The following is a 50,969-nucleotide window of genomic DNA, read 5'->3' as shown; positions in this document are numbered from 1 at the left end:
TCTTCCGTATGGGTTGATGCACCCTCTAATCTGGCACATCGCGATGCCGTCGGAGGGGGGAGTCCATATCATCTGCACTACGCTCGACAATATGGGACTTCATATGGAGGCGTTATGGACAAGGCCGTAATCGACGCAATCCGGGAGAAAGAGCAGTTGCCGGACAGCATGACGGACAGCGAAATCGCCAAGGAGTACAAAGGCACGTACACCGCCGCCAGGGCTGCCGTGAACTTGGAGCACAAGCTGCCCGATCAAGTGCTTGCGGATGCCATGCGCAAGGTGTTTCCTTTCATGCGGAAGAAGAAATGAGGTCAGCCCGGCTGGCCTGATTCACGCTCCATGCGTCCCCTGCGGCTGCAAAGCGGAACGGGCACCCGACTCTGGGCGCGCTGCTCCTTCTTGCGTACAATGGCCGGCCATCTCGTTTCCTGCTCCCTGCCGCTCGACGGTGCGATCCCGGCGTCGCTGTGCGAGCTGCAAACGCTTCGTTACCCTGAGAGTACCGCAGGAGTTGGGCAGCGATACGAGGTGGAGCAAACGGTAATGTCGGCTATACCCTGGAGGCCATAGATGAGCAACACGACTGGAAATGACCCGTTGGCACGGGCACGCCGGTTTTCTGTGGCCCCGATGATGGACTGGACGACCAGGGATCAAAGAGCCTTCGCCCGCACTCTGACCCGCCACGCGCTGCTGTATACCGAGATGGTGACCACCGGCGCAATCCTGCACGGCAGCCCGCGGGAGCGTTTCCTCGGCTATGACGAGGTCGAGCATCCCCTTGCGCTGCAGTTGGGTGGCAGTGACCCGGGCGAGCTGGCGGAGTGCGCGGCGATTGCCGAGGCGTGGGGCTATGACGAGGTGAACCTCAACGTCGGCTGCCCCAGCGACCGGGTGCAGAACAACATGATCGGCGCCTGCCTGATGGGCCACCCCGAGAAGGTCGCCGCGGCGGTGCGCGCCATGCGTGAGGCGGTGAGCATTCCGGTAACGGTGAAGTGCCGCATCGGTATCGATGACCAGGACGAGGACGCCGACCTGGAGCGCTTCATCGCCCAGGTCGCGGATGCCGGCTGCGAGACGTTCATCGTGCATGCACGCAAGGCCTGGCTGCAGGGGCTCTCGCCCAAGGAGAACCGCGACATCCCGCCGCTGAACTACCCGCGGGTGCATCGCCTCAAGGCCAGCCGGCCCGAGCTGCACATCGGCATCAATGGCGGAATCAAGTCGCTGGACGAATGCCGCGAGCAGCTAAGTCACGTGGATAGCGTGATGGTCGGACGCGAGGCCTACCAGAACCCCTGGCTGCTGTCCGGCGTCGACCAGGCGCTCTACGGCGTCGCAGGGCCGGCCGCCAGCCGGCATGCGGCCGCCCGTGCCTTTCGCCCCTACATCGCCCGTCGGCTCGAGGAAGGCGCCAAGCTCAACCATGTCACCCGTCACCTGCTGGGCCTGTTCCAGGGCCAGCCGGGCGGGCGCCGCTTCCGTCGCCATTTGTCGGAGAACGGCCATCTCGACGGCGCCTGCCTGCGGGTGTTCGATGATGCGCTGAGCCTGGTGCCGGAAAGAAGCGAGCGCGAGGCCGAGCCCCGCCTCGCCGAGGCGTGATCAATAGAGCGGGTCGGGCGGCGGTTCGAGGCTGGAGTGGAAGGTCTCGATAGCGCTCTCGGCCTCTTCGATGGCATCGAAGCGGGCGATATGGAACAGCGCCTCGCCCTCGTTGGCCAGCGGCAGCCGGCTCATGCCGATCACGATGCCATCGGCCATGGCCTTGACGCAGGCCTCGGCATTGCCGAAGGGGTCGGCCACCTTGCCCAGCACATCGCCCTTGGTCACCCGTGCGCCGAGGCGCACCTTGGGCCGCAGGATGCCGTCAATAGGCGCCCGTGCCCAGCTCGAGCCGTTGGCCAGTTCCGCCGCCGGCGGCGGGCGGCGCCGATGTTCGCCCGCCAGCATGCCCAGCCGGCGCATCACCCTGAGCACACCGCGCACCCCCGGCGTGATCGCCCACTCGTCGAAGCGCAGCGCCTCTCCGGCTTCATAGGTCAGTACCGGAATGCCCCGGCTCTGGGCGTAGTGACGCAGGCTACCCTCGCGCAGTTCGGCGTTGAGGATTACCGGCGCGCCGAAGGCGTTGGCCATGCGCTCGGTCTCGCTGCCGGGGCTGAGCTGGGCGCGGATCTGCGGCAGGTTGGTGCGGTGAATGGCTCCGGTATGCAGGTCGATGATATGCGTCGCGTGATCGACGATCTGCTCGCGAAACAGCGCCGCCACCCGAGCTCCCAGCGAGCCCGATTCACTGCCGGGAAAGCAGCGATTGAGGTCGCGACGGTCCGGCAGGTAGCGGCTGTGCTGCATGAAGCCGAAGACGTTGACGATAGGCACGGCGATCAGGGTGCCATTGAGCCCCTGGATCTGCTTCGAGCGCATCAGCCGGCGCACGATCTCAACGCTGTTGATCTCATCGCCGTGTATGCCGCCGCAAACCAGCATGACCGGCCCCTGGCGGCGACCGTGCACCACCTCGACGGGAATATGCAGCGGTGCATGGGTGTAGAGCCGCGCCACCGGCACGTCGACCTGAAGGCGGCTACCGGGCTTGATCTTGGCGCCGTTGAGCTCAAAAGATGCGCGGGGCATGGCCTTTTCCGAAGCGGAACAGTGTTCGATCCGTTATACAGGGCCACTGCGTGGAATACGAGAGATAGGCTTAGGTGGCGTCATACTATGAAGCATGACATACATATACGAATGTAAGCGTGTCATCCTTGGGTTAGAATGACAAAAACATTGCAGTACAGGACCGAGGAGAACCGCCCCACCATGGCCCGACGTACCAAGGCAGAAGCCGCCGCCACTCGCGAAGCCCTGCTCGATGCCGCCGAGGCTGTCTTCCTCGAACGTGGCGTGGCCCGCACCTCGCTGGAGCAGATCGCCCGCGAGGCCGGCATGACACGCGGTGCCGTCTACTGGCATTTCAAGAACAAGGCCGACCTGTTCCGGGCCATGCTGCAACGGGTGCGCATGCCGTTCGAAGAGCTGGTAGAGGAGATCGGCGACCCGGAACTCGCCAACAAGCCATTGGAAGCCATCCGTCAGGCCTGCCAGAGCGGCTTCGCACGCCTCGAACAGCCGCGCTATCGCCGCGTGCATGCCATCCTGATCCACCACTGCGAAACCTTTGCCGAGATCGACCCATTGGCGATGCAGAACGAAATGGCCGAGGAGGCCTGTGGCGCCCTGCTCGGCTACTTCACCAGTGCTGCTCGCATGGGCCATCTACGTCAGGATCTCTCCCCTGAAGTGGCCGCCAGGCTGCTGCAGGCCATACTCGGCGGCCTGTTCCATGACTGGCTGCGCAACCACGAGCAATTCTCGCTACGCGAGCGAGGCACGCAGCTCGTCGAGGCCCAACTGGAGCTGCTGCGCGCCGAGCGTTACAGTGGCGCCTCGGCCCCGCCATGACTCACCCCGGCGCGTCCCCGAGCCAACCGCAGCCGGCGCAAGTGCTCGCGCGCCTCGCAGTAGCGGCTCTCCGCCACGCTGCGGTAGGCGCCCTCCTTCGCCACGAACTTGACCAATACCCGACGCTCCCCCGGGCGGGGCAGGTCACCGGCCTTGCCGTGCAGACTCACCTCGCACGCGGGATCGTCGATCAGCGTGGCCGTGGTCCAACCCTGCGCATCGGCTGCGGAGCGCACCTGCACGACTTCGCCCAGCAGGCAGCGCGGCTGCGATCGTGCCAACCGATGGAAGCGGCGCTGTAGCGCATGGCATACGCTTGCCGCCAAGGGTGAGGCGAGAACGAAGGCCGCCCATAGCACCGCCACCCCCACGGGGATGCGAAACAGGCCCAATGGCAACCAGCGCAGCACGGCCAGCTCGATTACCAGAGTGATCACGCCCGCCAGCCCCAGCAGCACGCTGAGGGCAAAGGAAACCGGTACGCCGACGAAGCCCAGCGCCACCATGGTGCTGGCCAGATGGTCTCCCTTGAGGCTGTCGCGCGCGAACAGCTCCAGCGGCGCCAGGCGCAGCAGCACCAACAGCCAATAGAGCAACACCAGTGGCAACAGGCCAGTGAAGACGACGACGGGAAAACTCAGGACAATCTGACGCAGCGCTTCCATGGTGGCCTCCTCGCGGTTAACGCTCGACTCACCTTCAGCCTAGTCCAAGCCGCTCTGGGCAGGGCACGTACCAGATCATGAATAAGGGCGCCACCTTGCGGTGGCGCCCTTCGACCGCGCGCTACGAATTGCCTGCCGCTCAGGTGTGTTCGTTCGCGGCCTCGTGCCGGCCCCGAAGCTTATGGCGTAGCCAGTCGGAGGTGCGAGCGATCACGGCGTAGAAGCTCGGCACGAAGAGACTGCCGAGCACCGCCACCGAAGCCATGCCCACCGCTACGGTAGTACCGATGTGGTGGCTGCTGACGTCGCTCGCCCCGCTGGCCAGCGCCAGCGGCAGGGTGCCGAAGATGAACGCCAGCGAGGTCATCACGATCGGCCGGAAGCGCAACTCCGCCGCGGTGATGGCCGCCTCGTGGATCGACTTGCCCTGCTCCTTGCGTTGCAGCTCGGCAAACTCGACGATCAGGATCGCGTTCTTGGCCGCCAGCCCCACCACCACCAGCATACCGATTTCCACGTAGACGCTGGTGTCGAGCCCGCGCAGCACGATACCGCCAATACCGCCGAGGAAGGCAAAGGGCGTTGCCGTGAGCACCGCCAGCGGCAGCGACCAGCTCTCGTATTGCGCCGCCAGGATCAGGAATACCATCAGGATACCGAAGACGATGGCCAGCGTGGCGGTATTGCCGAGCTGGCTCTCCTGGTAGGCGGTGCCGGTCCAGCCCATGCCCCAGCCACCGCCGAGGGTCTCCTCGACGATCTCCTCCATGGCGGCGATCGCCTGGCCGGAGCTGTAACCCGGCGCGGGGCCGCCCTGGAACTGCGCCCCCAGGTAGACACCGAAGCGCGACACCACCGCCGGCTTGGCCTGGCGTTCCAGCGTGACGAACTCCGACAGCGGAATCCGCTCGCCGTTGCCGCCACGTACGTAGACGCTGCTGACATCGTCAGGAGTCCTGCGAAACTCGTCCTCGTTCTGCAGGTAAACCTGGAAGTTGCGGTTCTGGTAGCTGAAGAAGTTGACGAAGCCGTTGCCGAAGGTATTCGACAGGGTCGCATTCAGGTCCTCCAGCGCCACGCCGTAGCTCAGCGCCTTCTGCTGGTCGATCTCGGCACGATAGCCCGGCACGTTGACGTTGAAGGTGGTGAATACCCGCTGCAGGGCGGGGTGCTGATTGGCCGCCTGCATCACCTGGACCGAGGCCTGGAACAGCTCCTGCGGAGAGGCACCTTCGAAGGACTGCAGGTAGCCTTCGAAGCCCCCTGTGGTGGAAAGCCCCATGATTGGCGGCACGTTGAATGCCATGGCCGAACCGCCGGGAATCTGGGCTCCCAGCTGCATCACCCGCCCCACCAGCTCGGTAGCGGTCAGCTCACGTTCGTCCCAGGGCTCCATGTTGATAAACATGATCCCCCGCGCGGTGTTGACCGAACTCGAGAGGATGTCGTAACCGGCCACGGCGGTGGAATATCGCACCCCGGGCACCTCCTCGATGCGCGAGCTGAGCTCGTCCATGTAACTCTGGGTGCGCGCCAGGGAGGCGGAGTCGGGCAGCTGGACGCTGGCCAGCACAATGCCCTGGTCGGTCTCGGGCACCAGGGTCGAGGGGGCGATCTGGTAGAGCCACCAGGAGGCGCCGATGATCAGCCCCGTCAACAACAGCGCCAGCCCCCAGAAGCGCACCAGCACCTTGACCGCCCACATGTAGGCGGCGGTAACGCCGGCAAACAGGCGATCGAACAGCCGCAGCGGCGTGTTGAGTGCCCGCATCAGCTTGGACTGCCCCACGCCCTTGGGCTTGTGCTTGATGAAGATGGCCGAGAGCGCCGGGGTGAAGGTCAACGCCATCAATGCCGAGAAGGCCACCGAGACGGCCACCGTTATGGCGAATTGCTGGTAGATCTGTCCGGTGAAGCCTCCCAGGAAAGCCACCGGCACGAACACCGCCGCCATGATCAGCGACGTGGCGATGACCGGGCCGCCCACTTCCCGCATGGCGCGGATGGTGGCTTGGGTCACGGTGATCTCGTCGTCCTCGCTGAGCACACGCTCGACGTTCTCCACCACCAGGATGGCGTCGTCGACCACGATACCGATGGAGAGTACCAGTGCGAACAGCGTCAGCAGGTTGATCGAGAAGCCGAATACGAAGAAGCCGGCAAAGGTGGCCAGTACCGAGACCGGCACCACCGACATGGCAATCACCGTGAAGCGCCAGTTCTGCAGGAAGATGAACAGGATCACGCCGACGATCAGGAAAGCCTCGATGAAGACGTGGGTCACGGTATCCACCGAAGCGCCGATGAACAGCGTGGTGTCGTAGGGCACCACGTATTCGAGCCCGGGAGGGAAACGCGTTTCCAGGTCGGCCATGGTCGCCTGCACCGCCCGCGCCGTCTCCAGCGCATTGGCACCCGGCTGCTGGTTGATGATGATCGGCGTCATGGTGGCGCCGTTCAGACGCGCCTGCACGCCATAGTAGGAGGCCCCAAGTTCGATGCGCGCCACGTCGTCCAGGCGCAGGGCCGAGCCGTCGGCGTTGGTGCGCAGGAAGATGTTGCGAAAATCCTCGACGTCGTTGAGTCGCCCGCCAGCGGTGATGGTATAGGTGAACGCACGGGGATCGCGCTGCGGCGTGGCCGCCAGGTTGCCTGCCGGCACCTCGGTATTCTGGGCGCGAATGGCCCGCGCCACTTCGGTGGGGGTCAGGTCGTACTGGGCCAGCTTGTCGGGGTCCATCCACACGCGCATGGCGAACTCGCCGCCGCCCAGCACCGAGGCCTCGCCCACGCCGGGCACCTGGCGCAACTCGTCGAGGATGTTCAGCGTGGCGTAGTTCTGCATGAAGACGTTGTTGTAGTCGCCCTGCGGCGAGATCAGTGCCACCAGCATCAGGATAGAGCTGGAGCGCAGCTCCACCGTCACGCCCTGGGCCTGCACCGCCTCGGGCAGGCGCGACAGCGCCCCCTGCACCCGGTTGTTGACGTTGATGGTGTTGATATCACCATCGGTGCCGATGTCGAACGCCACATTCAGGCTCATTGAGCCGTTGTCGGCACTGGTCGAGGTCATGTAGAGCATGTCCTCGACGCCGTTGATCGCCTCGGCCAGCGGGGCCGCCACGGTCTGGGCGACCGTTTCCGCATCGGCCCCCGGGAACTGCGCCTGCACGGATACCGTGGGCGGCACCACGCTGGGATACTGCTCGATGGGCAGCACCCGCATGCTGACCACCCCCATCACGGTGAGGATGATCGCCAGCACCGTGGCGAAGATCGGCCGCTTGATGAAGAAATTGGAAAAATTCATGCGTCGTCCTCGCCGCCTTCAGCGGCCTCCCCCTCCGGCGTGGCCTCGGCGGCTTCTTCTTCCTGCATCGCCTCGGCAGCCTCGCGCTCAGCCTCGGCTTCGGCCTGCTCGGCTTCCTCGACCAGCGCCCGCACATTACCTTCGAAAGGCTGTGGGTCGATGGGCGTGCCGGGCTCGATGCCGGCCGGGTCGCCTACCACCACCCGCTCGCCGGGCTCCAGGCCGCCGCGAATGATCTGCCAAGGGCCCGCCACTTCACCCAGCTCCACGGTACGGGCGCGCGCCGTGTCGTCTTCATCGAGCACGAACACCTGCGGCCCCATCAGGCCCTGAGACACGGCAATCTCGGGTACCGCCAGCACGTCGAAGCGCTTGAGCCCCTCGAGGCTGATGCGTGCGAACTGGCCTGGCAGCACCCGGGCATCGGGGTTGGGGAAAGTGGCACTGGCCTGGACCGTGCTGGTGCGTTCATCCACCCGCGAGCCCAGGAAATCGAGCTGCCCTTCCAGGTTTCGGGCGGCCGTTCCACTGCCGCCGGGGACGTTCAACATGGCGCGAAACGGTTCACCCTCCTGGCTCCGCAGCTGCTGACGCAGTTCGAGGGCGTCGCGCTGCGGCAACTGGAAGCGCACCTCCAGCGGATCCAGCGGTGTGATGGTCGCCAGTACCGAGCCGGGGCTGACCAGGTTACCGACGTTGATCTGCGCCAGGCCGATCACGCCCGATACCGGTGCGGTGACCTCGGCGTATTCGAGGTCGATGCGCGAACTCGCCAGCGCCGCCTCGGCCTGGGCCACGGCAGCACGCGCCACCCCCAGCTCCGCGCGCGCCTGGTCGACCTGCTGCTGGCTCACCGAATTTTGGCTCAACAGGCGCTCGAAGCGCTGTGCGTCACGCTGGGCACGGGAGAGTTCGGCCTGGGCGCTCTGCAGATTGGCCTCGTTCTGATTCACCGCCGCCTGATAAACGTCCGGCTCGATGGAGAAGAGACGCTGGCCTCTCTCGACCTGTTCGCCGGGCTCGAAGTGACGCTCCTCGAGGGTGCCCGTGATACGGGCCACGAGGGTGACCTCGTCGTCGCTACGCAGTAGCGACGGGTAGGATTTTTCCAGCGCGATATCCTGGCGCTCGATCGCCACGACCTCGACGGGGTGAGGTTGACGCTCGGGGGCGGCTTGCTGCTGCGCTTGGGGGTTCTCCTCCTGGCCACAGGCGGCCAGCAACAGGCCGGCGGCCATCGCCACCAGGGCGGCCCGGCCGAGACGAGATGTTCTTTTCATGATGTGCGTCGTTTCCGTTGATACGCCAAAGGTCGACGAATTTTACATTCATGCGTGTATGGATGTAAATCGAATGGCGGAAAAGCTCATTCACCACGCGGTCGGCTGCGCAGGATACGTCCCTCGGGGTGAACCTCCAGCCGACCGCCACTTCCTGAACCCACCACGTCGTCTCGCCATATCTCGCCGCGCTCTTGCGGAACTATCGGGGCGGGGCGTGGTGGCACGGCCGGTGTCGGCGCATGGCCCCAGTTGTAGTAGGGGTCGAAGAACGCCCGGGGAAGCTCGATGACGAAAGAGGGATCCTGCCGCCTGCGCTGTCGCCAATGCTCGCGCTGCCAGGCCAAGGGTTGAAAGACCGGTTGCCAGACAGGAGACACCGGCACATGGCGTGGCTCAGCCGGCGCGGCCCAGGCAGGCACGCTGACGACAAGCCAGGCAGTCAGCGCCATGATGCAAGCACGCCCCCAATCGGCTCCCGCTGACTGCTTCATGGCGATGCCCCCCTGATTGTTGCGTCTATCGGCTCGGCCAGGCTTCCAGTATAGGCAGGCCGAAGCGCGGGCGAGCCAACACGCGCCGAGGAATACCGCACGAAAGCCCTTTGTCAGAGCCGGTAGCTCAGCGAAAGTGCGCCATGTACGGTGCTTCCCTCCTGCTCCTCGAATTCCCGACTGCGCCAAACGTGCGCTACGCTGACCTCCCACTTGTCCCAGGTCAGCGCCAGACCCAGCACGGCGTCACCGACCAGCTCACGGCGGCCGACGGAGTGGCTGTCGCGCACGGTGTTGCCATCCAGCAGCAGGTTGTGCGCCACGTAGCGTCCCTGTAGAGCGGCAAAGACATGCCAGCCGCCGCCGGGCGATGTAGAAACCTGCCGATAGCCGCCCTGATCGATCCCCAGGGAGGGCCAGCCCATGACGTTATCCAAGCCGTTGCCGAGGCGCAGGCCGTAGCCCGCCCCGGCCTGGACGAGGAGGTTGCCGAGGGAGGCCGAGAGCCCCGGCCCGTGCTGCATCTCGAGCTGCCCCAGCGACTGGCGATGCCACCAGTGGCGTCGGTAGGAGGCGTTGAGGATGGGCTCGTTGCCCAACTGGTGGGACCAGCCGCGAGGTCGCTGGCTCTCGACGAAGCGATGAACTTCGCGCTGAACGCTGTCGGCCGCCGTGACCGGCCCGACCACGCCGATATCGAGCTGAAGCGCCTCTTCACTCTGCCAGGCGCCTGGCAAAGGCTGCCGGCCATACAGGGCAAGCCCGCCCAGTGCCAGGCCGGCGTAAGGGCGATCGTTTTCAATGAGGTCACGCCGCGCCACTTCCACCGGCGTATACATGCGGTAGCTCAGGTGATAGCTCAGCGCATCGACCCGACTCAGCCAACCGTCCGGAAAGCCCTCGGCGATTCGCTGGCTCCAGTGATCCGCCGCCACTGCCCGGGTCCAGATGAGTTCGGCACCGGCCGTGTAGTTGTCGTCGTCGCTGCTGAACATACCGTCGTTGTCCATCTGCAGCGTGACGGCACCCGGGCCTGCCAGGGCCGGTGCCACCCAGCCAACGATCCCTGCAACAACAAGGTTGCCAATGATTCTGTGCATGTTTCTCTTCCATGAGTGAACAAACATGCTTGAGTGTATGTAGCGAGCCTGGGGCGGGCAAGTGCATTCAAACGAACTTTTGAATGAATGGATGCCGCGTCACAGCTGCTCGAGGGTGATCACTGCCCGCTCGACGCCACTCCGATAACCACCACCGAACAAGAGCAGGTGATTGAGCAACGGATAGAGCTGGAACAGCGCCTCGCGCCGTGGCCAGTCATGCGGGGCATTGCCATCCCAGTAGGCTTCGAAGAAGGCTTCGCCGGGCGAGCCGAACAGCGTCAACATGGCCAGGTCCACTTCGGGATAGTGGCGATACACAGCAGGATCGATGACTGCCGGTCCTTGTGGGGTATGCAGCACGTTGCCCGACCACAAGTCGCCGTGCAGCAGGCTTGCCGGCACGTCGGGCAGCCACTCCTCCAGAGACTGCGCCAGTGCCTCGAGGCGGTTGCGCAGCCGATCATCCAGTAGCCCTCGCTCGTGGCAGGCCCTGGCCAGCGGCAGCAGGCGTCGATCGCGCTGAAAGGCCCGTCCGTCTGATAGTGGTGCATTGGGTTGGGGCGTGCTCCCGCAGGCGTTGTCCCGCGGCCAGCCATGCTCGGCTGCGGTATGCGAATGCAGCTGACGAAGCCCCTCGCCCAGCGCCGTTGCGGAACGCTGCGAGCGGGAGCCCACCTCGAGCGCCTCCATGACCAGCCAACCATCGCCCAGCGCCAAGACGCTGGGCACCAGTAGCGAACTCCCGGCCTGGCGCAAGGCCTGCAGTCCATCCGCTTCGCCCGACAAGCGCTCGGCATCATCATGCTTGACCACGACCGGCCCCCGGGACGTTTCCAACCGGTAGACGGCTGCAATATCGCCGCCCCCGAGCGGCTGCATCCTACCGGCGGGCGAGAGCCCCTGCGCTTCCAGCAGTGCGGAGAGTGCTCGATCCATGTTCTCCTCCTCGATAGCCTCTTTTCATCTTGGCAATATATGCGCCAGCATCATTCAAAAGGAGCCTAATTTCATCAGCGGCGCCCTCGCCGCACCATGATAGTTGCGGCATTCCGCATGCAAGGAGAGACATATGTACAAGCTTGCCTTCTACGTTCCGCTCGAGGATGCCGAAGCGGTCAAGGAAGCCGTGTTCGCCAGCGGGGCCGGGCGCATCGGAGACTACGAGGCGTGCTGCTTCGAGACCCGCGGCACCGGCCAGTTTCGTCCGCTGGATGGCGCCAACCCACACATCGGCCAGGTTGGCGACCTGGAGAAGGTCGAGGAAGTGAAGGTCGAGCTGGTCTGCGAGGACCAGCTCATACACGATGCCGTCGCCGCGCTGCGTGCTGCCCACCCCTACGAAGAGCCGGCCTTCGACGTGTGGCGGCTGGAAGCCTTCTAGGCTTTACCTGCCAGGGTGTCAGCCCAGCCGCTCTGCAATGCGCCGCTCAAGCTGACCCTGGTCTTCGGCAAAGCGGCGGATACCCTCGGCCAGCTTGTCGTTGGCCATGGCGTCCTGGTTGTGCTGCCAGCGGAACCGGGCCTCGCTGAGCGGCGCCGGACGCTCGCCGGGGGACGGGAACACGACCCGCTTCTCGACGTCGCCCTTCTCGCCCGCCAGTTCCTCGAGCAGCGCCGGCGATATTGTCAGCCGATGGCAGCCGGCCAGCGCCAGCACCTGGCCCGTCGTGCGGAAGCTCGCCCCCATCACCACGGTATCGAAACCACCGCGTCCGGCACGCTCGCATACGCCGCGGACGAACAGCACGCCCGGGTCCTCGTCGGAGGCGTACTCCTTGCCGGTCTCCTTCTTGTACCAGTCGGTGACTCGGCCCACGAACGGCGAGACCAGGTATACGCCGGCATCGAAGCAGGCTTGGGCCTGGGCATCGCTGAACAGCAGCGTGAGGTTGCAGTTGATGCCCTCCCGCTCGAGTCGCTCGGCGGCACGAATGCCCTCCCAAGTGGAGGCCAGCTTGATCAGTACCCGCTCGCGGCCGACGCCGCGGCGCTCATACAGTTCGATCAGCTCAAAGGCCTTGCGCACGCTCGCCTCGGTATCGAAGGAGAGCTTGGCGGCCACCTCGGTCGAGACCCGACCGGGGACGAATTTGGTGATCTCCGCGCCCTTGGCCACAGCCAGGCGATCCACGGCGCGCTCGACGCGTGTCGGCAAGTCGCCACCCTCGGCCTTGACCGCGGCAAGCTCTTCATCGATCAGCGCCTGATAGCCCGGCAGATCGAAGGCCTTGAGCAACAAGGATGGGTTGGTGGTGGCATCCTGGGGCCGATAGCGCTGGATGGCGTCGAGATCGCCGGTATCGGCGACCACCAGCGAGTGGCGTTTGAGTGCGTCGAGTCGAGTCGTCATGGGGCTTCTCCGTGGGCTGCGGTTGAGAATGGAGTGGGTTCAGTTCGGAACGCCGTGGTGTCCTTTCAGCGCCTCGCGATAGCGGGCATAGACCGCTTCGTAGGCATGCACATTCGCCTCAACGGGCTCGGCCAGCGAGTTCGTATCGAGATGTACCAGGCGATCGCAAAGCGCGGCCAGCGAGAGATCTGCGCGCTCACACCAGGCCGCCTGCAGCGCAGCCCCCAGCGCCGCGGCATCGGTCACCTGTGGGCAGATCACCTGGGTCGCGGTGACGTCGGCCACCATCTGGCGCCATAGCGTGCTCTTGGCACCGCCGCCGATGAGCCGGATCTGGCTTGCTCCGGCGGCCAGCGGCCCGAGCAGTTCGAGACCGTAGCGCAGGCCGAAGGTCGCGCTCTCCACCACCGCCCGACACAGGCTGGCCTGGGTCAGGTTGCGGCTGTCGAGCCCCAGGAAGCTGGCCGTGGCGTGTGGCAGCGCCGGAACGCGTTCGCCGTTGAAGAACGGCAGCACCGTCACGCCCTCGGCGCCGATCGGCGCCGTGGCCAGGCGTTCGCCGAAGGCCGCCAGGTCGAGGGCGAACAGCTCACGCACCAAGGTGCTGGCCGAAGTGACGTTCATGGTGCAGATCAGTGGCAACCAACCACCATGGCTGGCGCAGAAGTTGGCAACCATGTCGCTCTCGGCGCGCACCGGCTCGGGCGAGTAAGCACATACGGTGCCCGACGTGCCGAGGCTCAGGGTGACGATGCCGGGAACAATGTTGCCGGTGCCGATGGCGCCGAGCATATTGTCGCCTCCCCCACTTGCGACCAGGACGCCGTCGCCCAGTCCCAGCTCCCGGGCCACTTCCGGGCGCAGCGTGCCGGCAGGTTCGCGGGAGCGGATCAGCCGCGGCAGTACGCGCTCGGGGTCGAGCTCCGGGGCAATTTCGGCGAAGGCGTCGTGACGCCACTGGCGACTGCGAGTATCGAAGTAGCCGGTACCCGACGCATCGCCCGCCTCCGCCACCTTCTCGCCGGTGAGCCAGTAGTTGAGGTAGTCGTGGGGCAGCAGGATGGCGTCGATACGACGATAGGCCTCGGGATTGGTTTCGCGCAGCCAGGCGATCTTGGAGGCGGTGTAGCCGGTCTGAAGCACCAACCCGAGCCGCTCGAGGCAGCCCGCCGGGCCGCCCAGGCGCTCGACCAGGGCAGCGTTGTGCGCCGCCGTTTCGGTATCGCACCACAGCTTGGCCGGATGCACCGGCCGGCCCGCGGCGTCGAGTGCCACCATGCCGTGCTGCTGGCCGGATACGCCGATGGCGCGGATCGCGCGGCGCTCGATGCCGGCCCGACTCACGGCCTCCTCGAACGCACCGCGGAAGGCATCGACCCATTCGCCGGGCTGCTGCTCGCGACGCCCGTTCTCGCCTTCCACCAGGCGATGAGGACGCCTCGCCTCGCCGAGGATCGCCTCGCCGTCGATGTCGACCACCACCACCTTGGTGCTCTGGGTGCCACAGTCCACCCCGATATACATTATTCCGCTCCTTGTGCTTGCTCCCCGCTCAGGGCTTCAAGGGTAGCGCGCGCGCCGCGTTCGTGCAGGCTCTCCAAGGCGGCCAGGTAGGCCTGGCGAAAGCGTTCGTGCTCGGCCAGGTCGCCGAACAGCTCACGGTTGTCGATGAAGGCGGTAGGCTGTGTGCGGTTGACGGCGGCAAGCGCCATCAGTTCGTTCTTGAAGCGGTCGACTACCGTGATGGGCTCGCCTTGCTCGTCAGTACCTTCGGCGTAGCGCGCCCAGCTCGCCACCACCGCGGCGCTGCGGTGGATCTCGCCACCTCTTGCGAGCTGTTCGCGAATCACCGGCACCAGCCACTTGGGAATACGATCGGAGCTCTCAGCGCACAGCCGCGCCAGGGTGTCCTTGATCTCGGGATTGGCGAAACGCTCGATCAGGGTCAGACGGTACTGCTCGAGGTCCACGCCCGGCACCGGCGCCAGGGTGGGGCTGCCCTCGTGGCGCATGTAGCCGAGCAGGAAGTCGACGAACAGCGGATCACGGCACACTTCATGGGCATAGCGGTAGCCGGCCAGGTAACCGAAATAGCACAGCGCCTGGTGGCTGGCGTTGAGCAGGCGCAGCTTCATCAGTTCGTAGGGTTCGACATCCTCGACGACCTGGACGCCTGCCTGCTCCAAGGGCGGCCTGCCGCAGACGAAGCGATCCTCCAACACCCATTGGGTGAAGGGCTCGCATACCACCGGCCAGGCGTCGTCGACGCCGAATTCATGCGCCAGTTCCTCGATATCCGCCGGCTGGGTCACCGGCGTGATGCGGTCGACCATGGCATTGGGAAACGGCACCTCGAACTCCAGCCACTCACCGAGTTCGGTATCACGCGCTCGGGCAAAGGCGGAGAACATACGCCTGGCCACCTCGCCGTTGCCCTGGATGTTGTCGCAGGACATGATCGTGAACGGTGTAAGGCCGCGCTCACGCCGCCGGGCCAATGCCTCGACCACCAGACCGAACGTCGTGCGCGGCGCATCGGGACGGTCGAGGTCGTGGCGCACGTCGGGATTGCCGAGATCGAACTCGCCGCTGACGGGATGAAAGTTGTAGCCTCCTTCGGTCACGGTCAGCGAGACGATGCGAATGGCGGGGTCGGCCATGCACTCGATGGCGGCCTCGGGGTCGTCGGGAGCGAACAGATAATCGAGCATGGCACCGATCACCCGTGGTTCACGCTCGCCGCCGGGGTGCTTCACTACCAGCGTGTAGAGATGATCCTGTGCTGACAATGCCTCCTGCATGCGCCGGTCGCCGGGCATCACGCCGACGCCGACGATGCCCCAGTCGAACGCCTGGCCTCGGTTCATCAGCTCATCGAGATACATGGCCTGGTGGGCGCGATGAAAGCCGCCGACGCCGATATGGACGATACCCGGCGTTAGCGCCTGGCGGTCGTAGCGCGGTACGGCGATGCGCGGGTCGAGTCGAGTGAGCGTGGCGTTGCTGAGAGCAGGCATAAGGGCACTCCTTGCCGCAGGCGGCAATGAACGAGAAATGATGTATGGCAACGGCAGCGTGACGCGGCCTAACGCCAGTAGAGGTCCGGCGCGACGGATTCGCGCTTGATCAGTCGGGCATTGGGCATGTCCTTGTGGCGCGCCTTGTCGACGGCGCCCTGCTGCTCCTGGCCCATTCCCAACCAGCGCTGGATCAACCGCGCCTCGAGCACCTCGTCGGCGACCTCGAGGAACAGCGTCATGTCGAACAGGGCGTGCAGTTCGCGCCAGGGGTCGCGGTCGAGCAGCAGGTAGTTGCCTTCGACGATGACGAGGCGATGCTCGAGGGTAATCAGGCGTCCACCGGCCCGAGCCAGGTCCAGCGGTCGGTCGAACACCGGTACAGCCACGGTTCTATCGGTGCGGCGAATGCGCTCCAGGTCGTGCTTCAGACCGTCGGGGTCGAAGGTCTCCGGCGCGCCCTTGATCGGCAACTGGCCCAGCGGCTCGAGGATGGCGTTGTCGAGGTGATAGCCATCCATCGGCACCACCGCGGCGATGCCGGGCTGCCTCTCGTTGAGTTCGCGGCACAGCCACTCGGAGAGGAACGACTTGCCCGCCCCCGGCGGCCCGGCCAGGGCGACGATGAAGCGTCGCCGATTCTCGGCGGCCTCCAATAAACGCACCGCCATATCATGAATATTTGGATTCATTGTTGTTTCCTACTCAAAACGCAGGCACCAGGCGTGTTCAAAAAGGCAGCGAGCAAGCGCAGCCAGTTTTCGAATACGCCTAGCTCATCCAGTTGCCTCCATCGACGTTCAGGGTTTGTGCGACTACGTACTCACTATCGTCGGAGGCAAGGAACACTGCCGCGCCGGCGTGGTCTTCCGGCTTGCCCATGCGTCCGTAGGGCACCGCCTCGCCGACCAGGCGCTTCTTCTCGCCCAGCGGTCGGTTCTCGTAACGGGCAAACAACGCATCGACTTCTTCCCACATCGGGGTGTCGACCACCCCCGGGGCGATGCCGTTGACACGAATACCGTAGCGAATCAGATCGAGCGCGCACGATTGGGTCAGGCTGATCACCGCCGCCTTGGTGGCGCAGTAAGTGCTCACCAGCGCCTCGCCGCGGCGCCCCGCCTGGGAAGCCATGTTGATGATCGTCCCGCCTTCGCCGCGGGCCACCATGTGCCGGGCTACCGCCTGCAGGGTAAAGAAGAGCCCCTTGGTGTTGACGGCGAACTGGCGGTCGAAGCTGCCTTCGCTGACCTCGAGCACCGGCGCCATGTCGAATACCGCGGCGTTGTTGACCAGGATGTCGATGGGACCGAGGTGTTCCGTCACGGCCTGGATCATCGCCGCGATCGAGTCGCGGTCGCAGACGTCGAGGCGTACCCCCATGACGCGGTCGGCCCCCAGGTGACGCAGGCCAGCCACGGCCTCCTCCACCGCGGCCACGTCGATATCGGCCACGGCAACCCGCGCCCCCTCGGCGAGATAGCGCTCGGCAATGGCCAGGCCGATGCCGCGTGCGCCGCCGGTTATCACGGCCACCTTGTCGTGCAGTTTCATCTTGAAGCTTCCTCGTTGGTTTCGCTCGTGGCCGCTTTCACGTCGTTACGGCGTCGTTCGCGCCACTGCTGGATCAGGGCCTCCAGGCCGTGCATGGCCGGCAACACCCGCCACGCCCCCGCCCGGCGCAGCCGTTCGGCATGACCATCTTCGATATGGCTGGCGCCGGTGAAGCCGATCACCGTCATGCCCGCCGCATGCGCCGCAGTAACGCCGGAAACGCTGTCCTCGACCACCAGGCAATCGCCCGGCGCTCGGCCCATCTGACGCGCCGCCAGCAAATAGAGGTCGGGCGCCGGCTTGGGTCGCTCGACCTCATCGGCCGTGAACAGCGGCACCTCGCCCAGCCGAGCATCGAGCCCGGTAACGGCCAGCGATGCCAGCACCCGACGGCGGCGGCTGTTGGAAACGATGGCCAGCGGCAGCTCGATCCGAGCCAGCGTTTCCGCCACGCCTTCGACGGCGCGCAGCTCCTCGGCCAGGCGCGCCTCGATGGCGCTGTCGATGCGCTCCAACGCATCCGCCGGCAGACGATGCGCGCTCTGCCGCTCCAGCCGCTCGAGGATCGCCGCGGTGGTCATGCCCAGCGCCTGACGCAGGGCGACGTCCTCGGAAATGTCCGGCAACAACATGCCGAGTTGCTCCAGCAGCGTCGCTTCGGCGACGACCTCGCTGTCCACCAGCACGCCGTCGCAATCGAAGATCAGCGTTTCCATGCCCACTCCGTTCATTGGCCGCTGGTCACGGACGGCGTGCGGTTGTCCTGGCGGTTGAGTCCGGCCAGGGGATGGCGCGACAGGCTGGGCAGGGCCAGGTCCGCGGCATCGAAAAGATGGGCACAGGCGCGATCGAAGCCGAAGCGCAGGATATCGCCGACCCGGCTATCCACGTTGCCGTCGGCACTCACGGTGACCAGGGTGTCCTGCATGCGCACGTAGAGCGAGGTCACCCCGCCCAGGCGCTCGATCACCTCGATGCGACCCGAGAGCGGCCCTTCGGGCTCGAGGCGCAGATGCTCAGGGCGGATGCCCAGCGTCAGCGGGCCTGCACCAAGGCCGCTACCATCGACCGGCACTTCGCAGGTCGCTCCGTCAGGCAGTCGCACCTCGACACTTTCGGGCCCGGCATTGACGAGTTCCACCTCCAGGAAGTTCATCTTCGGCGAGCCGATGAAGCCAGCCACGAAACGGTTGCGTGGATGATGGTAGAGTTCCATCGGCGAGCCCACCTGCTCGACCACGCCGCCCTGCAGCACGACGATCTTGTCGGCCATGGTCATGGCCTCGATCTGGTCGTGGGTGACGTAGATCATGGTGGCGTCGAGCTCTTCGTGCAGGCGCGCCAGCTCGATGCGCATCTGCACCCGCAGCGCCGCGTCGAGGTTGGAGAGCGGCTCGTCGAAGAGAAAAATGCTGGGGTTACGCACGATGGCGCGGCCAATGGCCACGCGCTGGCGCTGGCCGCCGGAAAGCGCCTTGGGCTTGCGCTCGAGCAGCGGTTCGAGCTGCAGGACCGACGCCGCCTCGCGCACCTTGCGCCGGCGTTCCTCCTTCGGCACGCCGGCGAGCTTGAGGCTGAAGCCCATGTTGTCCTCGACGGTCATGTGCGGGTAGAGCGCATAGCTCTGGAACACCATGGCCAGGCCACGCTCGGCGGGTCCAACGTCGTTGATACGCTGGCCGTCGATCATGATGTCGCCCGAGGAGGCGCTCTCGAGACCGGCAATTATGCGCAGCAGGGTCGACTTGCCGCAGCCGGAAGGGCCGACGAAGACCACGAACTCGCGGTCGTGGACCTCCAGGTCGATGCCCTTGAGCACCTGGGTGTCGTCGAACTGCTTGACGATGTTGTTGAGTTGTAGCGTTGCCATGGGAAAACCTCTTACTTGACGGCGCCGAAAGTGAGGCCGCGTACCATCTGCTTCTGGGTCAGCCAACCGAAGACCAGGATCGGCGCAATGGCCATGGTGGAAGCGGCGGAGAGCTTGGCCCAGAACAGCCCCTCGGGGCTCGAGAAGGAAGCGATGTAGGCGGTGAGCGGAGCGGCGCTGGAGGAGGTCAGGTTGAGGCTCCAAAACGCCTCGTTCCAGCTCAGGATCACCGACAGCAGCCCGGTGGAGGCAATGCCGGGAAGCGTCAGCGGCAGCAGCAGATAGATCACCTCCTGAAAGGTGCTCGCGCCGTCCATGCGTCCCGCCTCGAGGATGTCCCGCGGCAGATCCTTGAAGAAGGTGTAGAGCATCCACACCACGATCGGCAGGTTCATCAGGGTGTAGACGATGATCAGCCCGGTGCGGGTGTCGAGCAGGCCGAAGTCGCGAAAGAGCAAGTAGATCGGCACCAGCACGCCCACCGGCGGCAGCATCTTGGTGGAGAGCATCCACAGCAGCGTGCCCTTGGTGCGCTTGGTGGGCAGGAACGCCATGGCGTATGCCGAGGGAATGGCGATGGCCAGCGCCAGCAGGGTCGAGCCGAAGGCCACCACCACGCTGTTCATGGCGAACTTGAAGTAGTCGGCGCGGGCCTGAACGGCGATATAGCTTTCGAGCGTCGGCGAGAAGATCAGGCTGGGGTCGGCGATCGCCTCCGCCTCGGTCTTGAAGCCGGTCAGCACCATCCACAGGATGGGAAAGAAAATGATCAGGGCAATTCCCCAGCCCAGCAGTGTCAGCCATAGCCGGCGAGCGCCGGCGCTGGGTACCAGCGGGGTGTGACGGGCGCGCGTCGCGCCGTTGGCGGAGGCGCTTGCCGGTTGGCCATCTGCCGGCAGGGCCTGCTTGGTCTTGAGTGTGGTCATGAGCGGCTCCTCGCCTCAGTTTTCCAGGTTCTTGGCCACCAGCCGGACCAGGAAGATAGCGACGATGTTGGCCAGGACGATGGCGACCACCCCGCCGGCGGAGGCCAGGCCGACGTCGAAGTCGAGCAGCGCCTGGATGTAGATCAAGAACGCCAGGTTGGTGGTGGCGAGCCCCGGCCCACCGGAGGTAGTGACGTAGATCTCGGCGAAGATCGTCAGCAGGAAGATCATCTCGATCATGATCACCACGCTGATGGCGCGTTTCAGGTGCGGCAGGGTGATATAGAAGAACACTGCGATGGGGCCCGCTCCATCCATGCGTGCCGCCTCGACCTGGTCATCGTCGAGCGACTGCATGGCGGTGAGCAGAATCAGCAGCGCGAACGGTAGCCACTGCCAGGCCACGATAATGACGATCGACGTGAGCGGCAGCGACGAGAACCAGTCCACCGCCGGCAGGCCGAACACGCCGGCAACCCACGACAGCACCCCGTTGGAGGGATGCATCATCATGTTCTTCCATACCAGCGCACTCACCGTGGGCATGACGAAGAACGGCGAGATGGCCAGCACCCGGGCGATGCCGCGGCCGGGAAATTCCTGCTGGAACAGTACGGCGAGCAGCACGCCGCCGCCCACGGTGATCACCAGCACCGACCCCACCAACAGCAGGGTGTTGCCCATGGCGCGCCACAGTGCCGGGTCGGTAAACAGGTACTCATAGTCCTCCAGGCCGGCGAAACCCTCCATGCCGGGCATCAACAGGTTGTAGCGCTGCAGCGAGAACCATACGGTCATGCCCAGCGGGACCAGCATCCATAGCAGCAGCAGCGTGACCGCGGGTGCCTGCAGCGACAGCGAGCGCAGGCCACCGACGGTACGCCCGGAGGCGCGTGTCTTGCTCATAGCATCACCACGTAACGTTGGGAATTGGCCGCCGAGACATGGCCCCGGCGGCCGGGCGAGTGCGTCGGATCAGTAGCCGGCGCGTTGCATGGTGCGCTCGGTGGCGCGCTGGGCGCTCTGCAGCGCCTGTTCGACACTGGTATCGCCGGTCAGCGCCGAGGCAATGGTCTGACCCACCTGGGTGCCGATCGACTGGAATTCCGGAATGCCTACGAACTGCACGCCGACATAGGGACTAGGCTCCAGCGTCGAATCGGTGGGATCGGCGCTGTTGATCGCATCGAGTACGAATCCGGCGAAGGGCGCCTCGCGCTGGTAGTTCTCGTTCTCGTAGGTGGACTCGCGGGTACCCGGCGGTACGCTGGTCCAGCCCTCGGTTTCACCGACGAGTTCGACGTACTCCTGGGAGGTGGCCCAGGTCAGGAAGGTTTGTGCGGCGTCCTGCTTCTCCGAAGTGGCGGGAATGGCCAGCGCCCACGACCATAGCCAGTGTGCCCCCTTGGGCGTTTCGGCCACCGGTGCCGGGGCGAAGCCGAGCCGATCGGCAACCTGCGATTCGGCCGGGTTGTAGAGCTTGCCCGCCGCCGAGGTGGCGTCGACCCACATGGCGCAGTTGCCGCGCGAGAACAACGCCAGGTTCTCGTTGAAGCCGTTGGAGCTGGCTCCGGGCGGGCCGTAGTTGCCAAGCAGGTCGACGTAGAAGCTGATGGCCTCCTGCCAGGCCTGCGAGTCGAGCTCCGGATTCCACTCCTCGTCGAACCAGCGACCGCCGAAGGTGTTCACCAGGGTGGAGACGAAGGCCATGTTTTCGCCCCAGCCCGGCTTGCCGCGCAGACAGATGCCGGCCAATTGGTTGTCGGGGTCGTGGAGTTCGGCGGCCCACTCTCTCACCTGCTCCCAGCTCGGCTGCTCGGGCATCTCGAAGCCAGCCTCCTCGAACAGATCGGTGCGGTAGTAGAGCATCGAACTCTCGGCGTAGAACGGCAGTGCGTAGAGTTTGCCTTCGTAGCTGAGACCGTCGCGTACCGGCTGGAGCAGATCGTCCTCGCGATAGGCCTCGGGCAGGTCGTCGAGCGCGGCCAGCCAGCCGCGCTCGGCCCAGATCGGCGCCTCGTAGGTACCGATGGTCATGACGTCGAACTGGCCGCCCTCGGTGGCGATGTCGGTGGTCAGGCGCTGGCGCAGCACGTTCTCCTCGAGCACTACCCAGTTGACTTCGATGCCCGGATGGGCCTCTTCGAAGGCCTCGGTCAGGCTCTGCATGATCACCATGTCGTTATTGTTGACCGTGGCGACCGTAATGGTCTCGGCGTGTGCCGCAGTGGCAACGGCAGCTGCCAGGCCGGCTAGAGGAAAGGCGTAAGCGAGCTTCATGTCGGGCTCCTGTGTGCTGGGCTTGCCCCGTTCAGGGCGCTTGTTGTTGTAGCCGGAGTCATTGTTTTGATCAATTTACTCAAGTGACGATCAAATGATCGGACGCAGGGGCAAAAAAAGCAAAGGCAATACCCTTAGACTTTAGGCTATGCCTTCATTCTCGATGATGAAGCGTGCGGCGCTCTCGTCGGTGATGAGCCCCTTGAGCCAGCCACCACGCAGCGCGGCAAGAATGGCGGGGCCCTTGTCGCGCCCGCCGGCCAGCGCCACCAGGGTCTGGTTGCGGAACATGGTCAACGGCAGGCTGGTGACGCGCCGGGTAATGGAGCACTCGATCACTTGGCCGGACTGGTCGAGCGGCCAGCCGAGCAACTCGCCTACCGCCCTGCGCGAGAGCAGCTCGTCGAGTTCGGCTTCACTGATGAAGTGATCCTGGAACAGGGTGGCCTGACGGTCGATGCGCCCCACACCGATGTAGGCGGCTTCAGCGTCCTTGGCGATCTCGACGATGGCCTGGAACAGTCGCTGAGCGAGCATCGCCTCCTTCTCCTCCACCGAGCCGGCTACCACCGGCGCCGGCAGCAGGAAGCGCTCGCCGCCAGTCTTGTCGGCCAGCACCATCACGCCGTCATAGCGGTTGGCCGAACCGTCGCGGGCGACGTTGCCAACCAGTGAGACGAAGCGGTGCTGGGGACGCTCAATACGGCTGAGTGCCTCCACCGTGGCGCGCACCGAACGCCCGGTGCCCAGCGACAGGGTCAGCGGCTCGGAGCGCTCGATCAGCCTGGCCAGCCGCTCCGCTCCCGCCACGGCCAGGTAGTGGGCGCTGCTGTCGGGGGCCTCGGGATCGGCAGGCACCACGTCGCAGAACTCGAGCCCGAAGCGCTTGAGGATGGCATCCGACATCACCATGCAATTGGCCAGCGGGTGGTCGATATGCACCTTGACCAGCCCCTCCTGGCGCGCCAGGGCCAGCAAACGCTGAACGCCGGGGCGCGATACCCCGAGCTGGCTGGCGATCTCGTCCTGGGTCCGCCCTCCTACGTAGGAGAGCCAGGCGGCACGTGCCGCCTGATCCAGTTTCAGCTCGAACTTGTCCACGATACCCGCTCCTTCTCGATTGCCCATCAGGCCGAGCCAAAGTAGCGCTCGCGATCCTCGGCGGTGATGTCACTGATGTGCAGCGGATAGTGGTCGTTGCCACGATCGGCGTAGAAATGGCGCAGGGTGCGCTCGATGGTGGGAAACGCCAGCTCACCCCAGGGAATCTCGTGCTCCTCGAACAGGGCCACCGCGAGACTTTCCGGTCCGGCCGAGAAGCCGCCGGCGAGGTCGGCACGGAAGATCATGTAGACTTGGTTGATGTGCGGCAGGTTGATCAGAGTGTAGAGCCCATGGATATCGACTTCGGCGCAGGCCTCCTCGCGGGTTTCGCGAGCAGCGGCCTCGACGGTGGTCTCGGCATTCTCCATGAAGCCCGCCGGCAGGGTCCAGAAGCCCTTGCGTGGCGCAATCGCCCGGCGGCAGAGCAGAATGCGCGAGCCGCTCACCGGCAGGGTGCCGGCAACGATGCGCGGGTTCTGGTAGTGAATCGAGCCACAGGAATCGCACAGAAACCTGGGGCGGTCGTCCCCTGCCGGGATCGCGAAGCGCACGGGTTGGCCACAGTGGCTACAGAAGTTCATGGATCTCCCTGGCAGGCTTGACGTCGGCGAAGGCCACCGGGTAGAAAAAACCAAACCCGATGGAAATTCCATGTTAGAGAAACTTCGTAAGCGCCTGCAAGCTCACGTACCTCGCCGCATGCGCCTCGCCATGCCCCAGGCCGCGGTATTGATGCCGATCGTCGACCGTCCCGAGCCTACGCTGCTGTTCACCCGCCGGGCGGGTCACCTCAATACCCACAGCGGCCAGGTGGCGTTCCCCGGCGGCAAACGCGAGGACAGCGACCGTGACCTGCTGGCCACCGCCCTGCGCGAATCGGAGGAAGAGATCGCCCTGCCGCCGGATCGGGTCGAGCTACTCGGCCGACTGTCGGACGTGATATCGCTGCATGGCATCCTGGTCACGCCCTACGTCGGCCTGATCCCGCCGGACCTGCCGCTTGCCCCCGACCCGACCGAGCTGGACGCCATCTTCGAGGTCCCGCTCGAACTGTTCATGATGGATCGCCGCCACCACACCGACGTGATCCCGGTCAACGGCCGCCCTTACTACGTGCCCAGCTACCATACCCAGGGCCAGGTGATCTGGGGGCTCTCGGCGATGATGCTGGTGGAGCTGCTGGCCGAGGGGTTCGAGCGCCCCATCAGCCTGTTCGATGAGCCGGCAGGCGGTCGGCTATGCTATTTTCCCGAACGTCTGCTGCGCAGCTCGGAGACCGAGACGCGCGTCTCCTGAATTAGTCTACCCGGCTTCGTTGCCATCCCGGAGGTTACACCTCGCCCATGTCGCTTCTCGTTCGCCCGGCCTTTGCAGCCAGCGCCCTGCCCCAACTGGTCGACGCCCTGGTCGAGCAGGGATGGTTCATCGGCGAGGGCTTCCTCGACGTCGAGCTGTGTCACGACCTGTATCGGGAGCTTGCGGAGATGGCCGAGCATGAGGCGCTGACTGCCGCCGGTATCGGCCGTGGCGACGAACACCAACTGCGTCGCGATATTCGCGGCGATGCCATCCATTGGCTCGATCGCGAGAGTCTGGCCCAGCGCCGCTATCTGGAAGCCATGGGTGAACTGCAGCGGGAGCTGAATCAGGCACTGTTCCTGGGACTTTTCGAATACGAGGCGCACTTCGCCCACTATCCGCCCGGGGCCTTCTACAGAAAGCATCTCGACAGCTTCCGCGGGCGTGCCAACCGGGTCGTCTCCACGGTGGGTTACCTCAACCCCGATTGGCCTGCGGACGGCGGCGGCGAGATGGCGATCTTCGCCGTCGACGATCCCGAGCGGGAGGTGGCCCGGATATGCCCCGAGGCAGGCAACTTCGCCTGCTTCCTCTCCGAGAACGTGCCCCACGAGGTACTGCCGACCCGCCTGCCGCGGGCCAGTATCGCCGGCTGGTTCCGGCGCAACGCCTCGCTGGGCGGTTTGGTGGATCCGGCACGCTGATGGCAAGCGAGATCGAAGCGCTGCGCGCGCGTCTGGCCGAGCTCGAAGCGCGCAATGCCATGCTCGAGGCCCAAGCCGCCGAGCTCGACGAGGAGAAGCGTCACTACCAATGGCTGGCCGAGAGCACCACCGACCTGATCTCACGCCATTCCCGTGACGGCACCTTCCTCTACGCCTCTCAGGCCGCCCGCGATCTGCTCGGCTACGAACCGGAGGAGCTGATCGGCATCTCGGCCTACGACCTGTTTCATCCATCCGATCTCGCCGACCTGCTCAACAAGTCGCCGAGGATCTACTACCACGCCGGCTTCTACCAGCAGACCTATCGCTTCCGCGCCAAGGACGGCCACTACGTATGGTTCGAGACTACCAGCCGCACCCGCCGCGATCCGGTCACCGGCGAGCTGATCGACGTGCTCTGCGTTTCTCGCGACGTGGGCCGACGCATTCGCGCCGAGGCCAACCGCGAACGGCTGGCGCGGGTGGTGGAATCGACCACCGACTACGTGCTGTTCTGCGATGGCGACGAGCGGCTGTTCTACACCAACGAGGCAGCGAGGCGCCTGCTGGGTCTGCCCCGCGAAGGCCTGGATGCTCCGCTGGAAAGAGCCTACACACCGGCCTCGCTGGCCATTCTGCGCGAAATCGTGCTGCCCGCCGTGGCCCGCTATGGCTCCTGGAGCGGCGAACTGGAAATGCCTGGCCCCAGGGGGCCGGTGCCGGTCCTCAGCGTGGTATTGGCTCACCGCGGCCCCGGCGCCGAACCCGACCATCTCTCGCTGCTCAATCGCGACATTGGCCTGCGTAAGGCCAATGAGGACCAGGCGCGGCGCCACCAAGAGCAGATCGCCCACGCCAACCGCCTGGCCACCACCGGCGAGCTGGCCTCCAATATCGCCCATGAGCTCAACCAACCCCTGGGCGCCATTGCCAACTACGCCAGCGGCGCGCTGATGCAGCTGCGCAGTGACCCGAACCGCCCCGCCAGCGACCTGGCCCTGCCGCTGGAGCGCATCGACGAGCAGGTGCAGCGCCTGGCGCAGCGTTTGCGTCATATCCGCACCTTCGTGCGCAAGGGGCAAACCCGGCCACGCCCGGTTGCACTACTCGACGTAGTCGACGCCGCCTGCCGCCTGTGCGAATGGCAGTATCAGCAGGCCGGCATCGCGCTCGATCACGAGCTGCCGGAAACCCTGCCACGCGTACAAGCGGATCCGGTTGCCCTGGAGCAGGTGCTGGTCAACCTGCTGCTCAACGCGCTGGAAGCAAGCCGGCAACGCCCCAATGCAGCATGCGTCACTATCCGCGCCCACCAGAGCGGGCCGCGCGAGGCGACCTTCAGCGTCAGCGACCAAGGCCCCGGCATCGGCGCGGAGGAGGCGCAGGCGATCTTCGCTCCGTTCCACTCCAGCCGCCCAGAGGGGCTGGGCATGGGCCTGGCGATCAGCCGCTCATTGATGGAAGCCATGGGCGGAAGCCTGAACCTGGCGGACGGTTCCGATGGCGCCACCTTTACCGGTACACTGCTGGCCGAACCCAGCCTCCCCTACCGCAGCCTGCCGCCTCGGAGCCAGCCGTGACCCAGCCCACCGCCGCCCCCTGTATCGCTGTGGTCGACGACGACGAGGCGCTGCGCGATTCGCTGGCCTGGCTGCTCGATTCCGTGGGGCTCGCCACCGGCGCCTTCGCCGATGGCGAGGCCTTCCTCGCCGCCGAGCCCGACGCCTTTGGCACTGTGCTGCTGGACGTTCGCATGCCGGGGCTCTCCGGCTTGCAGGTGCAGCAACGGCTCATCGAGCGTGGCGTTAGCGTGCCGATCATCTTCATGACCGGCCACGGCGACGTGCCCATGGCGGTGGCGGCACTCAAGGCCGGCGCCTTCGATTTCATCGAGAAGCCCTTCAACCAGCAGCAACTGATCGACGCGGTTCAGCAAGCCCTGGCCGAACACCAGCGTCAGCGCGCGTTACGCCAGCGCATCGACACCTTGCGCGCGCGCTATGATGCCCTGCGTCCCAAGGAGCGGGACATACTGGTACTCGTCGCCGAAGGCATGACCAGCCGCGAGATCGCCGAGCACCTGGACGTCAGCGCCAAGACCGTGGAAGTGTATCGACTGCGCGCCATGAAGGCGCTCGGCGCCGCCAACCTGGCCGAGCTGGTGCGCCTCTGCGTGGCGCTGGGGCTGGTCGAGCCGTTGGCAGAATAGGAGAGCCGCCCTGGTGAGAGCGGCTCGGCAAGCTCGGCATTGCTTATCGAAACCCAGATAGCCTGTCGCTGCCACGTCATTTAGCAGAGTATCAGGGCATCTTTCACTCGAATCCGAAGGAGTTGGAGCACCTCGATCAGAAATTGCCGAATCAGTGCATCAATCGGCCCCACATTGGCGGTCAGCGCTAACTTCGAATTCAGGAACGGATCTCGCCTCAGCTTCCTCTGAGGTACTGGCAGGTCCGTTTTGCTTGATGTCTTCGATTAGCCAATCCATCTCTAGGATCTCACGCCGTTGCGCTTCACTGATCTCGACTGCCAGTTCGCATACCCGCTGATCCGATATTTCAGCGCGCTCTGAACGCAAGATAGCCATGGAATGGTGAGGAATCATTGCGCTCATGAACGATTTGTCCTGAACGGTAGTCTGGCTCCGGTCGAGGAAAACCGCCCCAGCGAGTAACATCAAGCTTATTGCAATGATGACTAGATTCATTTTGGTATCTTGATACATATTGAGCATCCAGCCCAACATGACTAACCCCATGGTCCCGCCCATGGACAGCGCCATGAAAAAACGACTTTCGCTCCACCGCACGTGGTTCCATTCCCAGGCGCTCACGAACATCATGCCATACATTACCACCATTGCCGTAAGGATCATCGCTCCAAAGCGCAGGTACATGGAATATATATGAGGACTGCCTGAGTGCTTGTCTCCTTGCTTCATGTCATGACTCCTTTCTTCCTCCAAGGCTGGCGTTTCGTTCCATCTAAATCACACCTCGGTTCGAAAAGGCTAGGCAGAGTTCCGTTACAGAACAAGAGATGGGGACTAACCTTCTCAGAACAGGACGCGGATGCCAGCCACGAGGCCAGTATTCTCAGTGGGCTCGCCATGAGCGCGTGCCATATCGGCTGTGCTGCCGTAGCTCTTTACCCAATAGGCACCGACATAGGGTGCGATCTTGCGAGTGATTTCGTAGCGAAGCCGCAGGCCGGCATTCAGCGAGTTCAGGCCACTTCCCATATGAAACTCTTCGAGGTCGTTGCCTGAAGCCACCAGCTCTGCACGCGGCTGAAGGTAGAGACGTTGCGTCAGTCGCACGTCGTGTTCGGCTTCCAGTTGCACCCAGGCGTCGCCATTCTCGCTGACCTTGAGGTCGAGGCTGGTCTCGATGAGGTATGGCGCCGTTCCCTGCAGGCCGATGACGCCATAGAAGCGCTCGGGATGGTCGTTCGTGCCGACGTTGCCCTGGTAACCGATGCCGCCCTGGAGCTCCCAGAAATCCGCGATCAGGTGGCCGTAGCGCAGGTCGAGGGCCTCGAACTCGGCGCCCGCTCCGTCGCCCTGGACATTCTCGCCTTCGCTCTTGAGATAGAAGCGGCTGATGTCGCCGCCGTACCAGGCTTCGAAATCCCACACCAGGGTTTCTTCTTCCTTGTCGGGAAAGACGTATTCGAGCCGATCGAAGACCGCCGTCCCGACATGATGCTTCGCCATCGGAGAGGGCCAGTCGCCCGGCGCGTCGTAGCCATCCTCGGCATGAGCCCCGACAGTGGCCAGCAAGGCAAGGGTGGCGCCGGTGACAGGCAGTTTCGTTCTGGTTTTCATGCGAGCTCCTTACGAGACCTTGACGACCCGGAACATGCCGGCATCCATGTGGTAGAGAAGATGGCAATGAAACGCCCAGCTACCCTCGGCATCGGCCGTGATAAGGGCGGATACCCGCTCACCCGGCTTGACGTTGATGGTGTGCTTGCGTGGGATGAGCTCCCCGGCCCCGTTCTCTAACTCCATCCACATGCCGTGCAGATGGATGGGGTGTTCCATCATGGTGTCGTTGACCAGAACCAGACGCAGCCGCTCGTCCTTGCGGAAATGGATGGGGCCGTTGACCTCGCTGAATTTCTTGCCGTCGAACGACCACATGTAGCGTTCCATGTTGCCTGTCAGGTGGATTTCCATCTCCCGTTCCGGCTCGCGGCGGTCCGGCCAGGGGCGAAACGCCTTGAGATCGCGATAGACCAGGATGCGCCGCTCGTCAGGATCAATTCCGATCCCCGCCTGGTCATATTGCGAGCCGGGCTGGGCGGTGCCCGCCGGCAATAGGTCGCCTTTCGAAGCGCCAGGCGACGTGTCGTCCTGCATGTCGGAGTGGTCCATGCCCGCCATATTGGAGTGGTCCATGCCCGCCATGTTGGAGTGGTCCATGCCCGCCATATCGGAGTGGTCCATGCCCGCCATATCGGAATGGTCCATGCCCGCCATGTCGGAGTGATCCATACCGCCATGCGCCCCCATCGCCTCCATGCCGCGGTCGGAGATCCTGCGCCGCTCGGGCATCTCGGCCTCCATGCCCAGGCGAGGCGCCAAGGTCGCGCGGGCGAAGCCGCTACGGTCCATGGATTCGGCGAATACCGTATACGCCGTTTCGGCCTCGGGAGTGATGATGACATCGTAGGTCTCGGCGACGGCGATGCGGAATTCATCGACCGGCACAGGCTGCACGGGCTGGCCATCGGCCGCGACAACCGTCATCTTCAAGCCCGGGATGCGCACGTCGAAATAGGTCATGGCCGAGCCATTGATGAACCTCAGGCGCAGCCGCTCGCCTGGCTTGAACAGTGCCGTCCAGTTCTGCTCCGGTGCCTGGCCGTTCACCAGGTAGGTGTAGGTGCTGCCTGTGACGTCGGCGATATCGCGCGAACTCATGCGCATCCGTGCCCACATCGCACGCGAGCGGGCCGTTTCCCGGAAGCCGTTCTCGCGCATGTCGGCCAGAAAGTCCGTGATGGTGCGTTCCTGGAAGTTGTAGTAGCCCTCGGCGGTCTTAAGGTTGCGAAAGACCGTGGCCGGCTCCTCAAAGGTCCAGTCGGTCAGCATCACCACATGCTCGCGATCGAAGCGGAACGGTTCACGCTCGGCGGCATCGATGACGATCGGCCCAGCATGACCCAATTGCTCCTGCAAGCCGGAGTGGCTGTGATACCAGTAGGTACCGTTCTGCATCACGGGGAAGCGATAGGTGAAGGTTTCCCCCGGAGCGATACCGGCGAAGCTGATACCCGGCGCACCATCGACCGCAGGCGGCAGAATCAAGCCGTGCCAGTGAATGGAGGTCGGCTCGTCCAGCAGGTTGGTGACCCGCAAGGTGGCGTCCTGTCCTTCCCTCAGTCGAATCAGTGGCCCGGGGCTCGTTCCATTGATGGTGATAGGGCGCGTATTGCGTCTATTGATCGCCAGCGTTTCTCGACGAATGGCCAGGGCGATATCGTTGCCCTCCACCGCCCCTTGGGGATAGGTGTTGCTCTGCCCCCAGGGATTGGCCCAGGCCGGCGACAGCCCCAGGGTCGCGGCTCCGAAACCCAAGGCGGCACCTCCCTGGAGCAATTGTCGTCGGGAAAGAGAAAGACCCGTGGTTGTCTTGGTCGTCATGCATGGCTCCTGTCAGGGGAACTCCAGGCGCCATGATGCGGTGAATAGCTGAAAGCAGGCTGAACGGTCAGCCCGCCTCGCTCAGCGGAAGCCAGACCTCGACCCGTAGCCCTCCCTCGGGAGAAGGCTCGAAACGCACCTGGCCTGCATAGCGCTCGACGATCTGACGCAGGATGGCAAGGCCCAGCCCGTGGCCGGGCTTGCCTTCATCGAGCCGAGTGCCACGCCGCCCCAATCGACCCATATCACCAGGTGCGACACCGGAACCGTCGTCCTCCACCCACAGCGCCAGAGAGGTATCCTGCCGCACTCGGCAATGGACCTCGCGGGAGGCCCACTTGGCGGCGTTATCCAGCAGGATACCCAGCATCTCGGCAAAATCCTGCCGCTCGACGCTGACACTGACGGGTACCGAAGCGTCGATGTCGAGCCGGAAACTTCGATCGGGATAAAGGCTGGAGAACATCTCGACGAGTTGCTCGGCTTCATGCCGGACGTTGGCGCGCTGCCCTGCATTGGGGCCGGCGATGCGCGAGCGCTTCAATTCGGTGTCCAACTGGGCGTGCATGTCCTCCAGCCGCCGACGCATCTTCTCCCTACGCTCCGGGTCGATGGGACGTGAACCACGCAACACCTGAATGACCGCCGTCAGCGGCGTCTTGAGCGCATGGGAGAGATTGGCCAGGGATTCACGGGAGCGCTGGAGTCGTCGTGCATGTTCATCCATGAGGCGATTGAGTTGCGCCACCAGGGCATCGAGTTCGGAAGGCGTATCGAGCTGCAGCCGTTCACGCGTGCCCGAGCGCAGTTCGTCGAGCTGCCTGCGCAACCGGGAGAGCGGGCGCAGCGCACGGTTGACCGCCATCATGTTGAGACCGATGAGCAGGACCAGTAGCAGGCCGGCGATGCCGCCGACCCACCAGTGGAGCGCATCCAGCCCATCCTCCACCTGGCCGAAGTCCTCGCCGATCAGCAGCACGCCAGAGCGGCCGTCGAATTCGAAGCGCTTGCGATACACCAACAGATGGCGTTCACCAGAGGAGACGACGTCCAGCGCTTCGTCTTCACCCTCCAGGTAGGGCACCAGCGTTTCGAGCCAGCGTGGATGCGACGTGGTGATCTCCCCGTCCAGTTCCAGCACGTAGAGATGGTGAAAGACTTGCAATGCGGGGCTCTCAGCCTGCCAGAGCTGCGTCGAGAGATGCCCCTGATGAAACTGAAGCAGCGTATGCTCCGCCTCCTGACGCAACCGCTCACCGAGGAAGCTCCGCGCCAGATCTTGCAACAGGATACCGTGCATCAGCCAGGTCAGGCCCACGACGACGAATGCCACCCCCCCAAGCCAGGCCAGCAGGCGAAAGCGTAGGCTTCGACGCTCAACGCGACGCAAGAAGATAACCCTGGCCGCGCCGCGTCTGAATCGCGTTCTTGCCCAGCCGGCGCCGCAACTTGGCAATATAGACCTCTACCAGGTTCGGGGCGGGAGCATCCTGCTCCAGGGAATAGAGCTGGTCGAGCAGTTGCGCCTTGGACAGGACGCGGTCGGGATGGTGCATCAGATAGCGCAGCAGCCGAAATTCCGTCGCCGTCAATGGCTGCCAATGGCACCCGTCAGTGCTGACCTGTCGCCTCTCTTCGTCGAGCTGTATGCCGTTGATGCTGAGAATGGCGTTCACATGACCCGTCTGCCGCCTCAAGAGCGCATGCAGCCGTGCCAACAACTCCGCTTCATGGAACGGCTTGGCCAGGTAATCATCGGCCCCTCGGCGCAGGCCAGCGACCTTGTCTTCCCAGGTATCCCGCGCGGTGAGCGCCAATATGGGCAGGCGACGTTCCTGGCCACGCCAGCGGGCGATCAGGTCGAGCCCGGAACCGTCCGGCAGCCCCAGGTCAAGAATTGCCAGAGCATATTCCTCGGTCGCCATCAAGGACTCGGCTGCGTGAATCGTCGCAGCCGAGTCAACACGGTAGCCGTTGTCTTCCAGAGTTTCCGACAGGCTCTCTGCCAGCAGGTCGTCGTCCTCGAGAAGTAACAGCTTCATCGTATTCACCCTTGCAGGTCGATTTCCCCCACCATGCCGGCTTCGTAGTGCCCGGGAATGTTGCAGGCATATTGCAGTTGGCTCGTACCCTCGGGAGCCGTCCAGACGAGCGTGGCGGTCGCACCGGGAGCGATGGTCACGGCGGGCATGTCACCGCCATGCTCGCCCTCGGCCATGTCATGGTCGCCATGGCCACCATGACCGCCCATTTCCTGCATCATGCGGCGATGCTCTTCCTGCGCTGCGCGGTCACCTATGACGAACTCGTGTTCCAGCGCACCGCTGTTGTGTATTTCGAACTTTACCGTCTCTCCGGGTGCAATGGTCAATGCCTCGGGACCGAACATCATCTCGCTCGCTTCGATCTGGATGACGCGATCTACCTCTGCCTCGTCAGGCTGTTGCGTGCCAGCCTGGTGTCCGGGAGCGGCCAAGGCGAATGCTGGCCAACATGCAAGCAGGACCAACCAGGAAAATCTTTGCATTGTGAACCTCTTCATTATCAGGGGGAAAGGCCACTTATAGTCTCCAAGACTGAACCCAAGCTGAATCAATATCTTTCAAGATGGCATTAAGTTGGAGGTAATCTCTTGCCGTAGAAAACAAAAAGCCCTTGTAGGCTTGGCCCATCAGTCACGATTCCTTTCCTACTTTACTTCTTTTGACAAACGACCCTTGACCCTTCCATGCCGAAATACCTAGTTTCACAAGCGTCGGGCGGAGCCCCGATGTGCATTTCAGCATATGACCCCTATCGACGGGAGGAACCGAGATGGATTTTGGAAAATTCAAGTCATGTATCGAAGCATGCCATGCCTGTGCCGCCTATTGCGACAAGTGCGCCACGGAGTGCCTCAAGGAAGATGACGTCAAGATGATGGCGGAGTGCATCCGCCTGGAAATGCAATGCGCGCAGATATGCCGTCTGGCGGCCTCCTTCCTGGCACAGAACAGCGAGTACGCTCGCGAACTCTGCCGGCTGTGTGCCGATATCTGCCGCAAGTGCGGCGATGAGTGCGCCAAACATCAAGTCGACCACTGCCAGGAATGCGCCAAAGCGTGCCAAAGTTGCGCGGATGAATGCGCCACCATGGCCAGCTGAGTTGAAAAGAGCCACCCCGGCAGGGCAAATCATGGCGTTACCCGGGGTGGCTTCCAGCCTCAGAAAAGGGCAGTGTCACGTGACGGCTAGACCGCCAGTTCCTCCCAGAGCAGGCTCTCTTCCTCGCTGCTTTCCTCCTCGGGTTCAGGCTCGGGCTCAGGGGCAGGCGTCAGCGCAATGACTTCACCGCTGGGATTTTCGAGCAACTCACGCAGCAGCTCGTAGTTGAGCGGCGTTGAGGGCTCATCGCCGTTGCGCTCGAGTAGTGCCAGGGTCTCCATCAGTGCGGCCATGCCGGCTTCCTGCTCCTCGAGCGCCTCGTAGACCTGGACGTAGGGCATGTCGCCGTCCCAGCCGGCCTTGATCGGCTGGTTGATGAGGTGAACCTGAGTGCCGACGGGCACGCGTTCGAAGATCGACGCGACATCCTCTGGGAACATGCGGATGCAGCCGCGACTGGCGCGCATACCGATGCCGTCCGGCTTGTTGGTGCCGTGGATCAGATAGCCGGGGATATCGAGCAGGATGGCATGGCTGCCCAGCGGGTTGTCCGGCCCCGGCGGCACTACGGCGGGCGCCTCCTCGCCACGCGCTGCGGCCTCTTCGCGCACCGAACTCGGCGGATACCAGGCCGGATCCTTGAGATTCATGGTGGTCTTGGTCTTGCCCAGTGGCGTATCGAAGCCTTCCCGCCCGATACCGATCGGATAAGTCTCCACCCGCGGGGTCTCGCCTTCTCCAGCCGGGGGATAGTAGTAGAGCCGCAGCTCGGCGACGTTGATCACTATCCCCTTCCGCTCGACAGGGGGCAGGATGAAGCGGCCGGGAATGACGACCTCTGTGCCCTCGCCCGGCAGCCAGACGCTGACGTCGGGGTTGGCCCGACGGATCTCCTGGTAACCCACGTTATGCTCGCGGGCGATATCGAGCAGAGTCTCTTCGCCTCTCGCCTCGACGATATAGTCCTCACCGATCACGTCACCCTGCTCGGGCAGCGGGTAGTGTCCCTTTGGCCACTCATCGGCGGTCTCTGCCTCGTCGGCGGCGGGCACCTCTTCCTCGGCCCAAGCCGTACCGGTCAGCAATGTGATGGCCAGTATGCATGCGAACAGCGGCAGCCATGCCAGGCGCCACGACGTCCGGCCGTTCTCTCGAACAGTGCCGTAGTGTCTCATTGCGTTTGCCTCTTGCCTGTCCGCCTCCGGCGGCGGAGCCTTAAAAATGGGCTTCATACTAGCGATCCTAATTCGATTCGACAGCCGAAGAGTTTTAATTTCACTTCTGGCCTGGCCAGTCATCAGCCTGCCATTCCTCGTGCAGGAACCGCTGCGGCAAGCTCATCCCGCCCCTGACGCCTCGACCACAAGATGAGCGCCACGCCGACGGCTATCATCGGTAGCGTCAGCAGCATGCCCATGGTCATCCAGCCGAAGGCGATGAAGCCGATGTGCTCGTCGGGCAGCCGCACGAACTCCACTGCGAAGCGGAAGATGCCATAGAGCATCAGGAACAGCCCCGAGACCAGGCCGCGCCGCCGTGGTCGGCTCGAAACCCACCACAGCACGATGAACAGCACCACGCCCTCGAGAGCGAATTCGTAGAGTGCCGAAGGATGGCGCGGCTCCGGCCCCATGTACCTAAACGGCATGGCCCAGGGCAGGTCGCTGACGCGCCCCGGCAGTTCATGGTTGATGAAGTTGCCGATACGCCCGGCCCCCAGGCCGATCGGCACCATGGGGGCGACGAAGTCTGTCAACTGGAAAAAGGCGAGCTTCTTCCTGCGGGTAAACAGTAACGCTGCCAGCAATACCCCTACCAGGCCACCGTGGAAGCTCATGCCCCCTTCCCAGACACTGAACAGCCAAAGCGGATTGGCCAGGAACCGCTCCATGCCGTAGAAAAGCACGTAGCCCAGACGCCCTCCGGCTACCACGCCGAGAGCGGCATAGAACAGCAGGTCTCCGATATCATCGTGGCTCAGGCCCAGGCGATACGCCCGACGGCGCCCCAGCCACCAGGCGCTGACGAAACCCACCACGTACATCAAGCCATACCAATGCACTTGCAGGGGCCCGATGGAAATGGCCACCGGGTCGATCTGTGGGTACTGGATCATGGAACTTTCCTCAATTTGGCAGCGGCAAATGTATGGCGACAGCAGACCTCATAGCGCCGCCCAATGCTGGCCGGCATCTTCACTCAACCACAGATGCCCTTGGTCATCTGCCACCACCAACCGGTCGGGATCTCTAGGGTCAACCGCGAGATGTACCAGGTAGTTCTCGCCCCAGTTATCGCTTACCAGCGCCCATTCTCGTGTAGCTTCTTCGGCACGCAGCAGTCCAACGCCAAGCATAAAGGCATAGATCTCACCGTCGCTGCTCACAACCATGCTTACCGGATTATGCTGCGGGTGCATCAGGCGCCAACGCAAACCGCCATCGGGGCTCATCAGCAGGCCGCCTTGTGTCGCCGCATACAGATGCTGCGGGTCGCGGCTGGAAGCCGCCAGGGCAATCAGGCCAGGGGGTGCATCGGCTTGAGCCAGCCACTCATGCCCTCCGTCACGGCTCACCTGGAGCTTGCCGGCATAGGCACCGTAGAGCACGTCGGGGTCGGCCTCGCTTACCGTCATTTGATGAAAATCGACCGGCCCATCAACGCCAGCCGAACGCTGCTCCCAGGATCTGCCGCCATCACTGGAGACCACGACACCCAGGTTGCCACCGCGCGCCGGATGGCCACTTGCAAAAAGCAGGTCCGCCTCCTCGGGATGCGGGGAGAAGCCCATGTAGTCATGGCTCTCGCTGGAGACTTGGTGCGCCCGGCGGTCGCTGCCGACCGCATACAGACCGTGATGGGTAGCCACCAGCAGCCTGTCGCTATCGGCACGGTCAAAAGCCAGGCCGTGAATATGGGTTTTCTGGCGCAGCTCGTCCAAGGACATGCCAGTTGGCTCGTTGGAGCAGCCCGCAAGCAATGCCAGCGACATCAGCAGAACGAGAGCTAGACGTTGGAACGAACTGTCACCGATCGAGCCGGAACAGTAGGGTAAACCTCGGCGGTGCATAGCGAGTCCTCTGTGCATGAATAACCGTGCCACTCACTGACGGCGAGTGGCGATAGCCAAAAACGGTAGAGTTCTCACGCGCGAGGAGGGCGCTCCGGGCGGTCACGGGGAGCATGAAGGGGCGCTTCATCGGTGGCCCAGCGTGGCTCGAGCGAGCGTGGGGCAGCGGGGTAAAGCGCCAGCGCGCTGTTGCAGACAGGGCAAGGAGCGGTACAGGCAACCTTCTCTCCCGAGTGCTGCGCCTGGCTAGCGTCGCTGTCGGGAAGTGAGGATTGGTCAAGCATCGAGAAAGCTGCCACCCGACAGTCGTCGCTAGCACTCCAAGCACCCGAAGCAACCTGCGGTAGCGCCAATGCGATACCGAGCAGGAGGCAGAACAACCAGGAGACGGAACGGGAATGCATGTGGAGTCGGGCAGCCAGCAGGAGGATTGGCGTCTAGTCTTCCATGGTCGCTACGCAGCCGCAAGCCTGCCCTTGGACTCCCATGAAGAATTGAAGAAAAAACAAAAACCTGCAGCACCAAACGGACCGATGAGGGACGCTTTGGTTGATGCAGATCAATGTCAGCCCAGCGGGAACGACTATTCTGAACTTGCCCATCACGTCGGAGCGACACGCCATGCATCAGCAGGCAGCCTTGGTCTCACATCGCTCGTTCACCCGCTCCGGGTGGTGTGGAGGCTGGCTTGCCGTTCCCCTGGCATTGATGCTGATGTTGGTGTCGGCCTTTTCGGCCCATGCACACCCCACCTCATCTTCCCCTACCAACACGGCCATCGAAAGTATCACCGCGAGCCTGCAGGTGCCTGCCCCCCACTGCGAGCATGGTCACGGCTGGGAGCATGCCAGTGCGGCAATGCTGCGTGCAGAGCGGCAGGACGTCAGCGACGTTGCGGTGTCTCTGCCCACCTTCGCGGTGGCGTTTCCCCGGGTCGAGAACACCATCGGTTCCCCCGGTGAAGCCCCAACCCTTGCCTCTCTTCCCATCTACTTGCTTACCCAACGACTGCGCCCCTGACACGGCTCGATATCTTTTTGCTAATCAAGCAGTTCGGCATACCTCCTTTTACGGGCATTTATGGAGGTAGGCATGCCGCATGGAAGTCCCTTTCCCGGCCGCCCCTACCATGCGCGACAGAGGGCCTGCGATGAGCACCACTGCGAAGTCCAAGATCACCCTGACCGTGCCCGGCCGGTATCGTACGCACGACCCTCCAGCGCCTGAACGGCGTGGAAGAGATCCAGACCAATATTGCCAACCACCATGTCAGCGTAACTCTCGACGAAGGTGGTCCCGACGGTAGCGCTCTGAAAAAAGCTGTTGAAGGCGCCGGCTACGATGTCGCAGCGGTGAGCAGCCAGGCCGAGGACGACGGTGAAGCCGAGGCCGCCATCGAAGAAGGATACCTGAGCCAGGCCCGCAAGCGGCTGTGGATCGCCGGCGTACCCACCACGCTGATCATGTTCCTGATGGTACCGCACATGTTCTGGCAGCCGATTCCCGGCTACCTGGCCATCGTCGCCTTGCTCGCCTTTCCGGTGGTATTTCTCCATGGCGGAGCGGCCACCCACCGGTCGAGCTGGCGCTCGCTGAAGAACGGCACCTTCAACATGGACGTGCTTATCTCCATGGGTAGCCTACCTCCCTATCTGATCGGCCTAATCGGCTTCGTTTACCCCATGACCTCGTTCATCGAGATGGCTGCCACCATCATGACCTTCCATCTGCTGGGCCGCTATCTCGAGGCAGTGGCCAAGGGTCGCGCCTCACAGGCCATTCGCCGCCTGCTGACCCTCGGCGCCAAGACGGCCCGAGTGGAGCGTGACGGGGAAGAGGTCGAGGTACCGGTGAAGGAGCTCGAACCGGGCGACATCATGATTGTGCGGCCTGGCGACAAGCTTCCCACTGACGGCGAGGTGGTCGATGGCGAGAGCCACCTCGACGAAGCCATCGCCACAGGGGAGTCGATACCGGTCTATAAAGGCCCCGGCGACAGCGTGATAGGCGCCACCATCAACAAGGAGGGACGACTGCGCGTCAAGGCGACCCGAGTCGGCGGGATACGTTCCTCTCCCAGGTGGTTCGCCTGATCGACCAGGCACAGGGCTCGCGGGTGCCCATTCAGGAGTTCGCCGATCGCATGACTGGCCGCTTCGTCCCCGTGGTGCTGGGCATCTCCCTGGCCAGCCTGATCGCCTGGCTGCTGTTTCCCGATGCCTTGCGCCCGATCCTCGATTGGGGTGCGAGTTTCCTGCCTTGGGTGAACCCCGATGCCGCCACGCCGGTACTGGCCATCCTGGCCGCCATCGCCGTGCTGGTTATCGCCTGTCCCTGCGCCTTGGGCCTGGCCACGCCCACGGCGCTGATGGTGGGCTCGGGCATAGGTGCCGAGCGAGGCATTCTGATCCGCTCCGGCGAGGCGATCCAGACGTTCAAGGACATCAAGGTCATGGTGCTCGACAAGACCGGCACCATCACACGCGGCGAGCCGAAGCTGACCGAAGTGGTCGCCGCCGAAGGCGTCGATGAAAACGAGCTGCTCACGCTGGCCGCCAGCGTCGAGAATGCCTCGGAGCACCCCATCGCCCGCGCCATCGTCGACGGCGCCGCGGAGCGTGGGGTGAACCCCGGCGAGGTGAGCGAGTTTCGCTCTACCGGCGCCCGAGGCGTTTCCGGCAAGGCCGATGAAAGGCACGTGCTGATCGGCAATCGCATGCTGCTCGAGGAACAAGGCATCGCCGAGCTGGAGGCGCTGGACGAGACTCTGCGGGCCCTCGAAGGCAAGGGGCGCACCGTCGTCATCGTCGCCGCCGATGGCCAGGCCGTGGGCATCGTGGCAGTGGCCGATACCATCAAGCAGGAGTCGGTCGAAGCCATACGCGGGATGCACGATCTCGGCCTGCACGTAGTGATGATCACCGGCGACAACGAGCGTGCCGCGCGGGCCGTGGCCGCGGAGGTCGGAATCGACGAAGTCCAGGCCGGCGTGCTACCGGAAGGCAAGGTCGAGGCCATTCGCAAGCTGCAGGAAAAGTACGGCAACCACGTGGCCATGGTGGGTGACGGTATCAACGACGCAGCGGCCCTCAAACAGGCCAACGTCGGCATCGCCATCGGCGCCGGCGCCGAAGTAGCCATCGAGGCCGCCGACGTGACCTTGGTCCGCGGCGAGCTCACCGGCGTAGTGGAAGCTATGCACCTCTCCCGCGCCACTTTCGGCAAGATCGTACAGAACCTGATCTGGGCCAGCGCTTATAACGTTGCCGCCATCCCCATGGCTGCCGCCGGCCTGCTCCATCCCATGGTGGGAGTGATCGCCATGACGGCAAGCTCGCTATCGGTGATCGGCAACTCGCTGCTGCTCAAGCGTCGCTACGCTCGCACCCAGCCCCAAGGAGACGTGTCATGAACCGCATTCGCTCCCATTCCCGGCCGCCGGGTAGCCACCGCAAAGAGAACCCTGGCGTGGAGGGCCAGCCACAGGGGGTCCGTTCGAGAGGGCTGCACGCCTGGATGATGCCCCTCTTCCTGATACTGATGGGAAGCGCCTTCCTAATGCTCATGTGGCGCGGCGAGACGGCCGGAGGCGCCTGGCTGTTACTGCCCATGATGCTGTGCCTGGGCATGCATTTGCTGATGCATCGTCACGGCCATCCTCCAGGCAAGGAGTGAAGGGGACTGCACTCCTTGCGCTGGGTCATTGAAGCAAGCGGACGAGATAGGTTTCAATGTAAGGGCAACATCACGAGGACGTTCCATGAGAGCTGTCTACAGGTCGATTCAGAGCAGACACCAGCAGCGCATTCGCTGCCTGGCGCTTCTGCTCGCCCTGCTGCTGGCGCTGAGCAGTCTGTCGACTCACGCGGCCATGGATACCCACCAGGCCGATTGCGGTGTTGCCTCATCCATGCAGCAGTTCGATGACGATAACTCGGACGATTCGCGCTGCTCGGCCTGTAGCATGGTGCCTCATCTCGGCAGCCTTAGCGCCGCCGAGCCCCCTTTCCCGGCCGTTGCCCCGGCGCTGGCCATGACTGACCGCAGGATGCCGCCTCCGCGGCGCCCTCCCAGACCTTGAGAACGAGTACGGGCGTCCACAGGACTTGCCTGCGCCTGACGTACCCAACGTTCTCAAGGAGTCTCGTCATGATGACCAACTGTTTCGCCCTGATGGGCAGCATGGGCTGGCTTGGCTGGCTGATGCCGCTGGCCGTCCTGTCACTGCTGGGGCTAGGTATTGCCGCCCTGCTCAAGTATCTGTTCGCCTCTAACCCGACGCCCCCTCGCAATGGAGCCAACTCATGAATCGTCGCTTAACTTCACTGCTGCTTTCCGCCAGCCTGCTGATGGGCGCCACCTCTGCCGTTCACGCCGCCCTGCCCGAGGAAGCCACCCTGTACAAGAACCCGCAGTGCGGCTGCTGCGACGAGTACGCACGCCAGCTCGAGGAGCGTGGGCTCTCGGTCACCATCGTCGATGATGAAGACATGGGCAAGATCAAGCAGGAGGCCGACCTGCCCTACGGATTGGGTTCGTGTCACACCATCCTGATGGGTGGCTACGTCATAGAAGGGCATGTGCCCTTCGAGGCCGTGGAACGGCTGTTTCAGGAACAGCCCAAGATCGATGGTATCGGCCTCGCCGGCATGCCCATCGGGACGCCCGGCATGCCGGGACCGAAGCGGGATGACTGGAACGTCTACCAGTTCACCGACCAGGAAGCATCGCCGTTCATGACGCTGTGAGACCTTGCCGGGCGCCGGCCTCGACCGGCGCCCGGAACGTTCCCGCCCCGCCTCCTGATGGTTCGGTTCAGCGTTGCCCGACAGGATCGACCAGCAGGCGGTAGCCTATGCCGGCCTCGGTCTGCAACAATTGGGGTGAGTGTGGATCGTCACCCAGCTTGTGACGCAGCTTGCTGATGACGATTCGCAGGTAGTGCGTGTCGTGGGTATGTGAAGGCCCCCATACATGGCGCAGTAGTTGGGTCTGGGTCACCACTCGGCCAGCATGGCGTGCCAGTTGGTCGAGCACGGCATACTCCTTGGGCGTAAGGTGCACGGCATTGGCTTCCAGCGTCACGCTACGTGTCGTGAGGTCAATCTCGAGCCCCGCCCGTCGCAGGCGTAGCGCACTCGGGCCGAATCCCGCCGAATCCTGCTGCCGCAGCAGTGCGCGAATCCGCGCCAGCAGTTCCTGGATGCCGAACGGCTTGGTGACGTAGTCGTTGGCGCCCGAATCCAGCGCGCGCACCTTCTCTGCCTCCTGCTCGCGCACCGATACCACGATCACCGGCACTTGGTTAATCCGTCGTAGCTCGTCGAGCACGCGCTGCCCCTCCATGTCAGGCAGGCCCAGGTCCAGCAGTACCAAATCCGGGACCTGGGAGGCGACAAGCGCCAGCCCTTCCCTGCCCGTCGCCGCCTCGCTCACGGCGAAATCCTGCGACACCAGGCTGATACGCAGGAAACGTCGAATCTGCGGCTCATCGTCGATGACGAGTATACGGCGACATTCAGTCGTCATCGTTCGTGCGCTCCTCCTGCGCCACCGGTAGACACATGACGATGGTCGTGCCCTGCCCATCGGGACCGGGCAAGGCCTCGACGCTGCCACCGTGAGCGCCCAGCATGCCGCGGCAGATGGCCAGCCCCAGGCCGCTGCCGTGGCGCCCACGGTCACCCTCACCGCCGGTGAAGAACATGTCGAACACCTCCTTGCGCTGCTCCGGAGGAATACCTGGCCCTTCGTCGGTGATACGGATCACCAGCCATTCACGGGCCTCATCGAGCTGGGCATGAATTCTCACCCGGCCGTTCAAAGGAGAAAAACGTACGGCATTATCGATGACGTTGACCAGGGCTTGCTCGATCAGTGCCGGGTGAACGTAGAGCAGCGGCAGCCCTTCGGCCCCCTCGCGCTCGACCCGCACCGCTTCCAGCGAGGCGCCCAATCGTTTCAACGCTGCGGTTACCAGGTCGTCGAACGAGACCCAGTCGCGCTTGAGCTTGAGGCTGCCATGGCCCAGCCGGGTCATGTCGAGCAGGTTCTGGATATAGCGATTGAGCCGCTCGCTCTCGGTCAGGATGCCATCGAGCAATTCGCGTCGGTCGGCATGGCTGAGCTGTGGCTCGAGATCCCTCAACGAGCTGGCCGAACCGATGATCGAGGCGAGCGGCGTACGCAAGTCGTGCGATACCGACGACAGCAGCGCCGAGCGCAGTCGCTCGTTCTCCTCCGAGAGGCGTGAGGCGCCAAGCTCGGCGACCAGCCGCGTGCGCTCCAGAGCCATACCGAGCTGACGCGTCAGGGTGGTAACAAGCGTCTCCTGGTCGGGGCCAAGCGGGCGCTCACGCACGGCAAGCTCCAGCCCCACGATACCCAGCATGCGCTCCTGTTCCACTAAGGGAATGAAGCGCCAGCGCAGCGAGGCCTGAGTTGCCGTGCCGATACCGCTCGGCTTGCGCTGTTGCCAGCTCCATGCCGCAGCGGCCTCATCTGCCGCGCCAAGCCGGGCGTTTGCCGGCACGGCAATGCGCACAGCCAGGCCGTCTTCCTGTCCGTCATCATCGAGGAATACCGCCGGCACACCCAGCCAGCGCTCCAGGGTGGTGACGCCGACGTCACGTACCTGGTCCCGGTCAGTGGCAACCGAGAGGGCGCGGGAAAAGGTGAGCAGCCGGTGGCTCTGCTCGCGACTGCTGCGCAACGCCATCAGACGGTGTCGACCACTGCCCGCGAGCTGCCCCACCACCACCGCCACCAGCAGGAAGAAGATGACGGTCAGCAGTTGCTCTCGCTCGACCATTGCCAGTGAGAAACGCGGTTGGGTAAACAAGAAGTTGAAGGCCAGAAATCCCAGCGCCGCGGAAATCATCGCAGCCCGTGTGCCCGCCAGGGTGGCGCTGGCCAGTACTGCGGCGAGGAAGATCAGCGACAGGTTGGCCAGTTCCAGCCAGAACTCGAACGCCCAGGCCACGGCCACGGCCACGAGAAAGCTGCCTGCCACAACCCCGCCTTCACGCCACCCCAGCGGTTGGCGCCGCCGAACGGGGCGAAATCGGCGCCGCTGACGGGCCTCGGCAACGACCACCAGATCATAGGCACCGCCATAGCGCAGCAGCCGTTCCGCCAAGGGCCGACGCCAGAAGCGCCAGCCCGATGGGCGCGTACGCCCCACCATCAGCGTGACAACGCCCTGCTCGACGGCATAGTCGTGTAATTCCCGTGCACGTCCAGCCCCTTGCAGAATACGTATCTCGCCGCCCAACCGACTCACCAGGGCAAGGACCTGATCCAGCGCCAGCCGCTGCCTGGGTCCGGCCTGGCCGTTATCGACATGCACGGCTCGCCAGCGCACGCCCTCGCGCTGCGCATGGCGATGCGCCGCCCGCACCAGAGCGGTATCCTCCTCGCCACGCCCGCCCAGAGCAACCAACAGCTGTGGACTTCGCAGGCCCACCGGGTCAAGCCGGGTCTCATCCTGCAGTATTGGTTGATGCATCGACACGCCCCTGCCTACTTGCGCCAGAACATCGGCGTCAGCAAGACCAACACCGTGAGAATCTCGAGTCGTCCGAGCAGCATACCGGCACACAGCAGCCATTTGGCGGCATCCGGCAGGGTGATGAAATTGCCGGCAGGCCCAATGATATCGCCCAGCCCCGGCCCGACGTTGGCCACCGCCGTGGCGGCACCCGAAAGCGCCGTGGTGAAATCCAACCCCATCAGTGCCAGTCCCAGCGCCAGCCCCGCGACCGTGAGAAAGAAGAAGAACGAGAACGCCACCACGCCACGCGTGATATCGTCGGTGAGCGGCTGACCGTTGTAGCGCGAGGCGAACACGCCATGGGAATGGACCAGGAAGCGCAGCTGGTTGCGTAGCAGGATGGTAGCCACCTGGAAACGGAAGATCTTCATGCCCCCGCTGGTGGAACCACTGCAGCCACCGACGAAAGTCAGGTAAAAGAACGCCACGTAGGCCAGCGGCCCCCAAGTGCTGTAGTCGTCGGAGGCATAGCCGGTAGTGGTCACCACCGAGATGACGTTGAAGGCAACCTGTGTCAGCGCCTCGAACGGCGGCGTGCCCAGCCAGATTCGCCACAGCGTGAGCCCGATGACGACCACCGTCAGCAGCAGCAATAGCCCGTGCACCTGTTGATCGCGCCACAGCGCCATTCGTGCGCCGCGCAGCACACGGATGTAGAGCACGAAGGGCAACGCCCCCAGCAGCATGAACAGCGAACCCAGCCACAACAGGTGCGGCTGGTCGGCATAGGCGCCAAAAGAAGCGTCAGAGTTGGCGAAGCCCCCGGTGGCCAGCGAGGTCATGCCGTGCACGACGGCATCCAGCGGCGTCATGCCACCCAGCCAGTAGGCCAGCATGGCGACAAGGGTGAAGCCGCAATAGATGCCCAGGGTCGCCTTGGCGATGCCGCCCGTGCGCGGCATGACCTTATCCGACCAATCGGACGATTCAGTATGGAACAGACGCATACCCCCTACCTTGAGGAAGGGCAGGATGGCGATGCCCATGACGATGATGCCGATGCCCCCAAGCCACTGCATGATGCCCCGCCACAGCTTAAGGCCGTCGGAGAGTGTTTCGATGCCGACAAGCACGGTGGATCCAGTGGTGGTGATCGCCGAGACCGATTCGAACACGGCATTGGTGAAGGTCAACTGCGGTGCGCCCAGCACGAGCGGCAGGCTGGCAAAACCACTGACGCTGACCCAACTCAGGGTAGTCAGCACGAACATCTGCCAGGGCTTGAGTTCGACTCGTGTCCGCAACGTAGAGAGCCACACCAGGCCGACCGCTGCCATCACCAGCAGTATCGACAGCCCGAAGGCGCGGGCATCGGGGTCCCGCTCGACGACGAGCACGACCCATGGTATCGCCATGAAAACGGCAAGTACCGTCCACATGACGGAGACGACCTTGAGAACCGGCGTCCAGTTGCGCCAGTGATATCTGAGACGCAAGCCAAGCTCATTCGTACCTAGTCTGGCGATACGCATAGGAGGTGCCCTTGCCCCGCTACCCATCGTGCAGGCATGAAAGCACAGCCAAGCCTAAAAAAGCCGTAAAAAAATCTGGCCTCGGTACGCTTCGTCTAACGTTGCAGCATCTCCAGGTATTGCCTGAGCACCACGGCGTTGTTGCGTAGTTCATCCTTCGAGCTGAATATCAGCGTCACGCTGCCTTTCTGTGCGCGCTCCGCCAGCTCCCGTAGCGCGTCTCGTTGGGACTTGAGTTCCGCCAGGTAGCGACGGCGAAACTCGCCCCAGCCGAGCTTGCCAGCGTGAAACGCCTTGCGCAGCTCGTCGCTCGGGGCAATCTCCTTGGGCCAGGCATCGATCCTGGCGTCATCTTTGGATACGCCCCGGGGCCAAAGACGATCGACGAGAACGCGATAGCCATCGCGGGACGCGGGCGGATCGTAAGCACGTTTGAGGGCAATGTTCATCGTGGCACTCTCCCTGTTGCCGTAGATACGGGGCGGTAAAGCGATACCTGGAAGCGTAGTGCAGCAAGTCACAGCAGACACCTGCGATGGAGACCCCTGACGAGCGACAGCATGTATTAGCTCCGACGCTCCGGCTTACGCTCGTTGTAGGCAATTTCCTACAAGACAGAGGGTAAATGGATGACATTCTCAACGCAGGAATAGCGCTATCTTGAGTCTACTCACGCCGGTTCTTGCACAGCAGTCGTGAGTCCCTTGCTTAGCGCCCGCTTCTTAGCGGGCTTCTTTTTTGCGCCCCTTCCGTGGCCCTCATTTCCCAAGTAGGCAGCAGACGCCTTCACTTCGCATGGAGCGTCTCGCCCACTGCGATGACTTCCCCTTCGCCCGTGAGCAGCGTAGCGTTCTGGCCAAAATACGCCCCCGGCCGCAGTGGCTGAGTTTTCATCTGGATCAAGGTCTGCAGCGGCTCGCCGGGAACTTCGATGGTTCCATTGGCCTGGTTGATGGTAGTGATCTTGCAGCGCTGGCACGGCTTGCGCAGCCCGAAGCGGTATTGGCCCTCCTGCGCCATCACCTCGTTCCAGCCATCTTCGGCGAAGGCGGAAACCCCTTCGATTACGATATTGGGCCGGAACCGGTTCATGGGCAGTGGCACGAGGACCTTTTGTTGCAGTTCACGGTTGAGGGCATCGAGCGAGGCTTGCGAGGCGATCAGGAAGGGATAGCCATCGGCAAAGGCGGTATGGGCCTCTTCGCCCTGGAGATAGCGGGACTCCACGGGGCGCCGGTGAGCGTCATCGAAGCGTACCAGGCGCAACGCACTGCCGCGCAGGTCGCCAAGTACGGCGGTAAGCCAGCGGCTTGCCTCCTCTCCTTCGTCCAGCGCCTGGCAGGCATCGTCCCATACGTAAGTGGTCAGCCGGGGCTGGTCGCGGCGTGCCAGTGCAATGGCCAGCGGCTGCGCTTCGGGATGTTCCAGCACCAGCCAGTCTTCCTCGAGCCGGACCGTCACCCGCGCCATGCCCGGCATCTGCCGCTGGGTGACGAAGCGCCCTACCTGATCGACCACCATCCAGTTGCGGTCGTAAGCCAAGCCGCGCACGCCCAGGGTCGCCCGATCGAGCGGAATGCCGCGCAGCGACTTGACCGGGTAGAGATTGAGTTCCTTGATTCTCACGCTCTGTTCCTCTGAATTGCGCCCATTGTTCAAGCAGGTTCAGCCCGAGCCCACGCTGACAGGCGAGCCGTCATTGGCGACAATGACGGCTCGCTTACCGTAGGAGGGCTTTTCGTCATGACTCAGGCATGGCAGCAATATCGTAGCGCACCCGCGCCTGGAACGCGCCTCGTCAGGCTGGAGGAACTTACGCCCGGTGAAACTCACAGCCTGACCCTGGCGAGTGAGAAAGGCACCTTCCCGCTGCTGTTGATTCGCCTCGACGAAGCGCTGTTCGGCTACGTCAATGCCTGCCCTCATCAATATCTTCCCCTCGACCAGCGCGGTTCGCGGATTCTCAGTCGCGACGGCGAGCAGCTGCGCTGCAGCAACCATGATGCGACCTTCTCGACGCGCACTGGAGAGGGCCTCGGCGGCTTCGGCCTCGGCTGTGAGCTCGACCGGGTGCCGGTGAGCGTCGACGCCGAGGGTTGGATCGTCGTCGGCGCGTCGACTTGAGCCTTCTCTCTCGCTTGATGATTGCCATCACGAATATTGATGGAATGAAGCCTTTCCATAGACTGACGGCATGGTCTACGCTCACTGTTCTGCTACAGCCCTTCAAGGACGCCGCATGTCACCGGCCGATTCTCTACGCCTGATCCTGCTCTCGACGCTATGGGGCATGTCGTTCATCTTCATGCGCGTGGCAGTGCCTGAGTTCGGCCCGGTGTCGCTGATTCTGGTGCGCATGGGCATCGGCTCACTGCTTCTGCTGCCCCTGCTGTTCAGCCTGCGCTATCTAAAGCTGGTCTGGGAGAACAAGGGCGGCCTGCTGTTGCTGGGGTTGGTCAATCACGTGCTGCCTTTCAGCCTGCTGGCATTGGCCACGGTGCGGCTCGAGGCGGGCTTCACTTCGCTGATCAACGCCACCACACCCATCTTCACCGCTCTGCTCGGCGCGCTGTTCTTCACCACCCCGGTACGCCGCCAGCAGTATCTGGGCCTGGCGCTGGCCTTCTTCGGCGTCTATGTACTCTCGGCCAATAGGCTGGATTTCGCCCTGGGCGGTGATGGCTGGTTCATCCTCGCCGCCGTTGGAGCGACCTTCTGCTACGGCGTGGCCACCAATTACTCCAAGACCTACCTGTCGCACCTGCCGGTGCGGGTGCTGGCTGCCGGCAGCACCGCCATGTCGGCGCTGATCCTGCTGATTCCCGGTTTGTGGCTGTGGCCCGCCGAGCCGATCAGCGGCCTGGCCTGGGCCAATGGCCTGGGGCTTGCCGCCTTCAGCACCACTCTCGCCTTTCTGCTCTACTTCGGCCTGATCTCGAGTGCCGGTGCCACCGCCACCTCCACGGTAACCTTCCTGGTGCCGGTCAGTGCCCTGCTGTGGGGCTATCTGCTGCTGGGCGAACGACTCAGCCTGCAGGTCATGGTCGGCATGGCCATTACCTTGACGGGAACCGCCATTGCTACAGGAATGATTCGCTGGCGGCGGCGCGAAGTGGCTTAACCGCCGCCCCCCTTCTTTCTCGTTAGACAGAATCAGCCTCGTCTCCCCTTCGAGCCTTGTTACTCTCCGTAAGCGCGCCGCGCTCAGGTTTCGGTGCGAACGCTGACTGCATGGGGAGAAAAACAATGAAAAGACAGATGATCACCAAAGTGATGTGGGCGGGGCTGTGGCTCGGCGCTGCCATGACAATGAGCGCCAGCGCTTTGGCACACTCGACGAGCGGGCCGACCGAAGAGGGTAACGTAGCAGCAATGATCGACGCGATCCGCGCCGCCACACAGCGCTTCGAAGATGTGAACGTGGCATTGGCGGAAGGTTACGTGCCCGATCCCTCCGGTCAATGCGTGAGTGCAGCAGCAGAGGGTTTTCCAGCAGAGCTAGGCGACATGGGTATTCATTACCTGCGTCCCGACCTGCTGGGCATCACGGCCGTCGAGCCGCGCGTCGACGGCAATGGCATCAATCTCGACTTCCACACTCCCTCCATTCTGCTCTACGAGCCCCAGGCAGATGGTTCGATGCTGCTGGTCGGGGTCGAAAACCTGGTCTTTCAGCAAGCCTGGGAAGCCGCCGGCAACAGTGAGCCGCCGGTCTTCGCCGGCCGCCAGTGGGACTACATGGCCGACGACCCGAACACGGCCAGCGACGAAGCCCATGGCTTCGAACCGCACTATGACCAGCACGTCTGGTTCCGCACCAATGCGGCCACACACCTCGAGCCCTTCAATCCACTAGTGAGCTGTGCCTATCACCGCACGCTGAATCCTGAGGCGTAAAAGAAGGACGGCAGTGACAAACGTCTCTGCCGTCCTTGAAAAGTAGAAGACAGGTATCAGAAGTTAGGCTTGCGCTTCTCGACGAAGGCCCCCATGCCCTCACTCTGCTCCTCGCCGGCGAAGCAGAACGCGAACAGCGCGGTTTCCAGGGCCAGGGCGCTGTCGAGGTCTTGGTCCATGCCATCGTGCACGGCCTGCTTGGCGGCGCGCACGGCTTGCGGGCCGTTGCCGGAGAGCTGCTTAATCAGTTCCTCGGCGTAGCCTTCGAGTTCGGCCTGGGGCATCACGCGGTTGACCAGGCCGATGCGCAGCGCCTCCTGGGCATCGATCTTGCGCCCGGTGGTGACCAGGTCCAATGCCATGGCCGGCCCTACTCGACGCGGCAGGCGCTGGGTGCCGCCGAAGCCTGGGATCACACCCAGCAACACTTCGGGCTGGCCGAAGATGGCGTTGTCGCTGGCTACGGCCCAGTCGCAGGCCAGCGCCAGTTCGCAGCCGCCGCCAAGACAAAACCCGTTCACCAGGGCGACCACCGGCACCGGCAACGCTTCGAGGCGCTTGATGGTACGCAGCGCCTGGCTGGCGAAGGCACGAGCTTCCTCCGGCGTCTTCTCGCGCATCTCGGTGATGTCGGCACCGGCGACGAATGATTTTTCCCCTGCCCCGGTGATCAGCACGGCGCGCAGGCCCTGGCGCGTTTCAAGCTCGGTCAGGATGGTTTCCAGCTCGTGCAGCACGCCGCTGTTGAGCGCATTCAGGG

Annotated in this window: 53 protein-coding genes (1 of these 53 only partly in view); 19 read left to right on the top strand and 34 right to left on the bottom strand. The window is 64.0% G+C overall.

The window, feature by feature from the left end:
* Positions 1-114 precede the first annotated feature (114 nt).
* Together HBJ55_RS19010 and dusA are read left to right on the top strand one after the other, a co-directional pair.
* Entirely contained in the window at positions 115-312 is a 198-nt protein-coding gene (locus HBJ55_RS19010; protein WP_167118777.1) for a hypothetical protein, read from the top strand.
* Between the two features lie 261 nt (positions 313-573).
* Entirely contained in the window at positions 574-1,611 is a 1,038-nt protein-coding gene (gene dusA, locus HBJ55_RS19005; RefSeq protein WP_167118774.1) for a tRNA dihydrouridine(20/20a) synthase DusA, read from the top strand.
* On the opposite strand, the gene HBJ55_RS19000 is transcribed toward dusA, so the two are convergent.
* A complete protein-coding gene (locus tag HBJ55_RS19000) occupies positions 1,612-2,643 on the bottom strand; it encodes a succinylglutamate desuccinylase/aspartoacylase family protein (RefSeq protein ID WP_167118771.1) in 1,032 nt (343 codons plus the stop codon). It abuts the gene before it with no gap.
* Between the two features lie 183 nt (positions 2,644-2,826).
* On the opposite strand from HBJ55_RS19000, the gene HBJ55_RS18995 reads away from it, so the two are divergent.
* Complete coding sequence (locus tag HBJ55_RS18995) at positions 2,827-3,468, top strand: TetR family transcriptional regulator (RefSeq protein ID WP_167118768.1); 642 nt, start codon at positions 2,827-2,829, stop codon at positions 3,466-3,468.
* Here HBJ55_RS18995 and HBJ55_RS18990 read toward each other — a convergent pair.
* From HBJ55_RS18990 to HBJ55_RS18965, 6 genes are all read right to left on the bottom strand, one after another.
* Entirely contained in the window at positions 3,441-4,133 is a 693-nt protein-coding gene (locus HBJ55_RS18990; protein ID WP_167118765.1) for a hypothetical protein, read from the bottom strand. The genes HBJ55_RS18995 and HBJ55_RS18990 overlap by 28 nt on opposite strands.
* Positions 4,134-4,272: 139 nt before the next feature.
* The gene (locus HBJ55_RS18985; protein ID WP_167118762.1) at positions 4,273-7,443 is read right to left on the bottom strand and encodes an efflux RND transporter permease subunit; all 3,171 of its coding nucleotides are present in this window, start codon (positions 7,441-7,443) and stop codon (positions 4,273-4,275) included.
* A complete protein-coding gene (locus HBJ55_RS18980; RefSeq protein WP_167118759.1) occupies positions 7,440-8,723 on the bottom strand; it encodes an efflux RND transporter periplasmic adaptor subunit in 1,284 nt (427 codons plus the stop codon). Before HBJ55_RS18980 ends, HBJ55_RS18985 begins: the two co-directional genes overlap by 4 nt.
* 86 nt (positions 8,724-8,809) lie before the next feature.
* Entirely contained in the window at positions 8,810-9,217 is a 408-nt protein-coding gene (locus HBJ55_RS18975) for a hypothetical protein (RefSeq protein ID WP_167118756.1), read from the bottom strand.
* Positions 9,218-9,330: 113 nt separating this feature from the next.
* Entirely contained in the window at positions 9,331-10,317 is a 987-nt protein-coding gene (locus HBJ55_RS18970) for a lipid A deacylase LpxR family protein (RefSeq protein WP_167118753.1), read from the bottom strand.
* Between the two features lie 99 nt (positions 10,318-10,416).
* Entirely contained in the window at positions 10,417-11,256 is an 840-nt protein-coding gene (locus HBJ55_RS18965) for a fructosamine kinase family protein (protein WP_167118750.1), read from the bottom strand.
* Positions 11,257-11,389: 133 nt separating this feature from the next.
* Between HBJ55_RS18965 and HBJ55_RS18960 the strand changes: the two genes are divergently transcribed.
* Positions 11,390-11,701: a YqfO family protein gene (locus tag HBJ55_RS18960; protein ID WP_167118747.1), complete on the top strand. Its 312-nt coding sequence runs from the start codon at positions 11,390-11,392 to the stop codon at positions 11,699-11,701.
* Positions 11,702-11,719: 18 nt separating this feature from the next.
* Here the strand turns inward: HBJ55_RS18960 and tal are convergent, their stop codons facing one another.
* The 12 genes from tal to HBJ55_RS18900 form a co-directional block, all read right to left on the bottom strand.
* Positions 11,720-12,670 (bottom strand): transaldolase, encoded by a 951-nt coding sequence (tal, locus tag HBJ55_RS18955; protein ID WP_167118744.1) that lies wholly within the window; start codon positions 12,668-12,670, stop codon positions 11,720-11,722.
* A 39-nt stretch (positions 12,671-12,709) separates the two neighbouring features.
* Positions 12,710-14,194 (bottom strand): xylulokinase, encoded by a 1,485-nt coding sequence (gene xylB, locus HBJ55_RS18950; protein WP_167118742.1) that lies wholly within the window; start codon positions 14,192-14,194, stop codon positions 12,710-12,712.
* Complete coding sequence (locus HBJ55_RS18945) at positions 14,194-15,687, bottom strand: mannitol dehydrogenase family protein (RefSeq protein WP_167118739.1); 1,494 nt, start codon at positions 15,685-15,687, stop codon at positions 14,194-14,196. The genes xylB and HBJ55_RS18945 overlap by 1 nt, the downstream gene beginning before the upstream one ends.
* 68 nt (positions 15,688-15,755) lie before the next feature.
* A complete protein-coding gene (locus tag HBJ55_RS18940) occupies positions 15,756-16,379 on the bottom strand; it encodes a nucleoside triphosphate hydrolase (protein ID WP_167118736.1) in 624 nt (207 codons plus the stop codon).
* 79 nt (positions 16,380-16,458) lie between these two features.
* Positions 16,459-17,241: an L-iditol 2-dehydrogenase gene (locus HBJ55_RS18935; RefSeq protein ID WP_167118733.1), complete on the bottom strand. Its 783-nt coding sequence runs from the start codon at positions 17,239-17,241 to the stop codon at positions 16,459-16,461.
* Positions 17,238-17,957 (bottom strand): HAD family hydrolase, encoded by a 720-nt coding sequence (locus tag HBJ55_RS18930; RefSeq protein ID WP_167118730.1) that lies wholly within the window; start codon positions 17,955-17,957, stop codon positions 17,238-17,240. Before HBJ55_RS18930 ends, HBJ55_RS18935 begins: the two co-directional genes overlap by 4 nt.
* Positions 17,958-17,968: 11 nt before the next feature.
* Positions 17,969-19,111, bottom strand: a complete 1,143-nt coding sequence (locus HBJ55_RS18925) for an ABC transporter ATP-binding protein (RefSeq protein ID WP_167118727.1) — start codon at positions 19,109-19,111, stop codon at positions 17,969-17,971.
* An 11-nt stretch (positions 19,112-19,122) separates the two neighbouring features.
* Positions 19,123-20,037: a carbohydrate ABC transporter permease gene (locus HBJ55_RS18920; RefSeq protein WP_240936195.1), complete on the bottom strand. Its 915-nt coding sequence runs from the start codon at positions 20,035-20,037 to the stop codon at positions 19,123-19,125.
* A gap of 15 nt (positions 20,038-20,052) precedes the next feature.
* Positions 20,053-20,943 carry a carbohydrate ABC transporter permease gene (locus tag HBJ55_RS18915; protein WP_167118724.1) on the bottom strand — a complete coding sequence of 297 codons (891 nt, stop codon included), beginning with the start codon at positions 20,941-20,943 and terminating at the stop codon, positions 20,053-20,055.
* A 69-nt stretch (positions 20,944-21,012) separates the two neighbouring features.
* Entirely contained in the window at positions 21,013-22,317 is a 1,305-nt protein-coding gene (locus HBJ55_RS18910; protein ID WP_167118721.1) for an ABC transporter substrate-binding protein, read from the bottom strand.
* Between the two features lie 141 nt (positions 22,318-22,458).
* Positions 22,459-23,418: a sugar-binding domain-containing protein gene (locus HBJ55_RS18905; RefSeq protein ID WP_167118718.1), complete on the bottom strand. Its 960-nt coding sequence runs from the start codon at positions 23,416-23,418 to the stop codon at positions 22,459-22,461.
* Between the two features lie 26 nt (positions 23,419-23,444).
* The gene (locus HBJ55_RS18900) at positions 23,445-24,002 is read right to left on the bottom strand and encodes an NUDIX hydrolase (RefSeq protein ID WP_167118715.1); all 558 of its coding nucleotides are present in this window, start codon (positions 24,000-24,002) and stop codon (positions 23,445-23,447) included.
* Between the two features lie 70 nt (positions 24,003-24,072).
* Between HBJ55_RS18900 and HBJ55_RS18895 the strand changes: the two genes are divergently transcribed.
* The 4 genes from HBJ55_RS18895 to HBJ55_RS22665 are packed head-to-tail and all read left to right on the top strand — an operon-like array spanning position 24,073 to position 27,633.
* Positions 24,073-24,717 (top strand): CoA pyrophosphatase, encoded by a 645-nt coding sequence (locus HBJ55_RS18895; protein ID WP_167118712.1) that lies wholly within the window; start codon positions 24,073-24,075, stop codon positions 24,715-24,717.
* A gap of 47 nt (positions 24,718-24,764) precedes the next feature.
* Complete coding sequence (locus tag HBJ55_RS18890; RefSeq protein WP_167118709.1) at positions 24,765-25,424, top strand: 2OG-Fe(II) oxygenase; 660 nt, start codon at positions 24,765-24,767, stop codon at positions 25,422-25,424.
* The gene (locus HBJ55_RS18885; protein WP_167118706.1) at positions 25,424-27,004 is read left to right on the top strand and encodes a PAS domain S-box protein; all 1,581 of its coding nucleotides are present in this window, start codon (positions 25,424-25,426) and stop codon (positions 27,002-27,004) included. Before HBJ55_RS18890 ends, HBJ55_RS18885 begins: the two co-directional genes overlap by 1 nt.
* Entirely contained in the window at positions 27,001-27,633 is a 633-nt protein-coding gene (locus HBJ55_RS22665; protein ID WP_167118703.1) for a response regulator, read from the top strand. The genes HBJ55_RS18885 and HBJ55_RS22665 overlap by 4 nt, the downstream gene beginning before the upstream one ends.
* 159 nt (positions 27,634-27,792) lie before the next feature.
* Here HBJ55_RS22665 and HBJ55_RS18875 read toward each other — a convergent pair whose 3' ends face one another.
* The 6 genes from HBJ55_RS18875 to HBJ55_RS18850 form a co-directional block, all read right to left on the bottom strand.
* Positions 27,793-28,365, bottom strand: coding sequence for a DUF305 domain-containing protein (locus tag HBJ55_RS18875; RefSeq protein WP_240936194.1), 573 nt, complete (start codon positions 28,363-28,365; stop codon positions 27,793-27,795).
* Positions 28,366-28,479: 114 nt separating this feature from the next.
* Complete coding sequence (locus tag HBJ55_RS18870) at positions 28,480-29,250, bottom strand: copper resistance protein B (protein WP_167118700.1); 771 nt, start codon at positions 29,248-29,250, stop codon at positions 28,480-28,482.
* A 9-nt stretch (positions 29,251-29,259) separates the two neighbouring features.
* Positions 29,260-31,074, bottom strand: a complete 1,815-nt coding sequence (locus HBJ55_RS18865; protein WP_167118697.1) for a copper resistance system multicopper oxidase — start codon at positions 31,072-31,074, stop codon at positions 29,260-29,262.
* A 67-nt stretch (positions 31,075-31,141) separates the two neighbouring features.
* Positions 31,142-32,407 (bottom strand): ATP-binding protein, encoded by a 1,266-nt coding sequence (locus HBJ55_RS18860; protein ID WP_338072050.1) that lies wholly within the window; start codon positions 32,405-32,407, stop codon positions 31,142-31,144.
* Positions 32,408-32,450: 43 nt separating this feature from the next.
* Positions 32,451-33,116 (bottom strand): response regulator transcription factor, encoded by a 666-nt coding sequence (locus HBJ55_RS18855; protein WP_167118791.1) that lies wholly within the window; start codon positions 33,114-33,116, stop codon positions 32,451-32,453.
* Positions 33,117-33,121: 5 nt separating this feature from the next.
* Entirely contained in the window at positions 33,122-33,601 is a 480-nt protein-coding gene (locus tag HBJ55_RS18850) for a cupredoxin domain-containing protein (RefSeq protein WP_240936193.1), read from the bottom strand.
* Positions 33,602-33,888: 287 nt separating this feature from the next.
* On the opposite strand from HBJ55_RS18850, the gene HBJ55_RS18845 reads away from it, so the two are divergent.
* Positions 33,889-34,218, top strand: a complete 330-nt coding sequence (locus HBJ55_RS18845; RefSeq protein ID WP_167118691.1) for a four-helix bundle copper-binding protein — start codon at positions 33,889-33,891, stop codon at positions 34,216-34,218.
* 86 nt (positions 34,219-34,304) lie between these two features.
* Here HBJ55_RS18845 and HBJ55_RS18840 read toward each other — a convergent pair whose 3' ends face one another.
* The 3 genes from HBJ55_RS18840 to HBJ55_RS18830 form a co-directional block, all read right to left on the bottom strand.
* Positions 34,305-35,393, bottom strand: coding sequence for a L,D-transpeptidase family protein (locus HBJ55_RS18840; protein WP_167118688.1), 1,089 nt, complete (start codon positions 35,391-35,393; stop codon positions 34,305-34,307).
* A gap of 122 nt (positions 35,394-35,515) precedes the next feature.
* A complete protein-coding gene (gene lgt, locus HBJ55_RS18835; RefSeq protein ID WP_167118685.1) occupies positions 35,516-36,334 on the bottom strand; it encodes a prolipoprotein diacylglyceryl transferase in 819 nt (272 codons plus the stop codon).
* Between the two features lie 48 nt (positions 36,335-36,382).
* Positions 36,383-37,165, bottom strand: coding sequence for a WD40/YVTN/BNR-like repeat-containing protein (locus HBJ55_RS18830; protein ID WP_167118682.1), 783 nt, complete (start codon positions 37,163-37,165; stop codon positions 36,383-36,385).
* 744 nt (positions 37,166-37,909) lie between these two features.
* Here HBJ55_RS18830 and HBJ55_RS18825 point away from each other — a divergent pair.
* From HBJ55_RS18825 to HBJ55_RS18800, 7 genes are all read left to right on the top strand, one after another.
* Positions 37,910-38,308, top strand: a complete 399-nt coding sequence (locus tag HBJ55_RS18825; protein ID WP_167118679.1) for a TrbC/VirB2 family protein — start codon at positions 37,910-37,912, stop codon at positions 38,306-38,308.
* Positions 38,309-38,520: 212 nt separating this feature from the next.
* Positions 38,521-39,381, top strand: a complete 861-nt coding sequence (locus HBJ55_RS22775; protein ID WP_479688613.1) for a heavy metal translocating P-type ATPase — start codon at positions 38,521-38,523, stop codon at positions 39,379-39,381.
* Positions 39,369-40,700 carry a heavy metal translocating P-type ATPase gene (locus tag HBJ55_RS22770; RefSeq protein WP_479688612.1) on the top strand — a complete coding sequence of 444 codons (1,332 nt, stop codon included), beginning with the start codon at positions 39,369-39,371 and terminating at the stop codon, positions 40,698-40,700. Before HBJ55_RS22775 ends, HBJ55_RS22770 begins: the two co-directional genes overlap by 13 nt.
* Complete coding sequence (locus HBJ55_RS18815) at positions 40,697-40,963, top strand: hypothetical protein (protein WP_167118675.1); 267 nt, start codon at positions 40,697-40,699, stop codon at positions 40,961-40,963. Before HBJ55_RS22770 ends, HBJ55_RS18815 begins: the two co-directional genes overlap by 4 nt.
* A gap of 85 nt (positions 40,964-41,048) precedes the next feature.
* Entirely contained in the window at positions 41,049-41,369 is a 321-nt protein-coding gene (locus HBJ55_RS18810) for a hypothetical protein (protein WP_167118672.1), read from the top strand.
* 68 nt (positions 41,370-41,437) lie between these two features.
* Positions 41,438-41,596, top strand: a complete 159-nt coding sequence (locus HBJ55_RS18805; RefSeq protein WP_167118518.1) for a hypothetical protein — start codon at positions 41,438-41,440, stop codon at positions 41,594-41,596.
* Positions 41,593-42,036, top strand: coding sequence for a DUF411 domain-containing protein (locus tag HBJ55_RS18800; protein ID WP_167118669.1), 444 nt, complete (start codon positions 41,593-41,595; stop codon positions 42,034-42,036). The genes HBJ55_RS18805 and HBJ55_RS18800 overlap by 4 nt, the downstream gene beginning before the upstream one ends.
* Positions 42,037-42,103: 67 nt before the next feature.
* On the opposite strand, the gene HBJ55_RS18795 is transcribed toward HBJ55_RS18800, so the two are convergent.
* The 5 genes from HBJ55_RS18795 to HBJ55_RS18775 all read right to left on the bottom strand — a co-directional run bounded on the left by HBJ55_RS18795 (position 42,104) and on the right by HBJ55_RS18775 (position 47,938).
* Positions 42,104-42,817, bottom strand: coding sequence for a response regulator (locus HBJ55_RS18795; RefSeq protein ID WP_167118666.1), 714 nt, complete (start codon positions 42,815-42,817; stop codon positions 42,104-42,106).
* Positions 42,807-44,795 carry an ATP-binding protein gene (locus tag HBJ55_RS22485; RefSeq protein ID WP_167118662.1) on the bottom strand — a complete coding sequence of 663 codons (1,989 nt, stop codon included), beginning with the start codon at positions 44,793-44,795 and terminating at the stop codon, positions 42,807-42,809. Before HBJ55_RS22485 ends, HBJ55_RS18795 begins: the two co-directional genes overlap by 11 nt.
* A 14-nt stretch (positions 44,796-44,809) precedes the next feature.
* Positions 44,810-46,312 (bottom strand): Trk system potassium transporter TrkI, encoded by a 1,503-nt coding sequence (gene trkI, locus HBJ55_RS18785; protein WP_167118659.1) that lies wholly within the window; start codon positions 46,310-46,312, stop codon positions 44,810-44,812.
* 95 nt (positions 46,313-46,407) lie between these two features.
* On the bottom strand, positions 46,408-46,761 hold the full coding sequence (locus HBJ55_RS18780) for a DUF488 domain-containing protein (protein ID WP_167118655.1): 354 nt from the start codon (positions 46,759-46,761) through the stop codon (positions 46,408-46,410).
* Between the two features lie 337 nt (positions 46,762-47,098).
* Positions 47,099-47,938 (bottom strand): MOSC N-terminal beta barrel domain-containing protein, encoded by an 840-nt coding sequence (locus HBJ55_RS18775; protein WP_167118652.1) that lies wholly within the window; start codon positions 47,936-47,938, stop codon positions 47,099-47,101.
* Between the two features lie 117 nt (positions 47,939-48,055).
* On the opposite strand from HBJ55_RS18775, the gene HBJ55_RS18770 reads away from it, so the two are divergent.
* The 3 genes from HBJ55_RS18770 to HBJ55_RS18760 all read left to right on the top strand — a co-directional run bounded on the left by HBJ55_RS18770 (position 48,056) and on the right by HBJ55_RS18760 (position 50,209).
* A complete protein-coding gene (locus HBJ55_RS18770) occupies positions 48,056-48,436 on the top strand; it encodes a Rieske (2Fe-2S) protein (RefSeq protein ID WP_167118649.1) in 381 nt (126 codons plus the stop codon).
* Between the two features lie 115 nt (positions 48,437-48,551).
* A complete protein-coding gene (locus tag HBJ55_RS18765; protein WP_167118646.1) occupies positions 48,552-49,433 on the top strand; it encodes a DMT family transporter in 882 nt (293 codons plus the stop codon).
* Positions 49,434-49,558: 125 nt separating this feature from the next.
* Positions 49,559-50,209, top strand: coding sequence for a hypothetical protein (locus tag HBJ55_RS18760; protein ID WP_206022762.1), 651 nt, complete (start codon positions 49,559-49,561; stop codon positions 50,207-50,209).
* Between the two features lie 56 nt (positions 50,210-50,265).
* Here HBJ55_RS18760 and HBJ55_RS18755 read toward each other — a convergent pair whose 3' ends face one another.
* A protein-coding gene (locus HBJ55_RS18755) for an enoyl-CoA hydratase-related protein (protein WP_167118643.1) crosses the window boundary here: on the bottom strand, positions 50,266-50,969 show its 3' portion. Its footprint extends 70 nt past the window's final position; only the last 704 of its 774 coding nucleotides appear in the window; its start codon lies beyond the right edge, outside the window; the stop codon is at positions 50,266-50,268.

Source organism: Billgrantia bachuensis, assembly GCF_011742165.1.
Taxonomy (GTDB): Bacteria; Pseudomonadota; Gammaproteobacteria; order Pseudomonadales; family Halomonadaceae; genus Halomonas; species Halomonas bachuensis.
Note: the sequence above shows the minus strand (reverse complement) of the source record. Positions and strands in the feature narration are given on the sequence as shown.

Coding starts and splice junctions, on each gene's coding strand:
- HBJ55_RS19010 (WP_167118777.1), top strand. CDS start 115: ATGGACAAGGCCGTAATCGACGCAATCCGGGAGAAAGAGCAGTTGCCG.
- dusA (WP_167118774.1), top strand. CDS start 574: ATGAGCAACACGACTGGAAATGACCCGTTGGCACGGGCACGCCGGTTT.
- HBJ55_RS19000 (WP_167118771.1), bottom strand. CDS start 2,643: ATGCCCCGCGCATCTTTTGAGCTCAACGGCGCCAAGATCAAGCCCGGT.
- HBJ55_RS18995 (WP_167118768.1), top strand. CDS start 2,827: ATGGCCCGACGTACCAAGGCAGAAGCCGCCGCCACTCGCGAAGCCCTG.
- HBJ55_RS18990 (WP_167118765.1), bottom strand. CDS start 4,133: ATGGAAGCGCTGCGTCAGATTGTCCTGAGTTTTCCCGTCGTCGTCTTC.
- HBJ55_RS18985 (WP_167118762.1), bottom strand. CDS start 7,443: ATGAATTTTTCCAATTTCTTCATCAAGCGGCCGATCTTCGCCACGGTG.
- HBJ55_RS18980 (WP_167118759.1), bottom strand. CDS start 8,723: ATGAAAAGAACATCTCGTCTCGGCCGGGCCGCCCTGGTGGCGATGGCC.
- HBJ55_RS18975 (WP_167118756.1), bottom strand. CDS start 9,217: ATGAAGCAGTCAGCGGGAGCCGATTGGGGGCGTGCTTGCATCATGGCG.
- HBJ55_RS18970 (WP_167118753.1), bottom strand. CDS start 10,317: ATGCACAGAATCATTGGCAACCTTGTTGTTGCAGGGATCGTTGGCTGG.
- HBJ55_RS18965 (WP_167118750.1), bottom strand. CDS start 11,256: ATGGATCGAGCACTCTCCGCACTGCTGGAAGCGCAGGGGCTCTCGCCC.
- HBJ55_RS18960 (WP_167118747.1), top strand. CDS start 11,390: ATGTACAAGCTTGCCTTCTACGTTCCGCTCGAGGATGCCGAAGCGGTC.
- tal (WP_167118744.1), bottom strand. CDS start 12,670: ATGACGACTCGACTCGACGCACTCAAACGCCACTCGCTGGTGGTCGCC.
- xylB (WP_167118742.1), bottom strand. CDS start 14,194: ATGTATATCGGGGTGGACTGTGGCACCCAGAGCACCAAGGTGGTGGTG.
- HBJ55_RS18945 (WP_167118739.1), bottom strand. CDS start 15,687: ATGCCTGCTCTCAGCAACGCCACGCTCACTCGACTCGACCCGCGCATC.
- HBJ55_RS18940 (WP_167118736.1), bottom strand. CDS start 16,379: ATGAATCCAAATATTCATGATATGGCGGTGCGTTTATTGGAGGCCGCC.
- HBJ55_RS18935 (WP_167118733.1), bottom strand. CDS start 17,241: ATGAAACTGCACGACAAGGTGGCCGTGATAACCGGCGGCGCACGCGGC.
- HBJ55_RS18930 (WP_167118730.1), bottom strand. CDS start 17,957: ATGGAAACGCTGATCTTCGATTGCGACGGCGTGCTGGTGGACAGCGAG.
- HBJ55_RS18925 (WP_167118727.1), bottom strand. CDS start 19,111: ATGGCAACGCTACAACTCAACAACATCGTCAAGCAGTTCGACGACACC.
- HBJ55_RS18920 (WP_240936195.1), bottom strand. CDS start 20,037: ATGACCACACTCAAGACCAAGCAGGCCCTGCCGGCAGATGGCCAACCG.
- HBJ55_RS18915 (WP_167118724.1), bottom strand. CDS start 20,943: ATGAGCAAGACACGCGCCTCCGGGCGTACCGTCGGTGGCCTGCGCTCG.
- HBJ55_RS18910 (WP_167118721.1), bottom strand. CDS start 22,317: ATGAAGCTCGCTTACGCCTTTCCTCTAGCCGGCCTGGCAGCTGCCGTT.
- HBJ55_RS18900 (WP_167118715.1), bottom strand. CDS start 24,002: ATGAACTTCTGTAGCCACTGTGGCCAACCCGTGCGCTTCGCGATCCCG.
- HBJ55_RS18895 (WP_167118712.1), top strand. CDS start 24,073: ATGTTAGAGAAACTTCGTAAGCGCCTGCAAGCTCACGTACCTCGCCGC.
- HBJ55_RS18890 (WP_167118709.1), top strand. CDS start 24,765: ATGTCGCTTCTCGTTCGCCCGGCCTTTGCAGCCAGCGCCCTGCCCCAA.
- HBJ55_RS18885 (WP_167118706.1), top strand. CDS start 25,424: ATGGCAAGCGAGATCGAAGCGCTGCGCGCGCGTCTGGCCGAGCTCGAA.
- HBJ55_RS18875 (WP_240936194.1), bottom strand. CDS start 28,365: ATGAAGCAAGGAGACAAGCACTCAGGCAGTCCTCATATATATTCCATG.
- HBJ55_RS18870 (WP_167118700.1), bottom strand. CDS start 29,250: ATGAAAACCAGAACGAAACTGCCTGTCACCGGCGCCACCCTTGCCTTG.
- HBJ55_RS18865 (WP_167118697.1), bottom strand. CDS start 31,074: ATGACGACCAAGACAACCACGGGTCTTTCTCTTTCCCGACGACAATTG.
- HBJ55_RS18855 (WP_167118791.1), bottom strand. CDS start 33,116: ATGAAGCTGTTACTTCTCGAGGACGACGACCTGCTGGCAGAGAGCCTG.
- HBJ55_RS18850 (WP_240936193.1), bottom strand. CDS start 33,601: ATGCAAAGATTTTCCTGGTTGGTCCTGCTTGCATGTTGGCCAGCATTC.
- HBJ55_RS18845 (WP_167118691.1), top strand. CDS start 33,889: ATGGATTTTGGAAAATTCAAGTCATGTATCGAAGCATGCCATGCCTGT.
- HBJ55_RS18840 (WP_167118688.1), bottom strand. CDS start 35,393: ATGAGACACTACGGCACTGTTCGAGAGAACGGCCGGACGTCGTGGCGC.
- lgt (WP_167118685.1), bottom strand. CDS start 36,334: ATGATCCAGTACCCACAGATCGACCCGGTGGCCATTTCCATCGGGCCC.
- HBJ55_RS18830 (WP_167118682.1), bottom strand. CDS start 37,165: ATGTCCTTGGACGAGCTGCGCCAGAAAACCCATATTCACGGCCTGGCT.
- HBJ55_RS18825 (WP_167118679.1), top strand. CDS start 37,910: ATGCATCAGCAGGCAGCCTTGGTCTCACATCGCTCGTTCACCCGCTCC.
- HBJ55_RS18815 (WP_167118675.1), top strand. CDS start 40,697: ATGAACCGCATTCGCTCCCATTCCCGGCCGCCGGGTAGCCACCGCAAA.
- HBJ55_RS18810 (WP_167118672.1), top strand. CDS start 41,049: ATGAGAGCTGTCTACAGGTCGATTCAGAGCAGACACCAGCAGCGCATT.
- HBJ55_RS18805 (WP_167118518.1), top strand. CDS start 41,438: ATGATGACCAACTGTTTCGCCCTGATGGGCAGCATGGGCTGGCTTGGC.
- HBJ55_RS18800 (WP_167118669.1), top strand. CDS start 41,593: ATGAATCGTCGCTTAACTTCACTGCTGCTTTCCGCCAGCCTGCTGATG.
- HBJ55_RS18795 (WP_167118666.1), bottom strand. CDS start 42,817: ATGACGACTGAATGTCGCCGTATACTCGTCATCGACGATGAGCCGCAG.
- HBJ55_RS22485 (WP_167118662.1), bottom strand. CDS start 44,795: ATGCATCAACCAATACTGCAGGATGAGACCCGGCTTGACCCGGTGGGC.
- trkI (WP_167118659.1), bottom strand. CDS start 46,312: ATGCGTATCGCCAGACTAGGTACGAATGAGCTTGGCTTGCGTCTCAGA.
- HBJ55_RS18780 (WP_167118655.1), bottom strand. CDS start 46,761: ATGAACATTGCCCTCAAACGTGCTTACGATCCGCCCGCGTCCCGCGAT.
- HBJ55_RS18770 (WP_167118649.1), top strand. CDS start 48,056: ATGACTCAGGCATGGCAGCAATATCGTAGCGCACCCGCGCCTGGAACG.
- HBJ55_RS18765 (WP_167118646.1), top strand. CDS start 48,552: ATGTCACCGGCCGATTCTCTACGCCTGATCCTGCTCTCGACGCTATGG.
- HBJ55_RS18760 (WP_206022762.1), top strand. CDS start 49,559: ATGAAAAGACAGATGATCACCAAAGTGATGTGGGCGGGGCTGTGGCTC.